This window comes from Cellulosimicrobium sp. SH8 (assembly GCF_025818875.1).
GTDB classification, from domain to species: domain Bacteria; phylum Actinomycetota; class Actinomycetes; order Actinomycetales; family Cellulomonadaceae; genus Cellulosimicrobium; species Cellulosimicrobium cellulans_D.
The window spans coordinates 143,658-200,222 of sequence record NZ_JAMXMH010000014.1; the positions used below are offsets into that span (position 1 = coordinate 143,658).

Annotated in this window: 58 protein-coding genes, 2 tRNA genes and 1 other RNA gene (1 of these 61 cut by a window edge); 21 read left to right on the top strand and 40 right to left on the bottom strand. The window is 73.7% G+C overall.

Features of this window, described 5'->3' with window-relative positions; translation table 11 throughout:
• Positions 1-70, bottom strand: a tRNA-Lys gene (locus NF338_RS19210).
• A gap of 117 nt (positions 71-187) precedes the next feature.
• Positions 188-484 (bottom strand): GroES family chaperonin, encoded by a 297-nt coding sequence (locus tag NF338_RS19215; protein ID WP_264032279.1) that lies wholly within the window; start codon positions 482-484, stop codon positions 188-190.
• A 158-nt stretch (positions 485-642) separates the two neighbouring features.
• Here NF338_RS19215 and bcp point away from each other — a divergent pair, with 158 nt between their 5' ends.
• On the top strand, positions 643-1,119 hold the full coding sequence (gene bcp, locus NF338_RS19220; RefSeq protein ID WP_087471625.1) for a thioredoxin-dependent thiol peroxidase: 477 nt from the start codon (positions 643-645) through the stop codon (positions 1,117-1,119).
• A gap of 97 nt (positions 1,120-1,216) precedes the next feature.
• Positions 1,217-1,298, top strand: a tRNA-Leu gene (locus NF338_RS19225).
• A 224-nt stretch (positions 1,299-1,522) separates the two neighbouring features.
• Here NF338_RS19225 and trxA read toward each other — a convergent pair.
• Positions 1,523-1,906: a thioredoxin gene (trxA, locus tag NF338_RS19230; protein WP_264032230.1), complete on the bottom strand. Its 384-nt coding sequence runs from the start codon at positions 1,904-1,906 to the stop codon at positions 1,523-1,525.
• 133 nt (positions 1,907-2,039) lie between these two features.
• Between trxA and NF338_RS19235 the strand changes: the two genes are divergently transcribed.
• The 5 genes from NF338_RS19235 to NF338_RS19255 all read left to right on the top strand — a co-directional run bounded on the left by NF338_RS19235 (position 2,040) and on the right by NF338_RS19255 (position 7,007).
• Positions 2,040-3,485, top strand: coding sequence for an MFS transporter (locus NF338_RS19235; protein WP_264032231.1), 1,446 nt, complete (start codon positions 2,040-2,042; stop codon positions 3,483-3,485).
• Positions 3,451-5,052 carry a pyridoxal phosphate-dependent decarboxylase family protein gene (locus NF338_RS19240; RefSeq protein ID WP_264032232.1) on the top strand — a complete coding sequence of 534 codons (1,602 nt, stop codon included), beginning with the start codon at positions 3,451-3,453 and terminating at the stop codon, positions 5,050-5,052. The genes NF338_RS19235 and NF338_RS19240 overlap by 35 nt, the downstream gene beginning before the upstream one ends.
• A 41-nt stretch (positions 5,053-5,093) precedes the next feature.
• Positions 5,094-5,663, top strand: a complete 570-nt coding sequence (locus NF338_RS19245) for an NUDIX hydrolase family protein (RefSeq protein ID WP_087471623.1) — start codon at positions 5,094-5,096, stop codon at positions 5,661-5,663.
• The gene (locus tag NF338_RS19250; RefSeq protein WP_264032233.1) at positions 5,660-6,322 is read left to right on the top strand and encodes a Pr6Pr family membrane protein; all 663 of its coding nucleotides are present in this window, start codon (positions 5,660-5,662) and stop codon (positions 6,320-6,322) included. Before NF338_RS19245 ends, NF338_RS19250 begins: the two co-directional genes overlap by 4 nt.
• 142 nt (positions 6,323-6,464) lie before the next feature.
• Entirely contained in the window at positions 6,465-7,007 is a 543-nt protein-coding gene (locus NF338_RS19255) for a flavodoxin domain-containing protein (protein WP_264032235.1), read from the top strand.
• Between the two features lie 71 nt (positions 7,008-7,078).
• On the opposite strand, the gene NF338_RS19260 is transcribed toward NF338_RS19255, so the two are convergent.
• The gene (locus tag NF338_RS19260; protein ID WP_264032237.1) at positions 7,079-8,713 is read right to left on the bottom strand and encodes an ABC-F family ATP-binding cassette domain-containing protein; all 1,635 of its coding nucleotides are present in this window, start codon (positions 8,711-8,713) and stop codon (positions 7,079-7,081) included.
• 110 nt (positions 8,714-8,823) lie between these two features.
• Between NF338_RS19260 and NF338_RS19265 the strand changes: the two genes are divergently transcribed.
• Positions 8,824-9,288 (top strand): DUF3054 domain-containing protein, encoded by a 465-nt coding sequence (locus NF338_RS19265; RefSeq protein ID WP_264032238.1) that lies wholly within the window; start codon positions 8,824-8,826, stop codon positions 9,286-9,288.
• Positions 9,289-9,353: 65 nt separating this feature from the next.
• Here NF338_RS19265 and rdgB read toward each other — a convergent pair whose 3' ends face one another.
• From rdgB to clpS, 6 genes are all read right to left on the bottom strand, one after another.
• The gene (rdgB, locus tag NF338_RS19270) at positions 9,354-10,043 is read right to left on the bottom strand and encodes an RdgB/HAM1 family non-canonical purine NTP pyrophosphatase (RefSeq protein ID WP_264032239.1); all 690 of its coding nucleotides are present in this window, start codon (positions 10,041-10,043) and stop codon (positions 9,354-9,356) included.
• Positions 10,040-10,810 (bottom strand): ribonuclease PH, encoded by a 771-nt coding sequence (rph, locus tag NF338_RS19275; protein WP_264032240.1) that lies wholly within the window; start codon positions 10,808-10,810, stop codon positions 10,040-10,042. Before rph ends, rdgB begins: the two co-directional genes overlap by 4 nt.
• Before the next feature lie 92 nt (positions 10,811-10,902).
• Positions 10,903-11,733, bottom strand: a complete 831-nt coding sequence (locus NF338_RS19280) for an MBL fold metallo-hydrolase (protein WP_264032241.1) — start codon at positions 11,731-11,733, stop codon at positions 10,903-10,905.
• Complete coding sequence (gene murI / locus NF338_RS19285; RefSeq protein WP_264032242.1) at positions 11,733-12,536, bottom strand: glutamate racemase; 804 nt, start codon at positions 12,534-12,536, stop codon at positions 11,733-11,735. The genes NF338_RS19280 and murI overlap by 1 nt, the downstream gene beginning before the upstream one ends.
• Positions 12,537-12,647: 111 nt before the next feature.
• Positions 12,648-13,316, bottom strand: coding sequence for a DUF2017 domain-containing protein (locus NF338_RS19290; RefSeq protein WP_264032243.1), 669 nt, complete (start codon positions 13,314-13,316; stop codon positions 12,648-12,650).
• Positions 13,313-13,600: an ATP-dependent Clp protease adapter ClpS gene (gene clpS, locus NF338_RS19295; RefSeq protein ID WP_087472876.1), complete on the bottom strand. Its 288-nt coding sequence runs from the start codon at positions 13,598-13,600 to the stop codon at positions 13,313-13,315. The genes NF338_RS19290 and clpS overlap by 4 nt, the downstream gene beginning before the upstream one ends.
• A 113-nt stretch (positions 13,601-13,713) precedes the next feature.
• Between clpS and NF338_RS19300 the strand changes: the two genes are divergently transcribed.
• Positions 13,714-15,141: a nicotinate phosphoribosyltransferase gene (locus NF338_RS19300; RefSeq protein WP_264032244.1), complete on the top strand. Its 1,428-nt coding sequence runs from the start codon at positions 13,714-13,716 to the stop codon at positions 15,139-15,141.
• Between the two features lie 19 nt (positions 15,142-15,160).
• On the opposite strand, the gene NF338_RS19305 is transcribed toward NF338_RS19300, so the two are convergent.
• The 9 genes from NF338_RS19305 to NF338_RS19345 form a co-directional block, all read right to left on the bottom strand.
• Positions 15,161-17,014: a DEAD/DEAH box helicase gene (locus NF338_RS19305; RefSeq protein WP_264032246.1), complete on the bottom strand. Its 1,854-nt coding sequence runs from the start codon at positions 17,012-17,014 to the stop codon at positions 15,161-15,163.
• A complete protein-coding gene (locus NF338_RS19310) occupies positions 17,011-17,346 on the bottom strand; it encodes a DUF3039 domain-containing protein (protein WP_087471613.1) in 336 nt (111 codons plus the stop codon). The genes NF338_RS19305 and NF338_RS19310 overlap by 4 nt, the downstream gene beginning before the upstream one ends.
• Positions 17,347-17,530: 184 nt before the next feature.
• Entirely contained in the window at positions 17,531-18,313 is a 783-nt protein-coding gene (nagB, locus tag NF338_RS19315) for a glucosamine-6-phosphate deaminase (protein WP_264032247.1), read from the bottom strand.
• A complete protein-coding gene (locus NF338_RS19320) occupies positions 18,313-19,341 on the bottom strand; it encodes an ROK family protein (RefSeq protein ID WP_264032248.1) in 1,029 nt (342 codons plus the stop codon). Before NF338_RS19320 ends, nagB begins: the two co-directional genes overlap by 1 nt.
• 1 nt (position 19,342) lies before the next feature.
• Positions 19,343-20,275: a carbohydrate ABC transporter permease gene (locus tag NF338_RS19325; protein ID WP_318783172.1), complete on the bottom strand. Its 933-nt coding sequence runs from the start codon at positions 20,273-20,275 to the stop codon at positions 19,343-19,345.
• Complete coding sequence (locus tag NF338_RS19330) at positions 20,272-21,228, bottom strand: carbohydrate ABC transporter permease (protein WP_087471612.1); 957 nt, start codon at positions 21,226-21,228, stop codon at positions 20,272-20,274. The genes NF338_RS19325 and NF338_RS19330 overlap by 4 nt, the downstream gene beginning before the upstream one ends.
• A 154-nt stretch (positions 21,229-21,382) precedes the next feature.
• Positions 21,383-22,693, bottom strand: a complete 1,311-nt coding sequence (locus NF338_RS19335; RefSeq protein WP_264032249.1) for an extracellular solute-binding protein — start codon at positions 22,691-22,693, stop codon at positions 21,383-21,385.
• 198 nt (positions 22,694-22,891) lie between these two features.
• Positions 22,892-24,052 carry an ROK family transcriptional regulator gene (locus NF338_RS19340; RefSeq protein WP_082141568.1) on the bottom strand — a complete coding sequence of 387 codons (1,161 nt, stop codon included), beginning with the start codon at positions 24,050-24,052 and terminating at the stop codon, positions 22,892-22,894.
• A gap of 133 nt (positions 24,053-24,185) precedes the next feature.
• On the bottom strand, positions 24,186-25,088 hold the full coding sequence (locus tag NF338_RS19345) for a PfkB family carbohydrate kinase (protein ID WP_264032250.1): 903 nt from the start codon (positions 25,086-25,088) through the stop codon (positions 24,186-24,188).
• Positions 25,089-25,217: 129 nt separating this feature from the next.
• On the opposite strand from NF338_RS19345, the gene NF338_RS19350 reads away from it, so the two are divergent.
• Together NF338_RS19350 and NF338_RS19355 are read left to right on the top strand one after the other, a co-directional pair.
• A complete protein-coding gene (locus NF338_RS19350) occupies positions 25,218-26,201 on the top strand; it encodes a DUF4349 domain-containing protein (RefSeq protein WP_264032251.1) in 984 nt (327 codons plus the stop codon).
• A complete protein-coding gene (locus tag NF338_RS19355; protein WP_264032252.1) occupies positions 26,194-26,556 on the top strand; it encodes a hypothetical protein in 363 nt (120 codons plus the stop codon). The genes NF338_RS19350 and NF338_RS19355 overlap by 8 nt, the downstream gene beginning before the upstream one ends.
• Before the next feature lie 78 nt (positions 26,557-26,634).
• Here the strand turns inward: NF338_RS19355 and ssrA are convergent.
• The 16 genes from ssrA to NF338_RS19435 form a co-directional block, all read right to left on the bottom strand.
• Positions 26,635-27,001, bottom strand: a transfer-messenger RNA (tmRNA) gene (gene ssrA / locus NF338_RS19360).
• A gap of 128 nt (positions 27,002-27,129) precedes the next feature.
• Positions 27,130-27,543 carry a hypothetical protein gene (locus NF338_RS19365; RefSeq protein ID WP_087471608.1) on the bottom strand — a complete coding sequence of 138 codons (414 nt, stop codon included), beginning with the start codon at positions 27,541-27,543 and terminating at the stop codon, positions 27,130-27,132.
• A gap of 101 nt (positions 27,544-27,644) precedes the next feature.
• On the bottom strand, positions 27,645-28,115 hold the full coding sequence (smpB, locus tag NF338_RS19370; protein WP_047234045.1) for an SsrA-binding protein SmpB: 471 nt from the start codon (positions 28,113-28,115) through the stop codon (positions 27,645-27,647).
• A gap of 148 nt (positions 28,116-28,263) precedes the next feature.
• The gene (locus NF338_RS19375; protein ID WP_264032253.1) at positions 28,264-29,649 is read right to left on the bottom strand and encodes a M23 family metallopeptidase; all 1,386 of its coding nucleotides are present in this window, start codon (positions 29,647-29,649) and stop codon (positions 28,264-28,266) included.
• A gap of 1 nt (position 29,650) precedes the next feature.
• Entirely contained in the window at positions 29,651-30,562 is a 912-nt protein-coding gene (gene ftsX / locus NF338_RS19380) for a permease-like cell division protein FtsX (RefSeq protein ID WP_087472873.1), read from the bottom strand.
• A 5-nt stretch (positions 30,563-30,567) separates the two neighbouring features.
• Entirely contained in the window at positions 30,568-31,455 is an 888-nt protein-coding gene (gene ftsE / locus NF338_RS19385) for a cell division ATP-binding protein FtsE (protein ID WP_264032254.1), read from the bottom strand.
• A 163-nt stretch (positions 31,456-31,618) separates the two neighbouring features.
• Positions 31,619-32,731: a peptide chain release factor 2 gene (gene prfB, locus NF338_RS19390; RefSeq protein WP_264032255.1), complete on the bottom strand. Its 1,113-nt coding sequence runs from the start codon at positions 32,729-32,731 to the stop codon at positions 31,619-31,621.
• A 78-nt stretch (positions 32,732-32,809) separates the two neighbouring features.
• Complete coding sequence (locus tag NF338_RS19395) at positions 32,810-33,949, bottom strand: DUF916 domain-containing protein (protein WP_264032256.1); 1,140 nt, start codon at positions 33,947-33,949, stop codon at positions 32,810-32,812.
• Positions 33,950-34,085: 136 nt separating this feature from the next.
• The gene (locus NF338_RS19400; protein ID WP_264032257.1) at positions 34,086-34,700 is read right to left on the bottom strand and encodes a hypothetical protein; all 615 of its coding nucleotides are present in this window, start codon (positions 34,698-34,700) and stop codon (positions 34,086-34,088) included.
• Between the two features lie 189 nt (positions 34,701-34,889).
• Positions 34,890-35,381, bottom strand: a complete 492-nt coding sequence (locus NF338_RS19405) for a pilus assembly protein TadG-related protein (protein ID WP_264032258.1) — start codon at positions 35,379-35,381, stop codon at positions 34,890-34,892.
• Positions 35,381-35,860: a TadE/TadG family type IV pilus assembly protein gene (locus NF338_RS19410; protein WP_264032259.1), complete on the bottom strand. Its 480-nt coding sequence runs from the start codon at positions 35,858-35,860 to the stop codon at positions 35,381-35,383. Before NF338_RS19410 ends, NF338_RS19405 begins: the two co-directional genes overlap by 1 nt.
• Positions 35,857-36,207, bottom strand: a complete 351-nt coding sequence (locus tag NF338_RS19415; RefSeq protein ID WP_264032260.1) for a TadE/TadG family type IV pilus assembly protein — start codon at positions 36,205-36,207, stop codon at positions 35,857-35,859. The genes NF338_RS19410 and NF338_RS19415 overlap by 4 nt, the downstream gene beginning before the upstream one ends.
• A gap of 58 nt (positions 36,208-36,265) precedes the next feature.
• A complete protein-coding gene (locus tag NF338_RS19420; RefSeq protein ID WP_087471603.1) occupies positions 36,266-36,481 on the bottom strand; it encodes a hypothetical protein in 216 nt (71 codons plus the stop codon).
• An 81-nt stretch (positions 36,482-36,562) separates the two neighbouring features.
• Complete coding sequence (locus tag NF338_RS19425; protein ID WP_264032261.1) at positions 36,563-37,504, bottom strand: type II secretion system F family protein; 942 nt, start codon at positions 37,502-37,504, stop codon at positions 36,563-36,565.
• On the bottom strand, positions 37,501-38,361 hold the full coding sequence (locus tag NF338_RS19430; RefSeq protein WP_264032262.1) for a type II secretion system F family protein: 861 nt from the start codon (positions 38,359-38,361) through the stop codon (positions 37,501-37,503). The genes NF338_RS19425 and NF338_RS19430 overlap by 4 nt, the downstream gene beginning before the upstream one ends.
• A 1-nt stretch (position 38,362) precedes the next feature.
• Positions 38,363-39,661: a CpaF family protein gene (locus NF338_RS19435; protein WP_264032280.1), complete on the bottom strand. Its 1,299-nt coding sequence runs from the start codon at positions 39,659-39,661 to the stop codon at positions 38,363-38,365.
• A 200-nt stretch (positions 39,662-39,861) separates the two neighbouring features.
• On the opposite strand from NF338_RS19435, the gene NF338_RS19440 reads away from it, so the two are divergent.
• Positions 39,862-41,088, top strand: coding sequence for a pyridoxal phosphate-dependent aminotransferase (locus tag NF338_RS19440; protein WP_264032263.1), 1,227 nt, complete (start codon positions 39,862-39,864; stop codon positions 41,086-41,088).
• Positions 41,089-41,143: 55 nt separating this feature from the next.
• Here the strand turns inward: NF338_RS19440 and NF338_RS19445 are convergent, their stop codons facing one another.
• Positions 41,144-42,496 carry an LCP family protein gene (locus tag NF338_RS19445; RefSeq protein ID WP_264032264.1) on the bottom strand — a complete coding sequence of 451 codons (1,353 nt, stop codon included), beginning with the start codon at positions 42,494-42,496 and terminating at the stop codon, positions 41,144-41,146.
• A gap of 174 nt (positions 42,497-42,670) precedes the next feature.
• Entirely contained in the window at positions 42,671-43,906 is a 1,236-nt protein-coding gene (locus NF338_RS19450; protein WP_087472869.1) for a multidrug effflux MFS transporter, read from the bottom strand.
• 142 nt (positions 43,907-44,048) lie between these two features.
• On the opposite strand from NF338_RS19450, the gene NF338_RS19455 reads away from it, so the two are divergent.
• The gene (locus NF338_RS19455; protein ID WP_264032265.1) at positions 44,049-44,816 is read left to right on the top strand and encodes an SOS response-associated peptidase; all 768 of its coding nucleotides are present in this window, start codon (positions 44,049-44,051) and stop codon (positions 44,814-44,816) included.
• A gap of 24 nt (positions 44,817-44,840) precedes the next feature.
• Here the strand turns inward: NF338_RS19455 and NF338_RS19460 are convergent, their stop codons facing one another.
• The gene (locus NF338_RS19460) at positions 44,841-45,929 is read right to left on the bottom strand and encodes an adenylate/guanylate cyclase domain-containing protein (RefSeq protein ID WP_374059014.1); all 1,089 of its coding nucleotides are present in this window, start codon (positions 45,927-45,929) and stop codon (positions 44,841-44,843) included.
• Between the two features lie 108 nt (positions 45,930-46,037).
• Entirely contained in the window at positions 46,038-46,952 is a 915-nt protein-coding gene (locus NF338_RS19465) for a biotin--[acetyl-CoA-carboxylase] ligase (protein WP_264032266.1), read from the bottom strand.
• Positions 46,953-47,129: 177 nt separating this feature from the next.
• Here NF338_RS19465 and NF338_RS19470 point away from each other — a divergent pair, with 177 nt between their 5' ends.
• The 8 genes from NF338_RS19470 (at position 47,130) to NF338_RS19505 (ending at position 55,854) form a co-directional block, all read left to right on the top strand.
• Entirely contained in the window at positions 47,130-48,773 is a 1,644-nt protein-coding gene (locus NF338_RS19470; RefSeq protein ID WP_412847295.1) for an acyl-CoA carboxylase subunit beta, read from the top strand.
• A 52-nt stretch (positions 48,774-48,825) separates the two neighbouring features.
• Positions 48,826-49,344 carry a hypothetical protein gene (locus NF338_RS19475; protein WP_087471592.1) on the top strand — a complete coding sequence of 173 codons (519 nt, stop codon included), beginning with the start codon at positions 48,826-48,828 and terminating at the stop codon, positions 49,342-49,344.
• Positions 49,341-49,601 carry an acyl-CoA carboxylase epsilon subunit gene (locus NF338_RS19480; protein ID WP_087471591.1) on the top strand — a complete coding sequence of 87 codons (261 nt, stop codon included), beginning with the start codon at positions 49,341-49,343 and terminating at the stop codon, positions 49,599-49,601. Before NF338_RS19475 ends, NF338_RS19480 begins: the two co-directional genes overlap by 4 nt.
• On the top strand, positions 49,598-50,380 hold the full coding sequence (locus NF338_RS19485) for a hypothetical protein (RefSeq protein ID WP_264032267.1): 783 nt from the start codon (positions 49,598-49,600) through the stop codon (positions 50,378-50,380). The genes NF338_RS19480 and NF338_RS19485 overlap by 4 nt, the downstream gene beginning before the upstream one ends.
• A gap of 10 nt (positions 50,381-50,390) precedes the next feature.
• Positions 50,391-52,136, top strand: coding sequence for a DUF885 domain-containing protein (locus tag NF338_RS19490; RefSeq protein ID WP_412847297.1), 1,746 nt, complete (start codon positions 50,391-50,393; stop codon positions 52,134-52,136).
• An 80-nt stretch (positions 52,137-52,216) separates the two neighbouring features.
• Positions 52,217-53,137, top strand: a complete 921-nt coding sequence (locus NF338_RS19495; protein WP_264032269.1) for an AEC family transporter — start codon at positions 52,217-52,219, stop codon at positions 53,135-53,137.
• A gap of 61 nt (positions 53,138-53,198) precedes the next feature.
• Positions 53,199-53,858, top strand: a complete 660-nt coding sequence (locus NF338_RS19500) for a Maf family protein (RefSeq protein WP_264032270.1) — start codon at positions 53,199-53,201, stop codon at positions 53,856-53,858.
• Positions 53,859-54,078: 220 nt separating this feature from the next.
• On the top strand, positions 54,079-55,854 hold the full coding sequence (locus tag NF338_RS19505) for an acetyl/propionyl/methylcrotonyl-CoA carboxylase subunit alpha (RefSeq protein WP_412847309.1): 1,776 nt from the start codon (positions 54,079-54,081) through the stop codon (positions 55,852-55,854).
• Between the two features lie 350 nt (positions 55,855-56,204).
• Here NF338_RS19505 and NF338_RS19510 read toward each other — a convergent pair whose 3' ends face one another.
• On the bottom strand, positions 56,205-56,565 hold the end of the coding sequence (locus tag NF338_RS19510) for an MFS transporter (RefSeq protein WP_412847300.1). The gene runs 950 nt beyond the window's last position; the window shows 361 of its 1,311 coding nt (coding positions 951-1,311); the start codon falls outside the window, past its right edge; its stop codon occupies positions 56,205-56,207.

The following is a 56,565-nucleotide window of genomic DNA, read 5'->3' on the forward strand; positions in this document are numbered from 1 at the left end:
GCCATCAGGGACTCGAACCCCGAACCCGCTGATTAAGAGTCAGCTGCTCTGCCAATTGAGCTAATGGCGCGCGAGAGAAAACACTAGCAGCCGCAGGCGCGCCGGGAAAATCCGTTCCGCCCGCTCCCGTGTGACGTCGACGACAGCGCCCGACGCCCCGACCGCGCGGCGGGGCCCACGGCCCGGTTCAGAGGTACAGGCCCGTCGGGCCGTCCTCCTCGATCTCCTGGGAGACGGCGTGCACGTCGCGCTCGCGCAGCAGCACGAGGTCCCGGCCCCCGAGCTCGACCTCCGCGCGGTCGTCCGGGTCGAAGAGGACGCGGTCGCCCACCGCCACCTGGCGCACGTGCTCACCAGCGGCGACGACGACGGCCCACGCCAGGCGCTTGGGACCGACCGCCGTCGCGGGGATGACGAGGCCCGCCGAGCTCTGCCGCTCGCTCGCGTCGACCTCCGGGTCGACGAGCAGCCGGTCGTGCAGCATCCGGATCGGGAGGTCGCGGGCCGCCGGCCGGGCGGAGGACGAACGGGGCGAGGAGGTGGAGGGCGCGGACGTCGTCTTGCTCACAGCCACAACGCTACCGGTGCCGCGACGCCTCACCTACGCTCGAACCCACACCCTGGCCGGACCGAAGGAGATCCATGTCCACGCGCCTCACCGTCGGCGACACCGCTCCCGACTTCACCCTGCCCGCCGCCGACGGCAGCACCGTCACGCTCTCCGACCTGCGCGGCAAGCACGTCGTCGTCTACTTCTACCCGGCCGCCGGCACCCCCGGCTGCACGACCGAGGCGTGCGACTTCCGCGACAGCCTCGCCTCGCTCCAGGGCGCGGGGTACTCGGTCGTCGGCGTCTCCCCCGACCCCGTGGACAAGATCGCGGCCTTCGTCGAGGCCGAGCACCTCACGTTCCCGCTCGTCTCCGACGTCGACAAGACGGTCCTCGAGGCCTACGGCGCGTGGGGCGAGAAGAAGCTCTACGGCAAGACGGTCGTCGGCGTCATCCGCTCGACGGTCGTCGTCGACCCGGACGGCAAGGTCGAGCTCGCGCAGTACAACGTCAAGGCGACCGGCCACGTGGCCAAGCTGCGCCGCGACCTGGGCATCGACCCGAAGTAGTCCTCACGCCGAGCGCTGCGTCCACGCGCGAGCGCTGCGTCCCGGGACGCAGCGCCCGACCGGGGACGCAGCGCTCGCGCCGTAGACTGACCACCGCGCGCGAGTGGCGTAACTGGCAGCCGCGCCAGGTTTAGGTCCTGGTGTCCTCGGACGTGCGGGTTCGAGTCCCGCCTCGCGCACCCTGGAGCGACGCCCCGGCTTTCACCCGGCCATCAACTGGACGCCCGTCCAGTTGGGCGGCTAGCCTGACGTCAGAGCCGGTGTCCGCACCATTGCCCCCTGCCGGTGCGGGCACCGGCTTCTTCCGTCGAGGCGCGTCCTGCGCGCGCACGACGGCCTCTGACCGAGACGCGAACGGCCCGGCACCCTCGAGGTGCCGGGCCGTTCGTGTGCGGGGAGGGGGTCAGGCGTCCTGCGCCGGGGTCCCGTCGTTCGCCGCGGCGATCTGGCGACGGACGTCCTCCATGTCGAGGCCCTTGACGGCGTCCACGACCTGCTTGAGCGCCGGAGCGGGGAGCGCGCCCGGCTGAGAGAAGACGAGGATGCCCTCGCGGAAGGCCATGAGCGTCGGGATCGACGTGATGCTCGCCGCCGCGGCCAGGCCGCGCTCGGCCTCGGTGTCGATCTTGCCGTGCACGACGTCCGGGTTCTCCTCCGACGACGCCTCGAACACCGGGGCGAACATCTTGCAGGGTCCGCACCAGTCGGCCCAGAAGTCGACGAGGACGATGTCGTTCTCCGTGATCGTCTGCTCGAAGGTGGACTCGGTGAGCGTCTGCGTGGCCATGGATGATCCTCCTGGGACGGTGGGGGTGTCTGCCTCGTAGAGCAACGATCCTCCCCCACGTATTCCCCTCGCTCCCCGGGCACGGCGCGCGCCCCGGCCCGCCCCGCGCCCGACCAGCCTCTACGCTGCCCCTGTGACGAACGCCACCGCCTCCCCTCGGCTCTCGCGCGCCACGATCGCCGGCTACGCCGCCGGCTCCGTGGGCACCGGGGGCTTCGGCACCCTGCCCGGGCTCGTGCTGCTCGTGTACCTGACCGACGCGCTCGCGGTCCCCGCCGCGGTCGCGGGGCTCATCGTCACCGGGGCGAAGGTCTGGGACGTCGTCATCGACCCGTTCATCGGGTACGGCTCCGACCGCGACCTCGCCCGCACCGGGTCGCGCCGGCGCTTCATGACGATCGGCGCCCTCACGCTGCCCGTCTTCTTCGCGCTGACGTTCGCCGTCCCGGCCGCGGCAGGACCGACCGCCGCGGCGATCTGGGTGCTCGTCGCGTTCCTCCTCGCCGCGACGTCGTTCTCCCTCTTCCAGGTCCCGTACATCGCCCTGCCGGCCGAGCTCGATGCCACCTACGACGGCCGCACGCGGCTGCTCGCGTGGCGCGTCGCGGCGCTCGCGTTCGCGATCCTGCTGTTCGGCGCGGGCGGGCCCGCGCTGCGCGGTGGCAGCGACTCGACCTCGGGCTACCTCGTCATGGGCGTCGTGTCCGGCCTCGTCATCGGCGTCGGCATGCTCGTCGCCACCCGCGTCGCCCCGCGCGCCCCGGGCTCCCGGGACGCCGGCCCGCACGCCGCGACGACGACGTCGCTCGCCCCCACCGCGTCGACGTCGGCCTCGCGTGCGTGGACCCTCGCGGTCCGCGAGGCGTTCGACGCGCTGCGCCGCTCGCGGCCCTTCCGCACTCTGCTCGCCGCGTTCTTTCTCCAGGCGGTCGCCACCGGCCTCATGCTCGCGGGCGCGGCGTACGTCGCCCGGTACGTGCTGCACGACGAGGCCGCGGTGAGCTACCTCTTCGCGGCCCTCATCGCCCCCGCCCTGCTCTGCATGCCCTTGTGGACCCGCCTCGCGCGCCGCGACGGCAAGGAACGCGGGTTCGTCGTCGCCACGGTGCTCTTCGCGGTCGCCGCGCTCGGGATGATCCCGCTGCTGTGGGCGCCCGGTGCCTGGGTGTACGCCCCGACGGCGCTCGCCGGGATCGCGTACGCGGGCATGCAGGCGCTCCCGCTCGCGATGCTCCCGGACGTCATCGCCCACGACGCGCGCACGCACGGCGAGGGCCGCGGCGGGGCGTTCAGCGGCGTCTGGACGGCGGGCGAGACCACGGGCATGGCGCTCGGCGCCGCGGTGCTCTCGCTCGTCCTCGGGGTCACGGGCTACGTGTCGACGCGCGCCGGGGAGACCGTGACGCAGCCGGACGCGGCGGTCGACGGCATCGCCCTGGCGTTCTCGGTCGTCCCCGCGGTCCTCGTGCTGGCAAGCCTCGTTCCGCTCGTACGGTACGGTCTGCGCAAGGGGGACATCGACGAAACAGCACCGGAGCTGCCGCGTGACCACGCCTCCACCGACCGAGCGCACGACTGACCCCTCCGGGGCCACGGCGGGCGACGTCCCGCTGCGCACGGACGGGATCCTCGACCGGCTCGCCGCGCTCCGGGCGGCCGACGCCCCGACGCACGGGGGCCGCGTCCTGTCCTACGTCTACGACCCGGGCCTCGCCGAGCTCGACGAGCTCGCCGCCGCGGCGGCCCGCGCGGTCCAGCCCGTCAACGGCCTCGACCCGACGACGTTCACCTCGGTCGCCGTCATGGAGTCCGAGCTCGTCGCCTTCGCCCGCGCGATGCTCCGCGGGCCGGACGCGGTCGTGGGCTCGGTGACCTCCGGCGGGACCGAGAGCTGCCTCCTCGCGGTGAAGATCGCCCGCGACGCAGCCCGCGCGGCCCGGCCCGGCGTGCGCCCGCGCGTCGTCGCCCCGGTGAGCGTGCACGCCGCCTTCCGCAAGGCCGCGCAGTACCTCGACGTCGACCTCACGCTCGTGCCGGTCGACCCCGCGACCGGGACCCTCGCGGCCGCCGACCTCGTCGCGGAGCTCGACGGCGCGCCCGACGGCGACGAGGTCGCGCTCGTCGTCGTGTCCGCGCCGTCGTACCCGCACGGCGTCGTCGACCCGGTGGCCGAGGTCGCCGCCGCGGCGGCCGCGCGCGGCGTGCCGGTGCACGTGGACGCGTGCGTCGGCGGGTGGGTCCTGCCGTTCTGGGAGGGCGCGGGCGGCGACCCGGTGCCCGCGTTCGACTTCTCCGTGCCGGGCGTGACGAGCATCTCCGCCGACGTGCACAAGTACGGCTACGCGCCCAAGGGGACGTCGGTCCTGCTCGTGCGCGGGCGCGACCGCCAGCGCCGCCAGTTCTTCGCGACCACGGGCTGGCCCGGCTACCCGGTGGTCAACCCGACGACGTCCGGCTCGCGCTCGGCGGCACCGCTCGCGGCGGCCTGGGCCGTGAGCCAGGCCCTCGGCACGGCCGGGTACACGGCCCTCACCGCGCGGTGCGTACGCGCGACCCGGGCCCTGCACGAGGCGATCGACGGGATCGACGGGCTGCGCGTCGTCGGGCGCCCCACCGGTCCCCTGATCGCCGTGGCGTGCGACGAGACGGTGCCGCCGGCGCGGCAGGTCGACCCGCACCTGTGGGCCGACGCCGTCCGGTCGCTCGGCTGGGTCCTCCAGCCCCAGCCGGGGCTCGCGCAGGACGACGGGACCCACCTGCCGCACACGACCCACCTCACGGTCACCCCCGTGACGGAGGCCGGCCTCGGTGGCCTCGGCGCGGCGCTCGTCCAGGGTGCGGACGCCGTGCGCGGCGAGCCGCGTCCCGACGTGAGCGCCGTGCTCGGCGCGCTCGCGGGCGCGTTCGCCCCGGGCGCCGACGGCGCTGCGCCGGAGCCCACCGCCGACGCCGTCTGGGAGGCGCTGCTCGCGGCCCTCGCCGCGGACGGCGGCGAGCGCGGCGGAACGGCCCGCTCCGTCCTGCCCGACCGGCTCGCGCCGCTCATGGCCGTCATGGAGGTGCTGCCCGCGGAGGCGGCGGAACGCGCGCTGGTCGAGATCGTCGCGCGGGTCGCCGAGCCACCCGCCGGTCCCGGTACGCCGTGAGCGGACTCGCCCCGGCGCACCGCACGGGGTAGAACAGTCGCGTGACCGACACCGCCGACTTCGTGCCCGACGACTTCTCCCACGAGAACCCGCAGCCCGCGGGCTGGCTCAGCCCGGAGGAGATCGCGGTCGCGCGCGCACAGCTCCCGCTCGTCTACGTCGACGCCGTCCCGGTGCGGGTCGACGACTCGGGCGACGTCGTCGCCGTCGGGCTCTTGCTGCGCGTCACGCCCGAGGGCATGATGACGCGCGCCCTCGTCTCCGGCCGCGTGATGTTCCACGAGCGCATCCGCGACGCCCTGCTGCGGCACATCGAGAAGGACCTCGGCCCGGTCGCGCTCCCGCAGGTCCCCGCGTCGCCGCAGCCGTTCACGGTGGCCGAGTACTTCCCGACACCGGGCATCACCTCGTACCACGACCCCCGCCAGCACGCGGTGTCGCTCGCGTACGTCGTGCCGGTGACGGGCGACTGCCGCCCGCAGCAGAACGCGCTCGAGCTCGCGTGGCTCACGCCCGAGCAGGCGTGCAGCGACGAGGTGCAGCTCGAGATGCGTGGCGGCCAAGGGGTGCTGCTGCGCCAGGCGATGGCCTACGTCGGCCGCCTGCCGTGACCGGCGCGCCGCGCGTCCCGGCGGCCGGACGAAGGACCGCGGTCGCGCGGGTGCTCCACGCGCTCGTGGCGCTCGCCGCGCTCACGGGCGTCGCCATGGAGCTCGTCATCGCGCTCGTCGACGGGCCCGGCACGGCCCCGAGCCAGGCGGAGCGTCTCGTGCGCCTGTTCTCCTACTTCACGATCCAGTCGAACCTGCTCGTCGGGATCGTCTCGGTCCTCCTCGCGGTGCGGCCCGAGCGCGACGGCCCGGTGCTCCGCGTCGCGCACCTCGACGCGCTGCTGTGCATCGCCGTCACCGGGATCGTCTACAACACCGTCCTGCGCGGCCTCGCCGAGCTGAGCGCCGCCGGCCAGGTCTCGAACCTGCTCCTGCACCTGCTCGCGCCCGTGCTCGCCGTCGCCGCGTGGCTCGTGGTCGGGCCACGCCCCCGGGTGGACGCCGCGACGGTGTGGTGGTCCGTCGTCTACCCCCTCGCGTGGATCGCGTACACGTTCGTCCGGGGCGCTGTCGTGGACTGGTACCCGTACCCGTTCCTCGACGTGGGCGAGCTCGGCCTGGGCCGGGCGCTGGTCAACACGGCGGTCGTCGCGGTCGTCTTCCTCGCGCTGGCGTGGCTCGTGCGCCTCGTCGACGCGCGGCTGCGCCCGGCCCCCTGACGCCTCGCCCACCGGCGGCGAGCGCGGGACCAACGGCCCCCACGCTCCGTCCGCTCGACCCTGGGCCGGGCGTGCCCGCGCCCCGAGGCTGGAGGGAGGGGACCCGTCCGGTCCGGACGGGCGTTCGACGAAGGGGCGCGCCATGGATGCCGCAGTGGTCTACGAGTCGATGTACGGGAACAGCGAACGGGTCGCGCAGGCCGTCGCCGAGGGGCTGAGCGAGACGGTCCGCGTGATGGTGGTCGACGTGACCGACCCCGCCGCGAGCCCCGACGCGCTCCGGCACATGGGCCTCGTGGTCGCCGGAGGCCCGACCCACGCGTTCGGCATGACCCGGCCCACGACGCGTGCTGAGGCCGTGCAGCGCGCGAGCAGCGACGTGTCCGACCGCGCGACGGGTCTGCGCGAGTGGGTCGAGTCCGTCCCGCGCCAGGACGAGACGCGACTGGCCGCGACGTTCGACACGCGCGTCACCAAGGTCAAGTCCCTGCCCGGCTCCGCCGCGCGCGGCGCGGCCAAGGTGCTGCGCCGAGCCGGCTTCCGCCTGGTCGCTCCGCCGGCGTCGTTCTACGTCGGGGACGTCGAGGGGCCGCTCGACGACGGCGAGCTGGACCGCGCGCGGGCGTGGGGCCGCGCGCTGGGCAAGGTGCTGGTGCCCGCTGCGAGCCCGGCCGAGGGCCGCTGAGGGACCGCCCGGCGGGCGGGGCGGACCGCGGGTCGGGGCCGTCGCGGGCGGTGCCGGTCGCGCGGCCGGGGTCAGCGCCCGAGCTCGAGCTGCGGCCAGTCCGCGAGGTCCTCGCGCATGCGCCGGTCGTGCGTCGCGACGACGACGGCCGCGGGCGTGACCCGCAGCGCCTGTGTCAGCTCGTCGACGAGGTCGATCGAGAGGTGGTTGGTCGGCTCGTCGAGGATCAGCACGTGCGGCGCGGCCAGGAGCGCGCGGGCGAGGTCGAACCGGCGCCGCTGCCCCGCGGACAGCTCGCGCAGCGGACGCTCGAGGTCCTCCTCGGTCAGCAGGCCGAGGAACGCGACCGGCACGAGGTGGTCCGGGTCCAGCCGGTTCGTGTCGAGGAGCTCGAGCGCCTCGCGTGCGTACTCGTCGAACCCGGTGCGGTCCTCCGCCTCCGGGGGCAGCGCGGGGCCCTCCTGCGCCACGACCCCGAGCCGCGCGCCGTCCACGACCGACCGCGCACCCCGGTCGAGCGCGACCAGCCCGGCGAGCGCCGCGAGGAACGTCGACTTCCCGCTCCCGTTCGGCCCGGTCACCAGGAGCCGCCCGCTGGGCGGGAGCGCCAGCCGGGTGCCAGGCAGGTCGAGGCGCGCGCCGCCGTCGGGTCCGACGCGCGGGCTGCGCAGCTCGAGCACCGGGTCGCCCGGTTCCCAGCCGGGGGACATCGCGGGGAGCTCGGGGAACACGAGCTGGAGCGGCGGCACCGGGACCTCGACGGCCTCTGCCTCGAGCTGCTGGAGGCGCCGGTCCGCGGCCTTGACGTGGATGCGGGCGCGCGTCGCGCGACGGTGCTTCTGGCTGCCCTTGGGCGGGCGCCACTCGTCGGACAGTCCCTCGTACGAGGCGTCGAGCACCGCGGCGAGCTTCTCCGCGCGCTTCTGCTCGGCACGGAACCGCTGGCGCCACCGGTGCAGCGCCTGGTTCTTGGCGAACCGGTAGGACAGGTAGCCCGGCTGCCCGTAGAGCACCGGCTTCCCGTCCATGGCGGGGTCGAGGTCGAGGATCTCGGTCGCGACGTCGTCGAGGAGCTGGCGGTCGTGCGTGACCATGACCACGCCCCCGCGCCACGCGACGAGCTCGCCGGTGAGGAAGTCGATCCCGCCCGCGTCGAGGTGGTTGGTGGGCTCGTCGAGGAGCAGCAGGTCGGCGCGCTCCGCCAGTCGGCACGCGAGCCGCACGCGGTAGCGCTCGCCGACGGACAGCGTCGCGAGCTCGCGGTCGCGGTCCCGGCACGCGCCGAGGCGGGACAGCGCGACGTCGACGCGGCGGTCCGCGTCCCACACCGCGAGGTGCTCGGCCCGCGCGAGGATCTCCGTGAGCTCGGCGAGGTCGCCGGCCTCGTGGTCGAAGTCCCGCGCCGCCGCCTCGAGCTCCGCGGCGACGGCTCGCAACCCGCTGAGCGTCGCGGCGACGAGCGTGCCGACCGTCTGGCCCGGCTCGATCGCGAGCTCCTGCTCGACGAGCGCGAGCGAGCCCGCGCGGCGGACCTCGCCGCGGCCGGGGGTCAGGTCGCCCGAGAGCACGTGCAGCAGCGTCGACTTGCCCGTGCCGTTCTCCCCCACGACGCCGAGCCGGGTCCCCGCCGCGACGCGCACCCCGACGCCGTCGAGGACGGGTCGTCCGGGGTAGGCGAAGGCGAGGTCGTCGGCGGCGAGATGCACGGGGACTACCTTAGGGGCCGCGGGATCGACCCCCGCGGCGCGAGATCGACCTCCCGAGGGCCGATCTCGACCGTACGGGCAGCTCTCGCGCGCGGGGTACGGTCGGGCGCATGAGCACCGTGCCCTCCGGACCGGCCCAGCCGAGCGTCCCCTCCGCCCCTGCCGCCGCCCCCGGGACGACGCCGGAGCCCTCCACGGGCCGGACCGCGGCCCGGGTCGTGACGCTCGCCGTCGTGCTCGACGTCGTGAGCGTCCTCGCCTTCGCCGCGGGCGGGCGCGCGAGCCACGCCGCGGACAGCCCCCTCACCGCCGTCGCGGGCATCGCGTGGCCGTTCCTCGCCGGCCTCGCGGTCGCGTGGGTCGTGCTGCGCGCGTGGCGACGCCCGCTCGTGCCCTGGCCCGTCGGCGTCGGTGCGTGGACGCTGACCTGGGCCGTCGGCATGGCGCTGCGGGCCGCGACGGGCGAGGGCCTCGCCGTGCCGTTCCTCGTCGTCTCCGCGCTGTTCCTGCTCGCGACGCTCGTCGGCTGGCGTCTCGTCGCCACGCTCGTCGCGCGCCTCCGCGCCCCGAGGTAGAGGCGTGGTCACGCGAGGTAGAGGCATGGTCGCCGACCAGGCCTCTACCTCGCGGGACCGGGCCTCTACCTCGACAAGAGCACGGCCACGATCTCGGGGGCGAGCGCGCGGAACGCCTTGCCCCGGTGGCTCACGGCGTTCTTCTCCACCGGGCTCAGCTCGGCCGCGGAGCGGGCGGGCGCGCCGGCGTCCGGCTGCTCGTCCGGCAGGAGGATCGGGTCGTACCCGAACCCGTTCTCGCCGCGCGGCGCGGTGAGCAGGGTCCCGCGCATCTCGCCGGTGCGCACCACCTCGGTGCCGTCCGGCGTCACGAGCGCCGCCGCGCACACGAAGCCCGCGGCCCGGTGCTCGGCGGGCACGTCGCCGAGCTGGGCGAGCAGGAGCTCGAGGTTCGCGACGTCGTCGCCGTGGCGCCCGGCCCAGCGCGCCGAGAAGATCCCCGGGGCGCCGCCGAGCACGTCGACGGCGAGGCCCGAGTCGTCGGCGACCGCCGGCAAGCCCGTCGCCGCCACGAGCGCGCGTGCCTTGATGAGCGCGTTCTCCGCGAACGTCACGCCGTCCTCGACCGGTTCGGGCGCGCCGACGTCACCGGCACCGACGATCGCCTCGGGCGCGAGCGCGAGGCCCGGGTGCGCGTCGAGCTCCGCGGCCAGGATGGCGCGCAGCTCGGCGATCTTGCCCGGGTTGTGCGTCGCGAGCACGAGGCGGGCGCCGTCGGGCACGACGACGCCCGTCGCCTCGGGCGCGCCGCTCACCGTGCGTCCGCCGCGAGCGCCGCGCGCTGGATCGCGGTGAGGTCGGCGGTGCCCGCGACCGCGAGGTCGAGCAGCGCGTCGAGCTCGGCGCGGTCGAACGGGGCGTGCTCGGCGGTGCCCTGCACCTCGACGAACGTGCCCGAGCCCGTGACCACGACGTTCATGTCCGTCTCGGCCCGCACGTCCTCGACGTACGGGAGGTCGAGCATGGGAGTGCCGTCGATGATCCCGACGCTCACGGCCGCGACGGAGTCCGTCAGGACCGGCTTGCCACCCTTGATGTGCCCGTGCCGCTGGCCCCACGCGACCGCGTCGGCGAGCGCCACGTAGGCCCCCGTGATCGCGGCGGTGCGCGTGCCGCCGTCGGCCTGGAGGACGTCGCAGTCGAGCACGATCGTGTTCTCGCCGAGCGCCGAGACGTCGATGATCGCGCGCAGGGACCGGCCGATGAGGCGCGAGATCTCGTGCGTGCGCCCGCCGATCTTTCCCTTGACCGACTCTCGCTGGCTCCGCTCGTTCGTCGCGCGCGGGAGCATCGCGTACTCGGCCGTGACCCAGCCTTCGCCCGACCCCTTGCGCCAGCGCGGCACGCCCTCCGTGAACGACGCCGCGCACAGCACGCGCGTGCGACCGAACTCGACGAGCACGCTCCCCTCGGCCTGGTCGAGCCAGTGGCGGGTGATGGTCACGGGGCGGAGCTGGTCGGGCGTGCGGCCGTCGGCGCGCAGGCGCGCGCCCGTGTCCGAGGACGATGCGGGGATGGTCATGCCGCCACCCTACCGACCGCCCGGCACCCGTTGAGTGCGGGGTATCCGTCGTCACGACGCCGTGCGCGCGACACATCCCCCGCGCTCAGCGGCTAGAAGTCGAAGACCGCGCCGGTCGTCGCGACGTCGACCTGGCCCGCGTACGACTCGCTGGCCTCCGCGCGCGACCGCTGGGGGTCGTTCCACGCGGGGAGGTGCGTCAGGACCAGCCGGTGCGCGCCGGCCGCCGTCGCGACCTCGCCCGCCCGGCGCCCCGTGAGGTGGATGCCGCGCTCGACGCCGTCGTCGCGGCCCTCGTGGAACGCGGCCTCCGACAGCAGCAGGTCGGCGTCCCGCGCAAGCTCGACGACGCCGTCGCACGCATCGGTGTCGCCCGTGTACGCGAGCACGGCCCGCTCGCCCGGCCGCAGCGACGACGGCCCCGTGACGCGCACGCCGTACGCCTCGACGGGGTGGAACACGCGGTGCGGCTCGAGCGTGAGCGGCCCGACCCGCACGGGCGCGCCCGGCGCCCAGACCCGCACGTCGAGCTCCTCGCTCATCCCGTCGCCCGGCTCGGCCCCGTACGCCGCCTCGATGCGCCCGGCCGTCCCCGACGGACCGAGCACCGTCAGCCGGCTCGGCACCCCGGTCCGGGTCGAGCCGCGCTCGGGGTGGTAGCGCAGGTAGACGTACAGCCCGCAGACGTCGACGAAGTGGTCGGGGTGCAGGTGCGACAGCGCGACGGCGTCGAGGTCGAGCGGGTCGACGAACCGCTGGAGCGCACCCAGCGACCCGTTGCCCAGGTCGAGCACGACGTTCCAGTCGCGCGCCGCGAACCCCGCGGCCGCGGCCTCGGCGGCCGGGACCTGGACAAGGTACGACGACGCGGGCGACTCCGGCCCGGCGAACGACCCCGAGCACCCGACCGTGACGAGGCGCATCAGGCGGCCTCCACGCTGAGCACCTCGGGGCCGAGGAAGCGGCGCGCCAGGTGCTCGAACGGTTCCGCGCTCCCCGTCGCGAGGAAGCGGTGCCGCGGCGTCCCCGCGTCGCGCGAGCGTTCGAGGTCGTGCGCGACGAGCGTGCGGTAGACGTCCTTGGCGGTCTCCTCCGCGCTCGACACGAGCGTGACCTCCTCGCCCATGACGTAGGAGATCGCGCCCGTCAGGAGCGGGTAGTGCGTGCACCCGAGCACGAGCGTGTCGACGCCCGCCGCCTTGACCGGGTCCAGGTAGCGGTGCGCGACCTCCAGCACCTCGGGCCCCGACGTCACGCCCTGCTCGACGAGGGGCACGAAGTCCGGGCACGCCTGGGTCGTGAGGTGCAGTCCCGGAGTGACGGCGAACGCGTCCTCGTAGGACCGCGACGTGATGGTGGCGCGCGTCCCGATGACCCCGATCCGCCCCGAGCGCGTCGCCGCGACCGCGCGGCGCGCCGCCGGGAGGATCACCTCGACGACCGGCAGGCCGTGGCGCTGCGTGTACCGCTCACGGGCGTCGCGCAGGACCGCCGAGGAGGCCGAGTTGCACGCGATGACGAGCATCTTCACGCCGTCGTCGACGAGCTGGTCCATGATCGCCAGCGCCATCGCCCGGACCGCCGCGAGCGGCTTGGGCCCGTAGGGACCGTTCGCGGTGTCCCCGATGTAGAGGAGGGACTCGTTCGGGAGCTGGTCCAGGATCGAGCGCGCGACGGTCAGGCCGCCCACGCCCGAGTCGAAGATCCCGATGGGAGCGTCGTTCACCCGCCCGAGCCTACTGGCGCGCCCGCGCGCGGGGCGCACCGAACCGCGGCTCCCGTCTGTGGCAGCGCCCACAGGGCGGTCGCCGCGCCGGCCCGACGCGCGGGACGACCCTCAGGACCGACCGTCGCGCCCCGCCCGCAGGTCGGCGAGCATGCCGTCCACGAGCGACTCCTGGAGCAGGCCCGTGAGCAGGAAGACGCTCACGAGGAAACGGCGCGGTGCGCCACCCACCTCGCCGTCGTCCGGGCCCTCGTCGCCCTCGCGGTCCAGCTCGTCGTAGAGGCCCTCGACCTGCTCGTCGGTCCGCAGGCCGAGGCGCTCGGCGAGCACGAGGCGGACGTCCGTCAGCGCCCCCGCGACGTCCTCGGCCTCGTCGCGGGCGACGGCGAACGGCGCCACCTCCGCGGGCTCCGAGTCCACGAGCAGGCGCGCCAGCCGCACCAGCCGCCCGACCTTGCGCGCCGCCAGGTCGTCCTGGGTGAACCGCCGGAACTCGGCGGCCACCTCGACGTCGTCCGACGCGTCCGGGAGCAGACGCCGCACGGCCGGGTCCGGCGGCGGCGTCGCGTCCGAGACGTTCCCCCCGGGGACCGGCCCCGTCCAGCCGGGAGGCGACCACGCGTCGTCGGGCCCGGACGGCCCGGGCTCCCCCGGCGCCCGCCCCGGCACGCCCTCCTGGAGCATCTGCGCGACGTCGCCCGCGAGCTGCGCGAGCACGATCCGCTCCGACGGCTCGAGCTCCGCGACGTACCCCTGCGCCTCGGCGCGGAACGGCCTCACTGCTCGCCGTCCTTCTGGAGGGTCGCCCACAGCCCGAACGAGTGCATCGCCTGCACGTCGACCTCCATGCGCTCGCGGTCGCCCGTCGACACGACGGCGCGACCCTCCTGGTGCACCTGCAGCATGAGCTCCTGGGCGCGCTCCGCGGCGTACCCGAAGTAGGACTCGAACACGTACGCGACGTAGCTCATGAGGTTGACCGGGTCGTTCCACACGAGGGTGACCCACGGGCTGTCGGGGAGGACGGTCTCGTCGACCCGCGTCGCCTCCTCGGGCACGGTCACGGACGCCCGCGCGCCGACGGCGCGGGTGAAGATCGGCTGGGGGCTCACGCCACCACTGTATTCGTGGGCCTGTCGACGCCCGTCGTACCCGTCGCTGCCCTACCGTATTCCGCATGAGCCTCGCCGATCCGGGCAGCGTCGCCCACTCCTCGACCGACAGCGCTGCCTCGCCACGACAGGCCGGCCCGGACTCGCAGCGCCCGCCGTTCCAGCCGGTCGCGTCGACCGCGCTCCTCACCGACCGCTACGAGCTGACGATGCTCCAGGCCGCGCTCGCGGACGGCACCGCCGACCGGCACTGCCTCTTCGAGGTCTTCACGCGGCGTCTGCCCCCCGGGCGGCGCTACGGGGTCCTCGCGGGGACCGGGCGCGTCCTCGAGGCGCTCTCGTCGTTCCGCTTCGGAGCCGAGGAGCTCGACTGGCTGCACGCGCAGGCCGTCGTCGACGACCGCACGCTCGAGTTCCTCGCCGGCTACCGGTTCACCGGGACCATCAGCGGGTACGCCGAGGGCGAGGTCTTCTTCCCCCAGTCGCCCGTGATGACCGTCGAGGGCACCTTCGCCGAGGCGGTCCTGCTCGAGACGCTCGTGCTGTCGATCCTCAACTACGACTCCGCCGTCGCGTCGGCCGCGTCCCGCATGACGAGCGCCGCCGTCGAGCGCCCGTGCCTCGAGATGGGCGCGCGGCGCGCGCACGAGCAGGCCGCCGTCGCCGCGGCGCGCGCCGCCGTCGTCGGCGGGTTCGCCGGGACCTCGAACCTCGAGGCGGGACGCCGGTACGGGCTCGCGACCATCGGCACGGCCGCGCACGCCTTCACGCTCCTGCACGACGACGAGGAGTCCGCCTTCGCGTCGCAGGTCGCCTCCCTCGGGGCCGGCACGACCCTGCTCGTCGACACCTACGACGTACGCAAGGGCGTCCAGAACGCGGTCCGCGCCGCCGGCGGCCGGCTCGGCGCCGTCCGCCTCGACTCCGGCGACCTCGGAGTCCTCGCCGTCGAGGTGCGCCGCCAGCTCGACTCGCTCGGCGCGCACGACACGAAGATCACCGTGACGTCCGACCTCGACGAGTACGCCATCGCGTCGCTCGCCGCCGCACCGGTCGACTCGTACGGCGTCGGCACGTCGCTCGTCACCGGCTCCGGCGCGCCGACGTGCGGCATGGTCTACAAGCTCGTCGCCCGCGCCGACTCCTCCGGCGTGCTCCAGCCCGTCGCCAAGGCGTCCACGGCCAAGACCAGCACCGGGGGGCGCAAGGTCGCGGCGCGCCGCTACGACGTCGACGGGCGCGCGATCGAGGAGGTCGTCGTCACCGGCGCCGACCTCCCCGTCCAGGAGTGGGAGCCCGACGACAGCGACCTGCGACCGCTCCAGGTCCCGCTCGTCGTCGACGGCGCGGTCGACTCGCGCTGGGTCGGTTCCTACGGGGTCCAGAACGCCGCGCACCGACACCGCGAGGCCCGCGCCGAGCTGCCCCGCGGCGCGCGCCGCCTCTCCGCCGGCGACCCCGCGATCCCGACGGTCCTGCACACGCTCCCCTGACGCACGGGCCCGGTGTCGGCTACCGCTTGCCGACGAACCAGCCGCGCACGGTAGCGACGCGGGCGTCGAGCTGCTCGACCGTCGCGAGCGGGACCTCGGGTCCGCCGCAGCGGCGGCGCAGCTCGGTGTGCACCGAGCCGTGCGGCTGCCCGCTGCGGCGCGACCAGGCGGACACGAGCTGCTGGAGCTCCTTGCGGAGCTCGGCCGCTCGACGGTGGTCCAGCTCCGACCGCTCCCGCTCCGCCGACTGCGTGGTCTTCGAGCGGGCGCTCAGCTGGTCGGCCTGGCGCTGACGCAGCAGCGTGGTGACCTGGTCGGCGTCGAGGAGTCCGGGGAGCCCGAGGAAGTCGAGCTCCTCGTCCGACCCGACGTCCGCGCCCGTCCCGAACTCGCCGCCGTCGAACAGCACGCGGTCGAACGACGCCTGCGCCTCGAGCGCCTCGAACGAGCCCTGGACGAGCTCGCCCGACGCCTTGTCCTCCCGGTTCGCCTCCGCCAGCAGCGCGTCCTCGGGGCTGAAGCCCTCGCCCTGCTCCTCCGCCGTGAGCGGGCGGTCGAGCGCGTGGTCACGCTCGATCTCGAGCCCGTTCGCCAGCTCGAGCAGGTGCGGGACGCTGGGCAGGAACACCGACGCCGTCTCGCCGCGCTTGCGCGCCCGCACGAACCGCCCGACAGCCTGCGCGAAGAAGAGCGGGGTCGCCGTCGAGGTCGCGTACACGCCCACGGCGAGGCGCGGGACGTCCACGCCCTCCGAGACCATGCGCACCGCGACCATCCAGCGGCCGTCGCCGTCCGCGAACTCCTCGATGCGGCTGCTCGCCCCGTCGTCGTCGGAGAGGACGACCGTCGGCGACCTCCCGGTGATCCGGGCGAGGTGTCCCGCGTAGGCGCGCGCGTCGGTCTGGTCGGTCGCGATGACCAGGCCACCGGCGTCCGGGATCGCGCGCCGTACCTCGGTGAGACGCTTGTCCGCCGCCGCGAGGACCGACGGGATCCACTCGCCGTTCGGGTCGAGCGCGGTGCGCCACGCCTGGCCGGTCATGTCCTTGGTGAGCGCCTCGCCGAGGCGTGCGCTCACCTCGTCCCCGGCCTTCGTGCGCCAGCGCATGTTGCCGGAGTACGACAGGAAGAGCACGGGGCGCACGACGTGGTCGCGCAGCGCGTCGCCGTAGCCGTACGTGTAGTCGGCGCGCGACCGGCGGATGCCGTCAGGGCCGCGCTCGTACTCGACGAACGGGATCGCCGCGGTGTCGGAGCGGAACGGCGTCCCCGTGAGGGCGAGGCGGCGCGTCGCGTCCTCGAACGCCTCGCGCACCGCGTCGCCCCACGACAGCGCGTCGCCGCCGTGGTGCACCTCGTCGAGGATGACGAGCGTGCGGTCGGCGGTCGTGCGGGCCGCGTGCAGAGCGGGCTTGGCGGCGATCTGCGCGTAGGTCAGCGCGACACCGTCGTAGTGGGCGCCGTGCCGCCCCTGGCTGTTGCGGAAGTTCGGGTCGATGCGGATGCCGACGCGCGCGGCGGCGTCGGCCCACTGGTGCTTGAGGTGCTCGGTCGGTGCGACGACCGTCACGCGCCGCACCACGCCCTGCTCCAGGAGCTCCGTCGCGACGCGCAGCGCGAACGTCGTCTTGCCCGCGCCGGGGGTCGCGACGGCGAGGAAGTCGCGCGGCGCGCGCGTGCGGTACAGCTCGAGGGCCTCCGCCTGCCAGGCGCGCAGCTTCGACGCCGAGCCCCACGGGGCACGGCGCGGGAACGCGGGCGAGAGGTGCGACGCCGCTGCCGACGACGGGCTCTGCGGCGCGGGCGGTGTGGTCCTGCTACGGGAGTCGGGGACGGAGTGACCGGTGGACGTCGTCTGGTGCTCCCCGCTCACTTGCCGGAGTCACCCTCGCCGTCCTGCGGGTCGCGCAGACCGTCGTAGATCTCCTTGCACGTGGGGCACACGGGGAACTTCTTCGGGTCGCGGCCGGGCACCCACACCTTGCCGCACAGCGCGATCACCGGCTTGCCGGAGAGCGCGGACTCCATGATCTTCTCCTTGCGCACGTAGTGCGCGAAGCGTTCGTGGTCGCCCGGCTCGGTCTGCTCGCGCGTCTCCTCGCGCTCGAGCACCCCGGTCGACGTGCCGGTCGTCGGCTCGGTCGCAGGGTTCCGGAACGGGTCCTCAGGACCCCCGGGGGGCGTGCTCGCACGGAGTTCGATCATGGGGGGAAGTCTACGTCGGTGCGCCGACACCCGTGCGGCGCGACGCCGTCCGCGGGTGCCGCCCCCGCCCCGACCGGACGACGGCAAGAGCCCGCCGGCGCGGCGGTCCAGGGGCGTGGACCGCGCGCCGGCGGGCGGTTGTGCCTCGCGGGCGACGGCCCGCGAGAGTTCGTCGGCAGATCGGCTACAGGCCCTGCCAGTCCGGCTTGGACGCGTACGTCTGGCGGTAGTAGTCCCCGAGCTGGAGGCGCGAGGCCGCCGCGTCGTCGACCAGCACCGTGGCGTGCGGGTGCATCTGCATGATCGTCGCGGGCCACAACGCGCTGATCGGGCCCTCCACGAGCTGGTGCACCGCCTCCGCCTTGCCCTTGCCCGTGGCCAGCAGCACCAGGTGCCGCGCGGACATGATCGTGGCCAGCCCCTGCGTCAGGCAGTGCCGCGGCACCCGGTCCACGTCGTCCCCGAAGAACCGCGCGTTGTCCTCACGCGTCTGCGCCGTCAACGTCTTGATCCGTGTCCGCGACGCCAGCGACGACCCCGGCTCGTTGAACGCGATGTGCCCGTCCGTCCCGATCCCCAGGATCTGCAGGTCCACACCCCCGGCCGCCGCGATCGACTCCTCGTAGGCCGCGCACGCCGCCACCAGGTCCTCGGCGTTGCCGTCCGGGCCCTGGACCGCGCCCGGGGCGAAGTCCACCCGCGAGGCGATCTCGGTCTCGATCACGTTCCGGTACCGCTCGGGGTGCTCCGCGGGCAGGCCCACGTACTCGTCGAGCATGAACGCCCGCACGCCCGCGAACGACAACCCGTCCTCACGGTGCCGGCGCGCCAGCTCGTCGTACACCTTCAACGGCGACGATCCCGTCGCCAGCCCCAGCACCGCCTCCGGCCGCGACCGCACCACCTTCTCGATCGCGTCCGCAGCCAGCACCGCCAACCGCTCCGCAGGAGCGATCACGACCTCCATCACTTCACCTTTCGACGGCCGACGAGGGCAGCGCCCACCGCGGCGACGGGTACGTCCGCCGGAGCGAGCGAGACCCGCTCGGCGAGACGCAACGAGGACAGGAACGGGGACGTGCTCGACTGCGCGTCGAGCGCGGCGCGCACGGCGTCGAGGAGCGGCTGCCCCAGGGCGGACACACCGCCGCCGAGGACGACGTGCCGGACGTCGACCGTCAGCTCCAGGATCCGCACCGCGGAGGCGACGGCGGACGCGAACTCGTCCTTGATCCGGATCGCCTCCGGGTCGCCCGCGGCGGCCGCCTCGAAGAGCTCCGCGGGAGCGGGCCGGCCGTGGCGCGACGGCCACCGGGCGGACACCGCGGAGCCCGAGGCGTAGACCTCGACGCACCCGCGCTGGCCGCACGCGCACTCGGGACCGTGCGGGTCGATCGGGATGTGGCCGATCTCCCCTGCCGCACCGCTCACGCCCCGACGCAGCTCGCCACCGAGCACGATCCCGGCGGCGAGGCCGGTGCCCAGCGCGAGGAACGCGAGGTCCGACCCGTCGTCTCCGCGCAGGTGCGAGGCACCGAGCGCGGCGACGTTGAGGTCGTTGTCGACCTGGACCGGGAGACCGTCGAGCTCCGCCGACAGCGCCTCGGCGAGCGCGAAGCGCCCGCCCTCGATGCCGAGGTTGACGGCGTGCATGACCGAGCCGTCCTCCGGGTCCACCAGCCCCGGCACGCCGACGCCGACACCGTCCACCTCCGCGAGCTCCGCGCCCGCGCGTCGCACCACCTCGCGGACGGCTCGGGCCGCGCTGGACACGACGCCCTGCGGCCCGCGCACCGTCGGCAGGCGCAGGGTCTCCCGCGCGACGCCGTCAGGCCCGAGGAACGCGGCGAGCACCTTGGTCCCGCCGATGTCGAGACCGACCGCGGTCCCGGCGCCCGGGGAGTCGCACCGCGGCGCGCCAGCGGGACCGGGGCGTCCGGCCAGGGCTGCGGCTGCCTCGCCGTTCAGCGAGGCAGCCGTGCTCAGGTCGCTCACGTCAGCCCTTCACCGCACCCGAGACGAGGCCACCGGTCATCCGACCCTGGACGATGAGGAAGAACACCACCGCCGGGATCGCGATGAGCACCGACCCCGCCATGAGAGCACCCCAGTTGGTCGCCTGAGTGGCCTGCTGGAACGTCCGCAGCCACACCGGCAGGGTCATCGACTCGGGGCGCTGCATGATGATGAGCGCCATCACGAACTCGTTCCAGGCCTGGATGAACGCGAAGACGCCGGTGGCGACGAGGCCCGGAGCGAGGAGCGGGAAGGTGATCTTCCAGAACGCCTTGCCGCGCGAGCAGCCGTCGATCATGGCCGCCTCCTCGAGGTCGGCGGGGACGCCGTTGACGAATCCTCGCAGCGTCCAGATCGTGAAGGGCAGGACGCCGGACACGTACACGATGCCCAGGCCGACGATCGTGTTGAGCATCTGCCAGTTGTCGATGATCCGGAAGATCGAGATCATCATGGCCTCGCCCGGGATCATCTGGACCACGAGGATCGCGAGGATGAACGTGCGACGCCCCTTGAAGCGGAACCTGGTCACCGCCAGCGAGGCGAGGAACCCGAGCACCATCGCGATGACCAGCGTGAAGAACGTCACCGTGAGCGAGTTGCCCATCGCGGGGACGAACGGCGCTCGCGAGTCGTCGGTGACCGCCGTCACGTAGTTGTTCAGCGTGAAGACGTCCGGTGTCGGGAAGAACTTGAGGTCCGTACCCCGCACGAGGCTCGACGGCAGGAACGAGGTGTTGATCATCCAGTAGACCGGGAAGACCGACGAGACGAAGACGATGATCGCCAGGATGGCGTAGCCGACGTTGGCGGCCTTCTTGCGCTGCTTCTCACGGCTCACGCGAGGCGCGGAGCCGCCCGCGGCGGAGGCGTGCCGGACAGTGGTCCGTGGTGTGGTCTGGATGGTGCTCACAGTTCTTCCTCCCGGACCGTCTGGCGCACGTAGTAGAACGAGATGCCGAGCATGATGAACACGAAGATCACCGAGATGGCGCCCGCGAGACCGTAGTGCCCCTGGGCCATGCCCATCTGGTAGATGTACACGCCGATGGTGTTCGTCTTGTCGCGATCACCACCCACGCCCTGCAGCGCGTAGATCTGCGTGAAGACGCGCAGGTCCCAGATGATCGACAGCACGATGAGCACGGTGATGATGCTGCGCACGTACGGGATCATGATGAGCCGGAAGCGCTGGACCGGACCCGCTCCGTCGAGCTGCGCGGCCTCGAGCACCTCGCCGGGGATCTGCGTCAGTCCCGCGTACATGGTGAACGCGACGAAGGGAACGGCGCCCCAGACGATGATGAGCGTGGCGATGAGGAAGAACTGGAGCGGGTTGAGGAGCCACGAGTGGCCCATCCAGTTGTCCCCCGTGATCGTCGTCAGGAGGTTGTTGATCACGCCGTACTGGGTGTCGAAGATCCAGCCCCAGACGATGGTCGCGGCGAGCGCCGGCATGGCCCACGCGAGCAGCAGCCCGACCGAGACCAGCAGACGGAAGCCCTTGCCGAGGCGCATCATGAGCAGGGCGATGAGCGTGCCGAGCACCATGGTCAGGACGACACAGGCGACCATGAAGAGGAAGCTGCGCAGCAGCACGGTCCAGAAGCCGTCCACGTCGGTGAGGACCTGGACGTAGTTGTCGAAGCCGACCCACTCGGCGGGCTGGCCCATGAGCTGCGCCCGCTCGTACTTCTGGAACGACATGATGACGAGCCGCACGAGCGGGTATCCCACGAGGACGCCGAGCACGACGAGGCTGGGGACGAGCAGCGTCCAGGGCAGGATCGGCGGACGCCGCTTCTTGGGGGGTCGCACCGGCGCGCCGGGACGCTCGGTGCGTGGTTCGAGGGTGGTTGAGCTCATTTCCTCACTCCGTCAGAGGTGCGCGGTGGTGCGCAGGCGACGTGCCGACGGCCCGTCATGGGAAGGGGTGGGGACTCCTCAGGAAGGAGACCCCACCCCTGACGGCTCGAGCCTCCGGTGATGCCCGGCCAGCGCCGGGCATCACCGGACGGGCTCAGCTGTTGAGGATCTCCTCGATCTTCGCGTCGAGCTCCTTGGCGACGGTCTCGACGTCGTCACCGTTCGCGATCTTGGTGAAGGCGCTCTGGAGCACGTTCTGCGCCTCGACGTCGGCCCACTTCGGGGACGCCGGGGTCAGGCGCGCGTTCTGCGCGGCCGCGACGCCCGCCTGGGCGATCGGGTCCTCCTGCGGCACCTCGCTCGCGAGCGACTTCTTCGCCGGGATCATGTTCGCCTGGGCGAGGATCGTCTGGTACTCGTCGCTCATCATGATCTCGAACGCCTTGTACGCGAGCTCGGGGTTGTTCGACTTCTGCGCCACGGCGATGTTCGAGCCACCGGCGAACACGGCAGCCGGCTCACCCGCGGTCTTGCCCGGCAGCGGGAACGCCGCGAGGTCCGAGCCGTAGGTCTCGAGGCAGCCCGGGGTCTGCGCGGGGTCCTCAGGAGTCTGCGAGGTCTTGATGGTCCCGGCGATCCAGGTCGGGGCCGACACGTACGCGACGGTGCCCTCGCAGAACGGCACCTGGAGGTCGGTCTCCTGACCGTCCTTCGGAGCGTGCGACGCGTTGGTCATGAGGTCCTGGACCTGCGCGAGGCCGGCGAGGCCGCCCTCGCTCGAGAAGCCCGCCTCCCACTCGCCCGCGTCGTTCTGCTCGGCGATGAAGCCACCGTTCTCCCAGACGAACGGGAGAGCGTTGTACCAGTCCTGGCCGGGCCAGTACACACCCGACACCGTGTCCGTGTACATCGCCTTCGCGTTGGCGACGTACTCGTCGAGCGTCGTCGGGACGGCCGTGGCCCCGGTGACCTGCGGCGTGTAGAACACCGCACGCGAGCCCGCGTAGTACGGCAGGGCGTAGTGCTTCTCGTCCCAGTCGCCGGCCTCGACGAAGCCGGGGAGCAGGTCGTCGCCGCCGAGCGACTCGAACTCCTCCGCCGTGATCTCACGGAAGAAGCCCGCGGACGTGAACGCCGGGGACTGCGTGTTGCCGACCTCGACGACGTCCGGGCTGTCCGAGCCGGAGAGCGACGTCGTGAGCTTGTCGACGAGGCCGGTCCAGGACTGCTCCTCGATCGTGAGGGTGCTGCCCGGGTTCTCCTCCTCGAACGTCGTCTTGAGGTAGTCGCGCGCGGCGTCGGGCGTGTCCGAGCCGTTGAGCCAGACGCGGATGTCGCCGGTCGTGGCCTCGGTCTCGCCGGAGCCGTTGTCGTCGCTCCCGCCGCCGGAGCTGCAGGCGGTCAGCGCGAGCGCCAGGGTGATCGTCGACGCCACGGAGGCGACGACGAGACGGTTCCTCTTCACTGGGTGCTTCCTCTCGGTGTTTCTTGGTGGCGGCGTCGGTGACGCCACCGGAGGTGTGGCAGGAGTCCTGCGTAATCGAGCACGTGCAGGGGTACTGCGTTCCTGGGGATGCTGCACTGGGGTTCCCAGGAGGTCTGAGGGGCAGGGTCAGGACCCGGCCCCGGTCGGGCGGTGGAGGTCAGTCCGAGCGTCGTCGGCTCAGGAGACCCCCAGCTGTCCGGACAGGACGAGGACGGCCGCCCCAGCAAGGACGACGTCTTCGTCGAGCGTGGCCATCCGCACCTGGAGCCCGCTGCCGATGACCGGCATCGTGCGGGAGCGGATGGTCTCGAACGCCGCCTCGCGCAGGGGCCCGTCGAGCAGGTCCGCAGGACCGCTGACGAGCACCTCCGCGAGGTTGAGCGCACTGACGACAGGTGCCAGAGCGATGCCCAGCGTCCTGCCCACCGACGCCAGGACGGCGTCGGAAGCCTCGGTGTCGAGCCCGTCCACCGCGCGGCGCAACGCCGGCACGGACAGGACGGTCTCCAGGCAGCCGCGGCGCCCGCAGGCGCACGGCTCGCCGTCGTCGACGACGGTCACGTGACCCAGCTCGCCGGCCGCGTCCGCGTGCCCGCGCACCCGTGCGCCGTCGACCATGATCCCGGCGCCCACGCCCTCGCCCACGGTGAGGACAAGGAGCCCGTCGCCGGCCGCGCCGCCGAACGTGAACTCGCCGAGCGCGGCGATGTTCGCGTCGTTGGCCACGTGGACCGCGAGGCCGAGCCGCTCGGTGAGCTGCGCGGCGAGCGGGACGTCGTACCAGCGCCGGTTGGGCGCCTCGATGACGCGGCCCTCGGCGTCGACGACGCCGGGCGACCCGATCCCCACGCCGATGACCGGCTGGGTGGCGGACGCGATGAGGCCGCGGCAGAAGCGCGTGAGGAGGTCGACCAGCTCGGTCCCGGTGCGTCCGTCGACCGCCAGGCTCTGCCGGACGACGAAGTCGCCGGTGAGCGTGAGGACGGCGCCGCGCAGGACCTCGTCGTCGGTGAGGTCCACGGAGACGATCTGGTAGGCGCTCGTGCGCATCCCGACGAGGATCGCGGGCTTGCCGACGCGCTGGCCCGGGCGGACGCCGAGCTCCTCGACCAGGCCCTCCGCGATGAGCACGGAGACGAGGTCGGAGATGGTCACGCGGGTGAGGGAGGTGGCGCGCGCCAGGTCGGCGCGCGAGGTGGGTCCCTCGTGGAACAGGTGCTGCAGCACGAGGGACCGGTTGTGGGCCCGAGCGTGCTCGGGCAGCACCTTCGAGGTCGGCCTGAGCCCTGTGCTCAGACGCCTCCTCGGTGCTCCGGTCCCGGTGACTGCCGTTGTCATGTTTGTTAGTAGACTGCCTTTACTAAGTGGCTGTCAACTTCCTCGCGGCTTCGTGACCGAAATGTTGCCGATCGGCCCTCGCCGCGGGACCTGGGTCCTGGCCGCGGACGGCCCGTGGGCCCGCCAGCGCCCCTCAGACCGCCGCCTCGCCCGCCCAGCCCCGCGCACCGGGGTGCTCCACCGATCGTGAGGCGACGACGACCGCCTGCTCGAGCGCGGACCGCCACGACGCCCCGCGCGCCGCCCCCGCCGCGAACGCCCCGTGGACCACGTCCCCCGCCCCGAGGGTGTCGACGACGCGCTCCGGCTCGGGAACCGCGACGTCGTACCGCTCCCCCGCGTCGAGCACCTCGACGGGACACGGACCGCGCGTGCGAGCGACGAACCGCGGTCCGAGCGCGGCGACCGCGGCGAGCACGTCACCCTCCCCGAGTCCCGGCGGCCGGAAGTCCGCCGACACGACGACCGCGTCGCACAGCCCGATCATCTCGACGGCGTCGGGCTTCCAGGACCCGCCGTCGAGCACGACGCGCGCGCCCCGCTCGCGCGCCCCGCGCGCGAGCGTGAGCGCGAGGCCCGGGAGGTGCCCGTCCAGCAGCAGGACGTCGCCCGGCCCGACGCCGTCGAGGAGCCCGGGGCCGCCCGCCGCCGCGCGGGCCGCGAGGTCGCCGAACCCGGACGCGTTGGTGCTCACGACGGCTCGTTCACCGGTGGCCCGCGTGACGAGCACGGTCGAGACGGCGAGGCGCCCGCCGCTCGTCCCGGCCGCGGTGTCGACGAGACCGACCCCGCAGTCCGCGAGCTCGCGACGCACGACCTCCGCGAGCGGCCCGTCCCCGACCGCGGTGACGAGCCGCGTGGGCACACCCAGCACGGCGGCGGTCGCCGCGGCGTTGGCGGCCGGCCCCCCGAAGGTGGCCGAGACGGACCGTGCGACGACCTTCTCGTCGGGACGAGGCAGCGCGTCGACGACCTGGACGACGTCGAGGGTCACGAGACCGCAGCACACGAGCACCCGACCATCCTGCCGTGCCACGCCCCGGGACCGCGCCGCCGTCCACGGTCCGAGGTGTCGCGCTGCGGTTGGATCACGACCAGTTCACAAGACGGTCACGATGTCGCGCACGGTGTCCGGTTCGCACGCTTGGCCCCCTACCCTCGCAGCATGCGGACCACTCGCCCCTTCGCCGTCGTCGCGGCGCTCCTGCTCGGCGGCGCTCTCCTCGCGGGCTGCTCCGCCTCCTCGGGCGACATGGCGGCCCTCTCCGTGGACGACGGCGGCGCGGGCTCGGAGGTCGCGGGCGGCGGCGCGGCGGACGCCCCCGAGGACGTGGCCTCGGGGATCGCCCCGGGAGACGAGGACGCCGTCGCCGCGGCGGAGCGGGAGATCGTCACCACCGGGTCGGTCACGGTCGTGGCCGACGACCCGTCGGCCGCGGCCGACGCGGTCGCCGACCTCGCGGAGAGCGCGGGCGGGCGGGTCGAGAGCCGGCGGCAGTCGGAGCCCGAGGGCGACACGCTGGCGTCCGCCGAGCTGACGATCCGGGTGCCGGCGGCACAGACGACCGCCACCGTCGACGCCCTCGACCAGGTGGGCGAGGTGCGCGACCTGTCGATCGAGGCCGTCGACGTCACGGGGACCGCGCGCGACCTCGACGCCCGCGTCGACGCCCTGACGACCTCGGTCGAACGACTGCGCACGCTCATGGGCGACGCCGCCACGACCGCCGACCTGCTCGCCGCGGAGCAGGAGCTGACGAGCCGCCAGGCCGAGCTGGAGTCGCTGCAGGCGCAGCGCGCCGCGCTCACCGACCAGGTCTCGATGTCGACCCTGCACGTCACGGTCGTGCAGGTCGTGCCGACCGAGCAGCTCGCTCCCGGCGGCTTCCTCGGGGGTCTGCAGAACGGCTGGAACGCCCTGCTCGCCACGCTCAACGGGCTCGTCGTCGTCCTGGGTGCCCTGCTGCCGTGGCTCGTGGTCGCCGGGGTCGTGCTGCTCGTCGTGCGCTGGCTCCTGCGCCGGTTCCGGCACCGAGCCGAGGACGGCGGCACGCCTCCGGGGGACGCCGACCGCCCGGGTCCCGACGACGACCCCGACGCCCCGGCCGCGAGCCGCGGGCCGCTCGTCGGTGCGTCCACCCATGACTGAGCCGACGAGCACGCAGACGCCGCCGACGGGGCGGGTCGCGCGCCTCTGGCTCGACACGGGCGACGGAGGGCCGCGACCGGTCGGGCACCTCGTGACGCGCGTGTGCACGCACTGGGACACGGTCGGCCCGCAGGCCTTCCCGCGGCACGTGAACCCCGAGCCGCGCGTGCAGTGGCGCGCCCACCTCGACGACGCCGACCCGGCCCTGGCCGAGGACCTGTACAGCGACGACCCCGAGGCACCGCCGCTCCCCCGCGAGGACGGCGACGACCTCGTCGTGCGGGGGCGGCGGCTGCGGGTCGAGTGGCTCGACGGCGCGGAGGCGGCCGACGCCTGGGCGCGGCACGAGTGGTGACGGGCCCCACGACCGATCGCACCACCTGCCGGGACGACGACGGCCCGCACCCTCGAAGGGTGCGGGCCGTTGCCGCAGGGGTGGAGGTGCGGGGAATCGAACCCCGGTCCGGTGACGCCGATCGAGGACTTCTCCGGGCGCAGTCTGCTGTCGTTTTTCTCGGCCCCCGCACTCACGCAGACAAGATGCGGACGGGCTCAGTCACCTGAAAGTCCCCGCAGCCCCGATGACGAGGACTACGAGCAGTGGCTCTCTAGATGACGCCAGGATCCGAGTCGAGAGCTAGCTCGGGCTGACGGACTTCGGGGCTCGCTCAGGCGGCGAGGGCGAAGTCGGTGCGCTTGTTATCGGCACCTGTGGTTTGCAGACATCGTTAACGAGATAAGCCTGCATCCTCGGCCCGCTTCTCCTCGAAGCACGACCACCGTCGAAACCGATCACCCCCTGTGGAGTTGTCAATCACTGCGCGGCTCCCGGGCGGACCCGGTCCTCGCTCAGCAGGACAAGCCTACGGGATGAACGCCGGCCGCCGCACCGATATTTCCGCGCGGCCGGACGCCGCCGGACGCGCGCCTACTTCTTGCGGCTCAGCGCGTCCACCAGCAGACCGCCCGCGATCCCGAGGAGGAACACGTCCTTCGCGAGCCCCGTGCCCTGCTCGGTCGGCCGCACGCCGTCCTCGCGCGTCATGCCCGGGGTCTTCAGGTACATGCCCACGAGCCCGGCCGAGAAGACGCCCAGGCCCACGGCCACGAGCCCGGTCGGGACGAATGGCACGACCAGGGCCGCGCCGAGCGCGATCTCCGTGGTCGAGAGCGCCTTCGTGAACTGCTTCGGCTCGACGTCCCCGAGGAACGAGTACGTCCCCGCCGCCATGCCGTGGATCCCCTGCGCGGTCGCCTCGTCCGCGCCGCGCTTGTTCAGTCCGGAGTTGAGGATGTACGCGCCCGCCGCGAGCCGCGGGATGTACTGGCGGAGCTTGACCATGGGGCCTCCTGGTTCGTGGTCGACGTCTCGCCCTCGACCGTACGTCGAGGGCGACGCCGCCACCAGCGGGTGGGACCGCCGTCGGCCCGGACCTGCCAGGGTCAGCGCAGCTCGCGCTGCCGCATCGCGCGCTGCGCCTCGCGGTTGTCCTGCTTCTCGCGCAGGGCCTGCCGCTTGTCGTACTCCTTCTTGCCGCGCGCCAGGGCGATCTCGACCTTGGCCCGACCGTCGAGGAAGTACAGGGCGAGGGGCACGATCGTGTGGCCCTTCTCGCGCGTCTTGGACTCGAGGCGCAGGATCTCCTCCTTGTGCAGGAGCAGCTTGCGCTTGCGCCGCGGGGCGTGGTTGTTCCACGTCCCCTCGGTGTACTCGGGGATGTGGACGTTCTCGAGCCACGCCTCGCCGCGGTCCACGGCGACGTAGCCGTCGACGAGCGAGGCCCGCCCCATCCGCAGCGCCTTGACCTCGGTGCCCGACAGGACGATCCCCGCCTCGTACACGTCCTCGATCACGTAGTCGTGGCGTGCCTTGCGGTTGCTGGCGACGACCTTGCGGCCGGTGTCCTTCGCCATCCGTGTCCTACCGTCCTTCGCTGTCGTGTCGTCGCCGGCGCACCAGCGTACGGGTGCCCGACGACGCCCGGTACCGATTATCCCCCGCGGCGGGACGGCGCGGGCCAGGCCGCGGTGCGCGACAGGCGCGCGCTCGGGGGGACGTCGGTCAGCCCAGGACCGACATCGGGTCGATGGTGGAACCGTTGACGTACACCTCGAAGTGGAGGTGGCACGCCCCCGACAGCCCGGTGTTGCCCGAGTAGCCGATGACGTCCCCCTTGTTGACCGACTGGCCGGAGGACACCGCGAAGCGCGTGAGGTGGTTGTAGCTCGTCATGAGGTTCGACCCGCCGACGGTCCCGTGGTTGATCAGGACCTGGTTGCCGAACCCGTTGCGCCACTGCGCGTGGACGACCGTCCCCGGCCCCGCGGCCATGATCGGGGTCCCGCAGTAGGCGCGCAGGTCGGTCCCGGCGTGCAGGCGGTAGTACCCGAGGATCGGGTGCAGCCGCATCCCGTAGCTCGACGTCACGTGCGGCACGGCGGTCGGGAACGACAGGAAGCTCGAGATGCTGCCGCGGTCGCCCCCTGACGAGGACCCGCCACCGCCACCGCCACCGCCACCGCCCGACGATCCGCCACCGCCGCCTCCGCCGGAGGACTGTTGCTGCTGCTGGCGGCGGGCCTCCTCCTCCGCTGCCTTCCGGTCACGTTCCGCCTGTTCGGCGATGATCCCCTTGATCTCCTGCTGCAGCGACTGCTGGGCGGCCTCGTTCTCCGCGACCTTCGCCTCGGCCGCGGCCTTGCGCTCCTCGATCGTCGCCTTCTTCGCCTGCTGGTCGACGATGAGCTGCTCGACCTCGGCCTTGCGGTCCGCCGCCGCCTTGCGCGCGGCCTCGGCGGCGACGACGTTCTCGTCCGCCTGCTTCTTCAGGTCGGCGACCGTCTCCCGCACCGCCTGCAGGCGCGCCTCGCGGTTGCGGGCCACGGACTCGGCCTCGAGGAGGTCCTGGAGGGACCGGGACTGGCTGCGCGCCGCCGTCGACGAGACCGCGTACTCCTCGATGAACTCCTCGGTGCTCTGCGCACCCGTGACGATCCCCAGGCTCGAGACGTCGCCCTGGCCGCGGTACGCCTGGCGCGCCATCTCCGCGATGCTGGACTTCGCGTCGGCGACGTCGGTCGCGCCGCGCTCGATCTCGGCGCTGATCGCGGCCTCCTGCCCGAGCGCGTCCTCGAGCCGTTGCGCGAGCAGCTCCGCCTCACGCTGGGTCCTCTCCACCTCGGCCTCAGCGGCGTCCAGCTCGGCCTGCGCGACCGGCAGGCGCGCCTCGATCGCCTGGAGGTCGACAACCGCCTGCGCGAGCTCGGCGTCGGTGTCCTCGAGCTCGGACTGGAGCTGCTCGCGGCCGCCGAGGATCTCGGACTGACGGCGTTCCGCGGCGGCACGCCGGTCGTCGATGTCGTCGGCGGACGCCGACGCGACGCTCCCCACGAGGAGCATCGTCGTGGCGATCAGGGCCGCGGTCGCGCGGCGGAGGTCCCGGGTCATCTCACACCCTCGTGTGCCGGTTGAGCGTGACGACCGAGGAGACGGCCGCCAGCAGGAACGCGATGCCGACGAGGACCGGCGCGATGCGCAGCACGTCCGACTCGTCGACGTAGGCCACCCACGTCACGGACTGCGACAACCAGTCGGTGACGAGGTACTTCACCCCCACCCAGAGCCCGCCGACCGCGAGGAGCGCGCCGAGCACGGCCGCGATCGCCCCCTCGAGGAGGAACGGGAGCTGGATGAACAGGTTGGACGCACCGACGAGGCGCATGATGCCGGTCTCCCGGCGCCGGCTCAGCGCGGACAGCCGGATCGTCGTCGTGATGAGCAGCACCGCGGCGAGGAGCATGACCGCTGCGAGGCCGGCGGCGAGGAGCGACGCGCGGTTGAGCGCGAGGAACAGCGAGTCGAAGATGCGGCGCTGGTCCTCCACGACCTCGACGCCCGGGCGTCCGGTGACGACGTCGTTGACGACCTCGTAGTTCTCCGGGTTCGTGAGCTTGAGGCGGAAGGACGCCTGCATGTCGTCCACGGTGAGCTGCGTGCCGAGGTAGCCGTCCGGGTACCGCTCCTGGAACGCCGCGAACGCGTCGTCCTTGGACTCGAAGTAGACCGTCTGGATCTCGTCGGCGAGCTCGTTCTCGAAGACGTCCTCGAGAGCCGCGATCTGGTCCGGGGTCGCCTCGCCCGCGGCGCACGTCGGCGACGGCGAGCCGGTGGGGCACAGGAAGACGGAGACCTCGACCTTGTCGTACCAGTCGTCCTTGAGCTTGCCGATCTGCGCCTGCAGCAGCATGGACGCCCCGACGAACGTCAGCGAGACGAACGTGACGAGGATGACCGAGACCGTCATCGAGACGTTGCGGCGCAAGCCCTGGCCGAGCTCCGCGAGGATGAACTGGAGTCGCACGCCGATCACTCCCCCGCCGCTGCCTCGACGTGGCGACGCACCGAGCGTCGCGACGGCGGCTCGGCAGGCTCCTCGTCGACGGCCTGCGCCCCGGGGGCCGGGTCGTGGTGCGCGCGCGGGACGATCGTCGTCGGCGCGGACTCCGGCGTCCCGTCCGGCGCCGGCTGGGCGCCGGGGGCGTGCCGGTCAGGGTCCGGGATGACCTGCCCCCGCGCCCCGTAGGCGCCGTGCGCCTGGTCGCGCACGAGCGTGCCGGTCTCGAGCTCGATGACCCGGCGCCGCATCTGGTTGACGATCTCCTCGTCGTGCGTCGCCATGACGACCGTGGTCCCGGTCCGGTTGATGCGGTCGAGCAGGCGCATGATCCCGAGCGACGTGGTGGGGTCGAGGTTCCCGGTCGGCTCGTCGGCGAGCAGGATGGGCGGCCGGTTCACCATGGCGCGCGCGATGGCGACGCGCTGCTGCTCACCGCCCGAGAGCTCGTGCGGGCGACGCTTCTCCTTGCCCGCGAGGCCCACCATCTCGAGCGTCTCGGGGACGGTGATCGCGATCGTGTGCCGCGGCTTGCCGATGACCTGGAGGGCGAACGCCACGTTCTCGAACACGGTCTTGTTCGGCAGCAGGCGGAAGTCCTGGAAGACGACCCCGATCTGGCGCCGCAGCTTGGGCACGTTCCAGCTCGACAACGACCCGAGGTCCCGCCCGGCGACGAAGACCTTCCCCCGGGTCGGGCGCTCCTCGCGCAGGACGAGGTGCAGGCACGTCGACTTGCCGGAGCCCGACGCGCCGACGAGGAAGACGAACTCGCCGCGGCGGACCTCCATCGACACGTCGTCGACGGCCGGCCTCGCGCCGCGCGCGTAGACCTTGGTGACGTTCTCGAAGCGGATCACAGCGGCACGTTCCTCGGGTCGGGGGTCGATCCGTGGACGAACGAGGTTCGTCGCACGATCCCGAGGGTAGGCACGCGCGCCCGGCCGGGCGGGGCGGACACGCCGCGCCCGGGCGCATCGACCTGTTGCTCGGATCAACCGCCCGGGGCGGGCCCGCGCCGGGTCAGGACTCCTGCTGCGCCCCGCGGCGCCAGCGGATCCCGGCCTCGATGAAGTCGTCGATGTCGCCGTCGAACACTGCCGAGGGGTTGCCGACCTCGTGCTCCGTGCGCAGGTCCTTGACCATCTGGTAGGGCTGGAGCACGTAGGAGCGCATCTGGTCCCCCCAGCTCGCCTTGATGTCGCCCGCGAGCTCCTTCTTCTTCGCGTTCTCCTCCTCCTGGCGCACGAGCAGCAGGCGGGACTGGAGGACGCGCAGCGCGGCCGCACGGTTCTGGATCTGCGACTTCTCGTTCTGCATCGACACGACGATGCCGGTCGGGATGTGCGTCATGCGCACCGCGGAGTCCGTCGTGTTGACGGACTGCCCGCCCGGGCCGGACGAGCGGAACACGTCCACCTTGATCTCCGACTCGGGGATCTCGACGGAGTCCGTCTGCTCGATGAGCGGGATGACCTCGACGGCCGCGAACGACGTCTGCCGACGCCCCTGGTTGTCGAACGGCGAGATGCGCACGAGGCGGTGCGTGCCTGCCTCGACCGACAGGTGGCCGAACGCGTACGGCGCCTTCACCTCGAACGTGGCTGACTTGAGCCCCGCCTCCTCGGCGTAGGACGTGTCGAGCACGGTGGTCGAGTAGCCGTGACGCTCCGCCCAGCGCAGATACATGCGCAGGAGCATCTCCGCGAAGTCGGCCGCGTCCACGCCGCCCGCGCCCGCGCGGATCGTCACGACGGCCTCACGGGCGTCGTACTCGCCGGCGAGGAGCGTGCGGACCTCGAGCTGGTCGAGGTCCTTGCGGATCGCGCCGACCTCGGCCTCCGCCTCGACGAGGGTGTCCTCGTCCTCCATCTCCTGGCCCATCTCCACCAGGGTCTCGACGTCGTCGATGCGCTGCCCGAGCGTCTTCACCCGGTCCAGCTCGGACTGCACCGCGGAGAGCGCGGACGTCACCTTCTGCGCGGCGTCCGGGTCGTCCCACAGGTCGGGGGCCGACGCCTTCTCCGAGAGGTCCGCGATCTTCGCGCGCAGCACCTCCGGGTCGCTCACGCTCTCGATGGACTCGAGCGTGCTGCGCAGCGCCTTGATCTCGGTCGGAAAGTCGATGGTGGCCACGAGGTTCAAGGTTACGCGACGTCCTGCACGCTCCGCGCCGTCGGGCGGGTCTCCCCTGCCCGACGGCGCGGCGGTGGCTCAGGCCTTCGGCTCGCCCTTCGCGGCGGGCGAGGTCGTGCCCGACGGCGCGGGCTCGCCCCCGGCCGCCTGCTGGCGGCCCTCGTCGCGCGCCCGGGCGAGCATCGACTCGAGGCGCTGGCGCCGCCGACGGCGGTCGTCGCGCACGCCCACGATCAGGACCACGACGATCGCGATCAGGAGGAGCTGCGGCCACGGGACGGCCCAGGTCGTCACGGTGACCGTGACGGGCTCGAGCGGCGCGTCGACCTGGTCGTCGTCCACCGTTGTCGGCGTCACGGTGATCGTCGAGCGGACCGGGCCGAGCGGCCACACGTTCGACGTCTCGACGCGAGAGCGCTGCGAGCCCCCGGGCAGGACCTCGGGGATGGCCGCGGCCGAGCGGTCGGTGGAGAACGCACCGAAGAAGCCGGTCGTCGCGACGTCACCCTCGGCGCCGAGACGCACGTTGCCGTCGTTCGCGACGTCGTAGGAGACCGTCAGGTCGCCCGCCGCGAACGGGTTCCACGACGGCGTGTAGGACGCCTTGAGGTTCTCGACGGCGAGCTGCGGCTGCACCTCTCCTGTGACCCGCGTCGAGACCCGGAAGCCGACGCGGCTCTCCACGCCGACGCTCGTCCCGCCCTCGCCCTCGCCGGTGCTCTTCACCGTCGCAGCGATGCCGGCGACGTGGTCTCCGGGGGTGGCGTTGTCCGGCACAGCGACGGTGAACGGCACGACGACCGTCGCGTCGGGCGCCACCTCGACCGAGTCCTGGACCTCGATCCAGGTCCCGGCTCCCGTCGACTCTCGGTCGGACGGCAGCATGTTGAACCGGCCCTTGGGATTGATGTACCCGTCGGCAGCCTGGATCGAGAAGGTCACGGGAACGTCGCTGAAGTTCGACACGGCGAGGTGCTCGGACGCCGATGCCCCGGGGTCGAGGACCAGCTCGACGCGGGTGCGCCCGTCGGGTCCGTCGGCGTCGGCGGGCTTGACCCCCCAGGTGATGACGTCCTCGGTGTCGAGCGGCAGGGTGCCGCTGGTCGCGGCGCCTGCCGGCAGCGCGGGCGCGAGGGCCGCGACGAGGACTGCGCCGGCCGCGACGAACCAACGGGTGAACCGGCGCGGTCGGTGGCTCAGGTGTGGTGCAGGGTTCACGCAGGTGCTCTCTCCGTACGACGGCGGGCCGCCCACTCGATCCGACCTGGAGCCGGACGAGTGGAGCGGCCCGCCGTGGACTGCTCGGTCGACGGTCGACCGTGGCCGACCGTCAGGTCACGAGGACCGGGTGTGCTCAGTCCTCGAAGAGGGAGAGCGTGATCGTCGAGGAGTAGGCGCCGGCGGCGACGTCCTCGGCGGTGCGGAGCGTGAGGCCCGCGTTCGCGGTCCAGGAGCCCTCCGGGTTGACCTCGGCCGAGTCGAAGGCCGACACGAGGAGGTCCTGCTCGGCAAGACCCTCGCCACCCTCGAGCGCGGGGTCGACACCCTCGCCCGCCTCGACGAGGCCGCTCTCGCTCTCGCTGACGAGCGACGGCGCCCAGCCGAGGTTCGACGCCGCGATCGTGCCGGCGTCGCCGGTGAAGTCCGAGGCGCTGCCCACGACGTACCAGTACGCGCCCTCGGCAACCTCGGTGCGCGTGTCGGTGACGGTGACGTCCGGAAGGGTGCCCGTGAACTCACGGGTGCCGGCGACGGTCGAGTCCTGCTCGGTGAGCGAGGTCGCGTTCGAGGCGACCGAGAGGGCGAGGTTGCCCGGCTCGACGTTCGACTCGATCTCGACCGAGACGTCGACGCCCTGGTCGTCGCCCACCTGGTCTGCGGAGGCAGCGGACGCGAGGGCGACCGTGCCGATGAGCATCGCGCCGAGGGCACCCCCGGCGACGAGCTTCTTCGTTGCTCGTGCGTTCATGTTGTAGCTCTCCATCGTTGGAGTTGTTGTCGGACCGGATCACCATAGCGGCGAACCTGGGGTTTTGACAGAGTCGAACCAGAAGTGGCCATCCAAAGTTAAGAAAGTGAACAAAGGCGCGGGAGCATGCTCACGCGTCCTTGCGAACTGCCCTTTCCTGGATGCTCGTCGTCGAACAGCAACAGGTGCTCACCACGCTCTGGCACGTGACTCTGCACGCACGATGATGCCATCACTCCACGCCTGGGTCACCCAGCCGATCATCGCGGGTCGTGCCCGCGCGGTGAGACCGACCGTCGCGGTGCGCCCGTCGGCGGTCGACGCCTCGCTCACGACGACGTCGTGCAGACCGTCGAGCGCCCCCGGATTCCGGGTCAGGTAGTCCTGGACGTCCGACCGGATCGAGGAATCCGTGAGCGTCAGGACGGCGCTCTCGACCGGTGCGGTGGCAGCACCCGTGTAGAACGACTCCGGCGCCATCGAGTCCGCCGCCGTGAGGGCGAGCGCGTCCGCGAGCTCGTACAGCCGCTTGCGCTCGAGATGCACCTGCGTCGCGCTCACCACCACGGTGACCAGCAGCAGCGCGAAGGCCACGAACGCCGTCGTGAGAAGCATGATGCGGCCGTCCTCGGGCCCGTCGACGGGCTCGCTGCGTCGCCGCGGACCGAGCCTCGCACGCATCACGGCCGCCTCGCGGCGTACTCGTCGACCGACGCGACGTGCTGTGCCTCGACCGGGACCGCGAGGGGCACCGCCGCCCGGACGAACGACGGGACGAGCGGCAGGGGCACCTCGAACTTCACCCGCGCGACCACCTCGCCCCCGGGCTCGAGGCAGGGTGTGGCGGAGCAGGAGATCGTCAGCACGTCGTCGCCGGGCCGAAAGCCCTGGTCGTCGAGCGCGAGCCTGACCGCGGCCGCGGCGAACCGCCCGCCGTCGTCCACGGACGGCGCGGTCACGAACGCCCGCGCCGCCTCGCGCGAGGCACCCTCGACCGCGAACGTGGCCGCCTGCAGCCTCCCGACCGTCAGCACGAGGTACAGCACCGGCAGCAGCAGCACGAGCGCGACGCCCAGGAACTCCACGACGGCGCTCCCCCGCTCCCCCTGCTGCCCACCCCCGGCGAGGCGAGCGAGCAGCGTCCGCACCCGGCGGGTCACGGCGCCTCCTCGAGCGCGTGCCCGTCGACGGTCACCACGCCCGCAGGACCGAGCAGGCCCACCACGGGGAGCGGCGCCGAGACCGTCACCTCGACGACGGGGAGGCCGTCGACGACCGTCTGCCGTGCCACGACGTCCTGGGCATAGCGGGACGAGAGCGCGGCCGTGATCAGGTCGCGCGTCCGGGCAGCCCCGTCCTGCGGGCCGCGGTCGGCGCGCCCGGCGACCCGAGCGCCCTCCGCGGCGCAGTCCACCAGCGTCGCCCGCACGTGGACCGCGAGCGCCACCTGGACGACACCGAGGAACAGCACGAGCACCAGGACGGACACGAGGGTGAAGTCGACCACCGCGGACCCGCGCTCACGATCTTCCGACGCCGGGCCGAGACCGTCTCCGTGCGCCACCTCAGGGCGCGCCCACGCTCGAGATCGCGTTGCTGAAGGCCTGGGTCAGCGCCGGCCCGGCGACGGCCCACAGCGCGATGACCAGACCCGCCGTCATCAGGGTGATGAGGACCCAACCCGGGACGTCGCCCCGTTCCGCGTCTCCTCGCACCAGGCGCCCCAGCGCCTCGCGCGCCGCTCGCCGTGCACCCTGCGTCCTGCGACCCCACCCCTGCATGGTTCCCCCTCGTTCGTCCGTCGTCTGTCGTGTCGTCTGTGAGCCGTGCGGGTCCCGGGCACGCCCGGGGGGAGCCGCCGTTCAGAACCCGAGCCGCAGCGTGGCCAGGGACGGATAGACGGCGAAGACCACCGTCACCGGGAGGATGAGGAAGACGACCGGGATCATCATCGCCACCTCCTTCTTGCCGCCCGCCTCCATGAGCGCGCGGCGCCCGGACTCGCGCACGTCCTGCGCCTGGGCGCGCAGGACGTCGGCAAGCGGGGTCCCGCGCTCCACCGCGACGGCGACCCCCTCCGCGAAGCGGGTCAGGCTCGGCAGACCCGTCCGGTCGGCGAGCTGCTCGAGCGCCCGGGCGAGCGGCGTGCCCGACCGCACGGACGCGAGGGTCGTGCGCAGCTCGTCCGAGAGCTCTCCGCGGGCGGTCGACGCGACCCGTTCGAGCGCCGCCACCGGGCCCTCGCCGGCGTTCACCGCGAGGGCGAGCAGCTCCGCGACGGTCGGGAACTCCGCGAGCATGCGTTCCTCGCGGCGTCGCACGGCGCGCGTCAGGGCGTGGTCGCAGGCGAGGACGCCTCCCACCCCGCACAGCAGCGCGAGCAGCACGAGCAGCACGACGGACGAGCCACGCGTCGCGGCGAGGACCACAGCGACGAACGTGCCCAGCGCGAGCCCGACGACGCCCCACACGAGCTGGCGGGCACGGAACTGCTCCACGCTCTGGCGTCGGCCGGCGCGATCGAGCCGGCGGCGGACGTCGGCGGACGTCGAGCCGAGCCGCTCGAGCGCGCGGCCGGCGTCGGCGAGCACCGGGGCGACCAGGCGCTCGACCGTCGGGAACGGCGTCCGGGTCGGCTGGTCGCGGAGCAGCACCGACGTCCGGTCGTGCGTTCGCAGGTAGGGCGCGAGGCGCTCGTCGAGCCGGATCGCGCGGCCGCGGACGCCCGCGACGACGAGCAGCAGCCCCACTGCACCGAGTCCGCCGATCGCGGCTCCCGTCAGCGACACGTCGAGCGCGTTCATCGGAGCACCCTCTCCTCCTCGGGCAGTCGCCCGATCCGCAGCATGAGCTGGTACGCCGCGGCGGAGCAGGCCGCGCCGACGCCGAGGACGAGCGCCCCCGCGAGCGAGTTGTACGCCGCCGCGGTCTCGGGCCGGGTCGCCAGGAAGCCGAGGACCACCCAGGGGCCCGCGACGGCGAGCCGCGCGCCGTTGACCGTCCAGGACTGACGCGCCTCGAGCTCGCCGCGGGTCCGCGCGTCCTCGCGCAGGAACGTCGAGAGGGTGCGCAGGAGCCGCCCCAGGTCCGTGCCGCCGACGTCGCGCGTCAGTCGGAGCGCCTCCACGATGCGGTCGGCCACCGGGTCCGCGAGTCGTTCCTTGAGACGGTCCAGACAGTCCCCGAAGCGCCCTGACGCGCGGTAGTCCACCGCGAACCGGGTGAACGGCTCCCGCAGCTCCGCCGGGCCACGCTCGCCCAGCTGACCGACGGCCTCGGGGAGCGACAGGCCCGCGCGGACGCCGGAGGCGAGGTGGTCCAGCACCTCCGGCCACACGTCGCGCAACCGGGCCCTGCGGCGTCGGGCACGGGAGCGCACGAGGAGCACCGGCAGCGACGCGGCGATCGCACCGAAGCAGGTGGCGATCGTGACCGACCCTGCGAGGACCGTCGCGACGAGGAGGACCACGAGCCCCACGCCCACGCTCGTCGCCACCAGCGCGCCCGGCGTGACGGACGGCGCACCCGCTTGCACGAGGAGGTCCTGGGTACGTGCCGTCCAGCCGTCCGCCCGTCGCTCCCGACGCGGGCCCGGCGCCCAGAACGACCACCACACGCAGAACAGGCCCGCGCCGAGCAGGAACCCCACGACGACGCCCACGTCAGCTCGCCCCCGACCAGGTCGGGCTCGCCGAGGCACCCGCCGGGGCGGCCGGGACGTGTGAGCGCTCTGGGTGCAGCACGGTCGCCAGGTCGATCCCCGCGCGCGCGAACCGGTCCGCGCCGGGCGGGAACCCGTCGGCCCGCACCAGCCGGTCCCCGGTCCGGACGAAGATCTCCGCCGCCTCCACCACGCCCTGCTCGACCCGTCCCGTAACCCCCAGGACCTCGCGCACGACGCGCCGCCCGTCGACGTCGACGCCGAGGTGGACGACCAGGTCGATCGAGGACGCGACGGTGGGGACCACGAAGCGGTCCGAGACGTTCTCGCCGGCGAGCAGCGGCAACGTGCACATCTTGGTGATCGCCTCGCGAGCCGAGTTGGCGTGCAGGGTGCACATCCCGGGCACTCCGGCGTTCAACGCGACAAGGAGGTCGAAGCTCTCCGCCTCGCGGACCTCCCCGATGACGATCCGGTCGGGGCGCATGCGCAGCGCCTCCTTGACCAGGCGGCGCAACGGGATCTCGCCCGTCCCCTCGAGGCTCGGCTGCCGACACTGCATGGAGACGACGTCCCGTACGGCGAACCGGAGCTCGAAGACCTCCTCGCACGTGACGACGCGCTGCGTGGGCGGGACCGAGCCCGCGAGGGCGTTGAGCATCGTCGTCTTGCCCGCCTGCGTGGCGCCCGCGACGAGGATGTTCAGCCCGGCACGGACCGAGGCGTCGAGGAACGCCGCCGCCTGCGGGGTGAGCGAGCCGAGCCGGACGAGGTCGTCGAGGTGCGACGCGCGGACGACGTGCTTGCGGATGTTGACCGCCCAGCTGCTTCGCGTGACGTCGGGGATGACCACGTGGAGCCGCTCGCCGCCGGGCAGCGACGCGTCGACGAACGGGCTCGAGAGGTCGAGCCGACGGCCGGACGAGCGCAGCATCTGCTCGACGAGGTCGCGCACCTGCTCCGCGGTGAGGATCGTCGTCGTGAGCTCCGACCGGCCGCCCCGCGCGACGAACACCTGGGACGGCGCGTTGATCCAGATCTCCTCGATCTCCGGGTCGTCGAGGTAGGGCTGGAGCGGTCCGAGGCCCGCCACGGAGTCGACCACCGCGCGACCGGCGGCCGTCGGGTCGGCGAGCGGCGTGACGGCCCCGAGCGCGCTCCGCGTCTCGTAGTCGGCGACCGCCTCGCGGACGAGCTCGTCGACCGCCGCCCGGTCGCGCACGGGGTCCACCCCGCGCCGCCGGACGAGCTCGCGCACCTCGCCCTCGAGCACGCCGACGGCGTGCGTGTCCGTAGACATGTCGAGCATTCCCCCTGCTCCGCTGGCCGGCTGCCCCGCCGGACCGAAAAGACCTGACCGAGAGAGTAGGGCATCGACGGGCCCCGCGGGAGTGCCCTGTGGACAGCGGACCCGGGAGCCTCGGGATGACGGCGCGCGCCCGCCAGGAACCCGGCCGCGGCGTCCCACATCGTGGGCGCGGACACGGCTAGGGTCGGGCCATGACCGACCTCCCGCCCGGCCGCTGGCAGGCCGCCGCCCGTGCGACCGGCCTCCTCGGCGCGGACGGCGCGGTCGCGGCGACGATCTTCGCCGAGATGACGGCGCTCGCGCACCGCACGGGCGCGATCAACCTGGGGCAGGGATTCCCGGACGTCGACGGCCCGGCGGCGGTCAAGCACTCCGCGATCCGGGCGATCGAGGAGGGCCACAACCAGTACCCGCCGGGTCCGGGCATCCTCGAGCTGCGCAACGCCGTCGCGAGCCACCAGTACCGGCACTACGGGCTGGACCCCGACCCGGAGACCGAGGTCCTCGTGACGACGGGAGCGACGGAGGCCCTCGCCGCGACGATCCTCGCGCTGGCCGGCCCGGGCGACGACGTCGTGACGCTCGAGCCGTTCTACGACGCGCACGCGGCGTGCATCGCGCTCGCGGGCGCGAACCACGTCACCGTCCCGCTCGTGGCGGGCCCGGACCGCTTCCGGCTCGACCTCGACGCCCTGCGCGCCGCGGTCACGGACCGCACGCGGCTGATCCTCGTGAACTCGCCCCACAACCCCACGGGCACGGTCCTCGACCTCGACGAGCTCGACGCGATCGCCGCCGTCGCGCGCCGTCACGACGCGGTCGTCGTCACGGACGAGGTCTACGAGCACCTCACGTTCGACGACGCCCGGCACGTGCCGATCGCGACACTGCCCGGGATGCGGCAGCGCACGATCACGATCTCCTCGGCCGGCAAGACGTTCTCGTTCACCGGCTGGAAGATCGGCTGGCTGCACGGGCCGGAGCCGCTCGTCACCGCGGTGCGCACGGTCAAGCAGTTCCTCACCTACACGTCGGGCGCGCCGTTCCAGCCCGCGATCGCCGACGCCCTGTCCGACGACGAGACGCCGCGCGCGCTCGCCGACTCGCTCGCGGCGCGTCGGGACCTGCTGTGCGAGGGCCTCGTCCGGGCCGGGTTCGACGTCGTCGTGCCGCAGGGCACGTACTTCGTCGTCGCCGACGGCGCCCCGCTCGGCTTCGAGGACGGCACCGCCCTGTGCCGCGACCTGCCCGCCCTCGCGGGCGTCGTCGCCGTCCCCGTGAGCGCGTTCTGCACGCCGGGGTCGACGACGGCCCGCGCGCTGGCCTCGCGCGTGCGGTTCACGTTCGTCAAGCGCGAGGACGTGCTGCACGAGGCGGTGGGGCGTCTCGCCCGCCTCGGCACGACGCCTCGCTCCTGAGCGGGCCTCGACCCGGTCGCCTGATCTGGATCGACCCGAACAGCGCGGAGCCGGTTCAGCCGCAGACGCCGGGCTGCAGCTCCTCGACCGGGGTCTCGGGCGTCGTGCCTGGGTCGGTCGTGCCAGGATCGGTCGTGCCCGCCCCGGGGTCGGTGGCACCGGTGTCGGTCCCGGTCGCCGGGTCGGTCGTGCCGTCCGCGGGCGCCGTCGCGTCGTCGCGCGGGTCGGTGACGGGCTCGTGGCCCGGAGGGGGCGCGTCGTCGATGAGGCGCTGCCAGATCACGTCTGCCTCCGAGGTCCACTCGACGCGGTTGCGGTCGCTCGCCGCCTCCACGACGGGGACCTGGGTGAAGACGACCTCCGACGGCTTGATCGCGCGAAGGCTGAACGCGAGGCCCGCGAGCGCCGTCGGGTCCGCGATCGTGGGGTCCGCGCTGATCGAGCTGAGCACGGCCTCGATGACCCCGTAGAGCTGGGGCGAGTTGGTGATGATGTTCTGGGAGAGCAGCTCACGCACGGCCGAGTCGATGAACGCCTGCTGGCGCGTGATGCGCGTGAGGTCGGACCCCATCTCGAGGCCCATGCCGGTGCCGTGGCGTGCCCGGAGGAAGCTGATCGCCTCGTGCCCGTTGAGCGTGTACTCCCCCGCGGGCAGGTCGAGGGTGCCGTACCGCGGGCTCTCCTTGACGGGCTCAGGGAAGCACATGGTGACGCCGTTGATCGCGTCGACCACGCCGATGACCCCAGTCATCTTGACGACGACGTGGTTGGTGATCGGGACGCCCGTGAGCTCCTGCACCGCGGTGATCGTGCATGCGGCGGCGTACGTCATGTCGTCGACGCCGCCCGAGCCGATCTGGAACGCCTCGTTGAACATCGTGTTGCGCCGCGGGCCCGACATCGACCCGTCGGGGAGGTTGCAGGCAGGCAGGTCGACGAGCGAGTCGCGCGGGATGGAGACGACCTCCATGCGCGTGCGGTCCCCGGACACGTGCACGATGAACGTCGTGTCCGACCGCATGCCGTCCTCCTCGCCGGCGATCGCGGCGTTCTCGGCGTCGCGGTAGTCCGTGCCCATCACGAGGATGTTGAGCGACTTGCCCGCGAACGGGTCCGACGGGTCCTTCGGGGGCTCTGCCGTCGGCCCCCCGACGACGAGGCCCGACACGTCGCTCACGGTGATCTTCGACTTGAGGTCAAGATAGACGGCTCCGGCACCCACCGCGACGAACACGAGGGCCCCCGTGAGGACGAGCCCGACGGCCCGCGCCACGCGGTGCGAGCGCAGCGCGCGCGCGTGGTGCGGGCCGCCGGAGGGCTTGTCCTCGCCGCCCTTCCGGGAGGGCGTCGTCGGTGTCGCGCGGGGCCGCGAGCGCGGGGACGACGAGGCGGGGGCGGTCGTTGGCACGGTCTGAGGGTAGAGGGTGCGGCGTGGATGCGTGCGCCGAACCAGCAGGAGGACGTGTGAAAGGGCGGCGAAGACCCGCCTCGGAGACTCGCAGCGCCCGCCCGGCGACGGGCGGGGGCGTCCGGCGGGCGACGAGTCGTCGACGAGCGCGTGCCGCGCCGTCGGCGTGGCCCGTCAGACCGGCGTGTGCCAGCCGCCGCGACGGAACGCGGGCGTGGCGAGGGCGAGCACGAGCAGCGATGCGACGACCGCACCGAGCATGACGGTGGCCATCGCGACGGCGTCGCCCCCGAGCACGCCGACGAGCGGGCTCACGAGCCCGGCGACGCCGGACTGGAACGCCCCGATGACGGCTGCGGCGGTGCCCGCGATCTCGCCGTGCCGGGTGAGGGCGAGCGCGGAGGCGTTCGCCGGGATCATGCCCTGCATCGACAGGACGAGGAACAGGGCGGCGACGATGCCGACGATCCCGCCCGCGCCGGTCACGGCGACGACCAGCAGCCCGACGGCGAACACGCCCTGCACGACGAGCGCGGTCCGGAGCAGGCGCACGGGCGCGACGCGGCGCACGAGCGCGGCGTTGGCCTGCGCGGACAGGACGAGGCCGATGCCGTTGACGGCGAAGAGGAGCGCGAACTGCCCGTGGCTGAGGCCGTAACCCTCCTGGAGGACGAACGGCGACCCGACGACGTAGCTCATGAGGACGGCCTGCCCGAGGCCGGGCAGGACGGCGAGGGCGACGAAGTGGCGGTCGCGCAGGAGGCTCGCGTAGCCGCGCAGGACGGTGCGCGCACCGGCGGGGCGCCGGCGCTCGACGGGCAGGGACTCCGGCATCCAGAACAGCACGATCGCGCCGAGCGCGATGCCGCCGAGCGCCAGGACCCAGAACACCGCGCGCCACGAGGCGTGGGCCCCGATGAACGACCCGATCGACGGCGCCAGGAGCGGGGCGAGCCCGATGACGAGCATGAGGCGCGACAGGATGCGGGCGGCGTCCGACCCGGTGAAGCGGTCGCGGATCGCGGCGATCGCGACGACGGAGGCGGACGCGTTGAAGAACCCCTGCAGCACCCGCAGCCCGATGAGGATGCCGATGTTGGGCGCGAGCGCGCAGAGGAGCGACGTGACGACGTGCAGCGAGAGCCCGACGAGGACGGGCAGGCGCCGGCCGTAGCGGTCCGACAGCGGGCCGATGACGAGCTGGCCGACCGCGCCGCCGAGCAGCATCCCGGAGAGCGTGAGCTGCGCGAGCGAGTCGGGAGCGCCGAGCTCGGCGCCCACCTCGGGCAGCAGCGGGAGGTACATGTCGACCGTGAGCGCGGGGAGCGTGGCGAGCGCGCCGAGGAGCAGCACCCAGCGGGCGTTCGATCTCGGTCGGGGCACGGCGGGGTCGACCGAGGAAGAGGGCATGGCGTCCATCGTATCGATTCGATCGGGTCGCACCCGCCCGCGCGGGAGTGAGTCTCCTCTCCTGCCGCAGCCCGCCCACGGCACCGCAGACCCTCACGGCACCCGCTCCCCGCGTGTGGGTGGCGTGCGGCAGGCTGGGGGCATGTGCGGACGCTATGCCTCCTTCCGGGACGCGCAAGACCTCGCGGACGAGTTCGCGATCGCGGACATCGCCGACGACGCGCGGCTGCTGCCGCCGTCGTGGAACCTCGCGCCCACCGACCCGGTGCGGATCGTCGTCGAGCGCGCGGCGAAGGACACCGGGGAGGTCCGCCGGTCGCTGCGCCTGGCACGCTGGGGACTCGTGCCGTCGTGGTCCAAGGACCCGAAGGGCGGCGCGCGCATGATCAACGCGCGCGCGGAGTCGATCCTCGACAAGCCGGCGTTCGCCAAGCCGTTCGGCGTCCGCCGCTGCCTCGTCCCCGCGGACGGGTACTACGAGTGGCGCGTCCTGCCCGACGCCGCGTCGCCGGCAGGGTCCGCGGGTGCGCCCGCGCGCAGGGGCAAGGCCCCCAAGCAGCCGTACTGGATCGCGCCGGGCGACGGCGAGAGCGCCGCGTTCGCCGGGCTCTACGAGTTCTGGCGCGACCGGTCCAAGGCCGACGACGACCCCGACCGCTGGCTCGTCTCGACGACGATCATCACGACGGACGCGGCGCCGTACCTCGCCGAGATCCACGACCGCATGCCGCTGGCCCTGCCCTCCGGCGCGTGGGACGCGTGGCTCGACCCGGCGGTCGACGCCCGCGGCGCGGCCGACCTGCTGGGGCTCGGCGGCCCGCACGACGACGTCCCGATGGTCGCGCGCGAGATCTCGACCCTGGTCAACTCCGTGACGAACGACGGTCCCGGCCTGCTCGAGGCCGTCTGACCCGGTCGCACGGCCGGCCGGCCGTCAGCCCCGATAGGCCCACTGGAGTCGCACGGGCTCGATCGTGCCGAGCCCCTGCACCTCGGTCTCGGGCTGCGCCGTGAGCGCGAAGCGCTGGTCGCCCGCGAGCAGTCCCGCGGTCTCCCGGTCGACGAGGACCGTCGTCGGCTCGGCGATGTCCACGAGGCGGGCGGCGAGGTTGACGCTCGGCCCGAACACGTCGCCGAACCGCGAGAGCACCCGGCCCCACACGAGGCTCACGCGCACGGGCGGGACGTCGACGTCCTCCTCCCGCCCGCCGGCCTCTGCGAGGCCGAGCGCGACGCGGGCACCGGTGGCGACGTCGTCGGCGACGTAGAGCACCGCGTCGCCGATCGTCTTGACGACCCGCCCGCCCGCGGCGGTGATGACGTCGCGCGCGCTCGTCTCGAAGAGCTGGACGAACTCGGCGAGCTCGCTCGACCCGAGCCCGCGCGTGCGCTGCGTGAAGGAGACGATGTCCGCGAACCCGACGGCCCGCGGCAGCGGGAGCTCGTGCTCGTCGACCGCCGTGGCCCGCGCGTCGGAGAACTCGACCGCGAACCGTCCGGCGACCGCGGCGAGCTGGCGGCGCCACGCGTGCAGGAGCTGCTCCTCGAGGACCGGCGCGAGCTCCGGCAGCCGGTCGAGGACGAGGAGGCGCGCGCTCGTGTCGTCGAGGTCGAACCGGCGCGTCATGTGCTCGACGAGCGCCTCCACCTGCCAGAGCACGAGCCGCTCGGTGGTGTGCCCGGTGGACCGGATGAGGGTCGTCAGCGCGCGCTCGTCGAGCCGCTCCGTCGCGGCGAACGCGAACACGTCCGCGAGCGCCTGCGCGTCCTTCTCGGTGAACGCGTGCTCCTCGCCCTCGGTGAGGGGCAGGCCCAGCGCCTGCCAGTAGGCGCGCACCCGGTCCTCGCCGACGCCGGCGCGCTCCGCGAGCCGCTCGACGGTGAGGGTGCGAGGGCCGCCCAGCAGCGCCTCGTCGAGCACCGCCTCGGTCGCCTCGGTGTCCGGGGCCGGCTCGCCGCCCTCCCCGCCGTTCGGGGTCAGGGTGGTGGGGACGGGCTCGTTCTGCTCAGGGTCCACGGGCACCCGGCGATCCTATTCCTCGCCCAGGTCGGCGAGGTCGGCGGTCGCGCGCGAGATCGGCGGTCGTGACCGCCGACGGCGTCCCGGCCTGCCGATCTGGGACGCAGGACGTCAGCCGTGCGGGCGCAGGTGGTGGACGTCGCCGCTGTGGTGGACGCTCGTCGTCCCGTCGTCCTCGCGCACCACGAGGCCGCCGTCGGGCGCGAGCCCGGTCGCGAGCCCGACGACGTCGTCGCCCGCGACGCGCTCGACGCGCACGCGCGTGCCGAGCGTGGCGCTGACCTGCGCGCAGTCGGCGTCGAGCCCGGCGGCGTGCGCGTCTCCCTCGGCGTCCTGCCAGCGCACGAGGACCTCGCCGAACGCCTCGTGGAGGGCGACGAGCACGACCTCGCGGTCGGTCGTCGCGGCGCCCGCGAGGGCGAGCGACGTGGCCGTGGGGACGGGCAGCTCGTCGCGCTCCTGCGAGACGTTGAGCCCGACGCCGACGACGACGCCGCCGTCGGGCAGCACCTCCGCGAGGATGCCGGCGACCTTGCGCAGCGGCGCCTGGTCGCCGGCCCCCGGCGACGCGACGTCCAGCGACCCCGGCGCGGCGCCCTGGTCTGGCACGAGGACGTCGTTCGGCCACTTGACGACGGCGTCGACCCCGGCGGTCGCGCGCAGCGCTCGGGCAGTCGCGAGCCCGGCGAGGAGCGGGAGCCAGCTCAGCGCCTCGCGCGGTACCTCGGGGCGCAGGAGGAGCGAGCCGAGGAGCGCGGCGCGGGGTGGCGTCGTCCACGAGCGGCCCAGCCGGCCGCGCCCGCCGGGCTGGTGCTCGGCGACGAGGAGCGCGGGCGCGGGCCACGCCCCCGGGTCGTCAGCGACGGCGCGCGCGAGCTCGGCGTTCGTCGAGGCGGACTCGGCCACGACCTCGAGCCGGGCGAGCGGCCCCGCGGGCGCCACGAGCAGCTCCCGCAAGAACTCCGCCCGCAGCGGGGGCCGCTCGTCGCCGTCGGGCCGGGTCTCGTCGTCGCGCGCGCTCGCCATGCCCGCCATCCTCCCGCACGGGGACGACCCGGCACGAGGGTGGGCGGGCGAGCGGGCGGCCGTGGGCGCGCCCCCGGGTGCCCGCGGCAGGTTTGTCGACACCCACCAAGACCCGCCCCCGGCGTGCTGGCGTCGCCCGCATCGAGTTGGCGCCACCCGCCAACTAGGCTCGGGTCCGTGACGGACTCTGCGACCACCTCGCCCGCGACGCCCGAGGCACCCCCGACATCGCCCGACGCGCCCCACCTCGTGGGCACCGCGGCCAAGCTCGCCGACCTCGACCGTCGCCGCGCCGAGGCGACCGAGCTGCCCGAGGAGGCGGCGCGGACCAAGCAGCACGCGCGCGGCAAGAAGACGGCGCGCGAGCGCGTCGAGGCGCTGCTCGACGAGGGCAGCTTCGTCGAGCTCGACGCGTTCGCGAAGCACCGCTCGCACAACTTCGGGCTCGAGAAGAAGCGCCTGGCGGGCGACGGCGTCGTCGTCGGGCACGGCACGATCGACGGCCGCCAGGTGTGCGTGTACTCCCAGGACTTCACGGTGTTCGGCGGGAGCCTCGGCGAGGTCCACGGCCAGAAGATCACCAAGGTGCAGGACCTCGCGCTGCGCACGGGCGTGCCGCTCATCGGCATCTCCGACGGCGGCGGCGCCCGCATCCAGGAGGGCGTCGCGGCGCTCACGCAGTTCGCGGAGATCTTCCGCCGCAACGTCGCGTCGTCGGGCGTGATCCCGCAGATCTCTCTCATCCTCGGCCCGAGCGCCGGTGGCGCGGTGTACTCCCCCGCCCTGACCGACTTCATCGTCATGGCCGACAAGACGTCGAACATGTTCATCACCGGACCGGACGTGATCCGCGCGGTGACGGGTGAGGACGTGGGCTTCGAGGAGCTCGGCGGCGGCCTGACGCACAACGAGAAGTCCGGCGTCGCGCACTACCTCGGCGCGGACGAGGACGACGCGATCGACTACGTGCGCCACCTCGTGTCCTACCTGCCGCAGAACAACCTCTCGGACGCGCCGTCGTTCCCGCCCGACGACGTCGAGCTCGACGTCACGGAGGAGGACCTCGAGCTCGACGCGCTCGTGCCCGACTCGGACTCGCAGCCGTACGACATGCGCACCGTGATCGAGCACGTGCTCGACGAGGGCGCGTTCCTCGAGGTGCAGCCGCTGTTCGCGAAGAACGTGCTCGTCGGGTTCGGGCACGTCGAGGGTCAGTCGGTCGGCGTCGTCGCGAACCAGCCGCTGGCGATGGCGGGCACGCTCGACATCGACGCCGCGGAGAAGGCCGCCCGGTTCGTGCGCACGTGCGACGCCTTCAACATCCCCGTGCTCACGCTCGTGGACGTCCCCGGCTTCCTCCCGGGCGTCGACCAGGAGCACCAGGGCATCATCCGGCGCGGCGCGAAGCTCATCTACGCCTACGCCGAGGCCACGGTCCCGCTCGTCACCGTCATCACGCGCAAGGCGTACGGCGGGGCGTACATCGTCATGGGGTCCAAGCAGCTCGGCGCCGACGTCAACCTCGCGTGGCCGACGGCGCAGGTCGCCGTCATGGGCGCAGGCGGCGCGGTGAACATCCTCCAGCGGGCGGCGCTCAAGCGCGCGGCCGACGCGGGCGACGACGTCGAGGCGGAGCGCGCCCGGCTCGTCGCCGAGTACGAGGACGCGATCGTCAACCCGTGGGACGCCGCCGAGCGCGGGTACGTGGACGCGGTCATCCGTCCGTCCGAGACACGCCTGCAGGTCGTGCGCGCGCTGCGCGCGCTGCGCACCAAGCGCGCGACCCTGCCGCCCAAGAAGCACGGCAACATCCCGCTGTGATGACCACGAGCGAGCACGAGCACCCGACGAACCTCGCGAGGGAGAACCAGGAATGAGCCACGACGACGCCACGCACGGACCCGTCCCGCTCGGGTCGGTGGACCCGGCGCCGCTGCACGCCGCGGTCGACGCGCTCACGGCGGCGCTGCACGAGTACGTCGAGACGGCCGTCGGGGTACGGGCCGAGTTCGGGGCGTCCGAGGCGGACGAGGACCCGCGCGTCCTCGCGCTCGAGGGCCGCATCGGCGCGCTCAACGCCCGGCTGTTCGACGAGCTGCACGGCACGCTCGGCATCCACGCCGACCTCACGACGTCGGTGTGGGACCCGGGCGCCGACGAGGAGGTCGACGAGGACGCCTCCCCGGCGGACGTGCAGGACGACACCTTCACCCTCGACTACGTCGTCATGACGCACCCCGGCGGGCCGGACCTCGACGACGTCGTCGGGCTCCTGGACCGGTGGGGCCACGAGGCCCGCGAGCGGCTCGTCGAGGCGGGCTACGCCGTCCCCGAGTGGGGCGTGGGGCGCGGGGCGGACGACGACCACGACCACGACGAGGACGACGAGTGAGCTCGCCGCGCCCCGACGCCCCGAGCGTCCGCGTCGTGCGCGGGGCGCCGGACGAGCTGGAGGTCGCCGCGCTCGTCGCCGGTCTCGCCGCGGCCGCCGCCGCGGGCGGGCTGCCGGACGACGTCGCGCCCGTCGACGAGTGGACCAACCGGGCGCGCGGGCTGCGCGGGACCGGGGACGGCGCGACCGCGAAGAGCTTCGGCGGCCGCGCCGGCCGGCACAACGCCGACTCGTGGCGCTGGAGCCTGCGGTCGTGACCGCGCCGAGCGCGGCGCCGCGCGTGCGCCGCCTGCCCGAGCAGGCCGTGCTCGTCGAGCTGTCCGCCTCCGCGGACGAGGTCGAGGCGGGCCCCACGGCGCTCCCGCCGGTGGAGCCGGTCCCGGGCTGGCGGCGGTGGGGCTGGGCCGTGGCGTTCGTGCCGACCGTCGCGCTGCTCGTGTACCAGCGCCTCGCCACCGGGCGCGGCTGGGCCGTGCCGGACGCCGTCGTGGTCGTGGGGACCGTCGGGCTGCTCGTCACCGCGCTGCTCGCGCTCGTGCGCTACCTGGACGATCGCGTCGTGGCGGGCCTCGCGCGCGGGCGGGACGCGCTGCTCGCGGCGCCGGTCCGGGCGACCGGGACGCTCCTGCTCCCGGGCGTCGGCGCCGAGGACTCGGCGACGGGCACGGCGGAGGGCACCGCGGACGTCACGGCGGCGAGCGCCCGGGCGACCCGGCGCGCGGTCCTGCGGGCGACGCTGGTCGTGACCACCGCCTCCGGTGCGAGGACCGCACGCCCGGCGCGCGTCGTCGTGCCCGACGGTACGGTCGGACCCCGCCCGGGTGACCCGGTCGCCGTCTGGCACGCCGCGGACGACACGGACGCCACGGGGGTGGTCCTGGTGCGCTACCACCGCGCCTGGGCGGACGACCTCGGGGCCGCGCTGCGGGCTCGGTCCGACGAGGCTCGCCCCGAGGACCCGGACACGGACCCGGCCGGGGACGACCGGGGCGAGACGCCCGGGAATCCGGCAGACCCGCGACCGGGCGCCGAGTAGTCTCGACCGGGTGAGCGACACCACCACCACCACACCCGCCGGCGCATCCGCCGGGACCCCCGACCGCACACCCACGCCGATCGACGCCGTCGCCGAGGCCTACGTCACGCGGATCGCCGAGCTCGACCCGATCGCCGCGACCGCGATGGGCCTGTCCGGCTACGACCACCTCGTCTCCGACCTCTCGCCCGCCGGGCACGACGCGCGGGCCGACGCCGACCGCGCGGTGCTGCGCGAGCTCGAGGGCCTGGAGCCGGTCGACGACGTCGACCGCGTCACCCTGGCCGCGATGCGCGAGCGCGTCGGCCTCCAGCTCGAGCTGCACGAGGCGGGCGAGCCGCTCGCGAGCCTCAACAACATCGCGTCGCCGGTGCAGGAGCTGCGCGACGTCTTCGACATCATGCCGACCGGCACGGTCGAGGCGTGGGAGAACATCGCCTCGCGCCTCAACTCCCTGCCCACCGCGATCGACGGGTACATGGCGTCGCTCACGGAGGCGGCCTCGCGCGGCAACGTCGCCGCGATCCGCCAGGTGCGGATCGGTGTGCAGCAGTCGCGCGAGCTCGCGGACGCGAAGGGCTCGTTCTTCACGACGTTCGTCGCCGGCCCCGAGGCGAACGCCGTGCTCGACGACTCCTCGGCGTGCTCGCTCGTGCGCAAGGAGCTCGAGCACGGTGCCGCCGCGGCGCGCGAGGCCTACGGCCGCCTCGCGGACTTCCTCGAGACGACGCTCGCCCCGCAGGCCCGCGAGCAGGACGCCGTGGGCCGCGAGCGCTACGGGCTCTTCTCGCGCACGTTCCTCGGGGCGCAGGTCGACCTCGACGAGACGTACGCGTGGGGGCTCGAGGAGCTCGCGCGCGTCGTCGCCGAGCAGGAGGAGATCGCGCGCCGCATCGCCGGTCCGGGCGCGAGCGTCGAGGACGCCGTCGCCGCGCTCGACGCCGACCCGGCCCGCACGCTGCACGGGACCGACGCCCTGAAGTCGTGGATGCAGGAGACGTCGGACGCCGCGATCACCGCGCTGAACGGCGTCCACTTCGACGTCCCGACGCCGGTGCTCGACCTCGAGTGCATGATCGCGCCGACCCAGACGGGCGGGATCTACTACACGCCGCCGAGCGACGACTTCTCCCGTCCTGGCCGCATGTGGTGGTCGGTGCCGTCGGACGTCACGGAGTTCAACACGTGGCGCGAGAAGACGACGGTCTACCACGAGGGCGTCCCGGGCCACCACCTGCAGTGCGGCCAGGCCGTGTACGCGCGCGCGACGCTCAACACGTGGCGCCGGCTCGCGTGCTGGGTCTCGGGCCACGGCGAGGGCTGGGCGCTGTACGCGGAGCGCCTCATGGCGGACCTCGGGTTCCTCGACGACGACGGCGACCGCCTGGGCATGCTCGACGCGCAGCGCATGCGCGCGGCGCGCGTCGTGCTCGACATCGGCGTGCACCTCGGCCTGCCCGCGCCCGAGCAGTGGGGCGGCGGGACCTGGGACGCCGACAAGGCGCTCACGTTCCTGCGCGCCAACGTCAACATGCCCGACTCGTTCGTGCGCTTCGAGCTCGACCGCTACCTCGGGTGGCCGGGCCAGGCGCCGTCGTACAAGGTCGGGCAGCGCCTGTGGGAGGCCACGCGCGACGACGCGCGCGCCGCGGCCACGGCCCGCGGCGAGTCGTTCGACGCCAAGGCGTTCCACGCGCGCGCGCTGAACCTCGGCTCGGTCGGCCTGGACGTGCTGCGCGACGCGCTCTCGTCGTGACCCGGTCGTCGGCACGGCCCGGGTCGGCCTCGCGCCGGCCCGGGCCGACCGGCGTCGGTCCCACCCCGGGGACCTGATCCGTGGGCGCCGTCCTCACCGGCTTCGCCATCATCGCCGTGGTCGTCGCCGCCGGCTACGTCACCGCGCGCCTCGGCATCGGCGGCCCCGACGCCAGGACGGCGCTCAACCGCGTCGGGTTCTTCGTCGCGAGCCCCGCGCTGCTGTTCACCGTGCTCGCGCGGGCCGACGTCGGCGCGCTCGTCCAGGCGCCGCTCGCGGTCGCGGCGGCGGCGGCCGTCGTGACGGCGGGCGTGTTCGTGCTCGTCGACCGGCTGTGGCTCCGGCTCCCCGCGCCCGAGGCGACCATCGGGGCCGTCGGCTCCGGGTACGTGAACGCGAACAACATCGGCCTGCCGGTCGCCGTGTACGTGCTGGGCGACGCGACCGCCGTCGTGCCGGTGATCCTGCTCCAGCTCCTCGTCCTCGCACCGGTCGCGCTGCTCGTCCTCGACGCGACGACGAGCGGGCGACTGTCCTGGCGGTTCGTGCTCGCGCAGCCCGTGCGCAACCCGATCATCCTCGGGTCCTTCGCGGGCGCCGTCGTCTCGTTGACCGGCTGGACCCCGCCCGTCGCGGTCATGGCGCCGCTCGAGATCCTCGGTGGGGCCGCCATCCCCATGATCCTGCTCGCGTTCGGCATGTCGCTGCACGGCACGCGGCCGCTGCGCCGCGGCGAGCCGCGCGCGGCCGTGGGAGTGGCGAGCGTGGCGAAGCTCCTCGTCATGCCCCTCGTGGCGTTCGTCGTCGCCCGGCTCGTCTTCGGGCTCGACGACGCCGCGGTCGCCTCCGCCGTCACGCTCGCCGCGCTGCCCACGGCCCAGAACGTCTACAACTACGCGGCGCGGTTCGGGCGGGGCGAGATCCTCGCGCGCGACACGATCCTCGTCACGACGCTCGGCTCGCCCGTCGTGCTGCTCGTCGCGGCGCTCCTGGTCGCCTAGCGGCATCGTCGAGCGGCCGGCACGGCCGGTCGCGCCGGTGACCGGCGGGTAGTCTGCGCGGGTGCTCCGACTCGTGCTCGCCTCCCGCTCCCCCGCCCGCCTCGCGACGCTCCGCGCGGCCGGCGTCGAACCCCTCGTGCGCGTCTCGGGGGTCGACGAGGACGCGGTCCTGCAGGCGGCCGCCGCGGAGCGCGGCGGTCTCGCCCCCGCGGACGCGGTGCTCGTCCTCGCCCGCGCCAAGGCCGAGGAGATCGTGCGCACGCTCGCCGACGACGGGACCGGCGCGGCGATCGACGACCCCGCGCTCCTCGTCGGGTGCGACTCGATGCTCGAGCTCGACGGCGAGGTGCTCGGCAAGCCCGCCGACGCCGACGACGCCCGCGCGCGCTGGCGGGCGATGCGCGGCCGGGCCGGCGTCCTGCACACCGGGCACTGGCTCGTCGACCTCCGCCCCGCCGACGCCGGCGGGACCGGGACGACGGCGGGCGCGACGAGCTCGACGACCGTGCACTTCGCCGACCTCACCGACGCCGAGATCGACGCGTACGTCGCGACCGGCGAGCCGCTGCACGTCGCGGGCGCGTTCACCGTCGACGGCCTCGGCGGGCCCTACGTCGAGCGCATCGAGGGCGACCACCACGGCGTCGTCGGGATCAGTCTCCCGCTGCTGCGCTCGCTGCTGCGCGACGCCGGGGTCGCGTGGCACGAGCTGCGGTCCTGACCCGGCACGGCCGCCGCCCGCCGTCGCCGCTCCTTGTGGGTGCCGGACAACCCCACGCGCCGGGCGACGCCCAGGGGTGCGCCGCTATGGAGGTTTCCTCCAACCGCCCTCCGCTCGCCTTGGTTTGTTCTCCAATCTTGTCCGGCACCCGGCCCGGGAGCGTGAACGGCGCCCCGCGCACGCGTTACCGTGAGCCGTGCCCGCGAACCCCACCCGCCCCCTGAGCAAGGTCCTCGTCGCCAACCGTGGCGAGATCGCCGTCCGGATCGTCCGTGCCTGCGCCGACGCCGGCATCGCGTCCGTCGCGGTCTACGCCGACCCCGACCGGCAGGCCCTGCACGTGCACCTCGCCGACGAGGCGTTCGCGCTCGGTGGCGCGCGGGCGGCCGAGACCTACCTCGACATCGCGAAGCTGCTCGACGTCGCGCGCCGCTCCGGTGCCGACGCCGTGCACCCCGGGTACGGCTTCCTCGCGGAGAACGCCGAGTTCGCCCAGGCCGTGCTCGACGCCGGCCTCGTCTGGATCGGCCCCCCGCCGGCGGCGATCGACGCGCTCGGCGACAAGGTGAGCGCACGCCACATCGCGCACCGCGCGGGTGCCCCCCTCGTGCCCGGCACCCCCGACCCCGTCGCCGACGCGAGCGAGGTGCACGCCTTCGCCGCCGAGCACGGCCTGCCGATCGCGATCAAGGCGGCCTTCGGCGGCGGCGGTCGCGGCCTCAAGGTCGCGCGCACCGCTGACGAGATCGACGAGCTCTACGAGTCCGCGGTCCGCGAGGCCACCGCCGCGTTCGGTCGCGGCGAGTGCTTCGTCGAGCGCTACCTCGACACGCCCCGCCACGTCGAGACCCAGTGCCTCGCGGACGAGCACGGCACTGTCGTCGTCGTGTCCACGCGCGACTGCTCCCTGCAGCGCCGCCACCAGAAGCTCGTCGAGGAGGCGCCGGCGCCGTACCTCAGCGCCGCCCAGGAGGCCGAGCTGTACAAGGCGTCCGAGGCGATCCTGCGCGAGGCCGGGTACGTCGGCGCGGGCACGTGCGAGTTCCTCGTCGGCGCCGACGGGACCATCTCCTTCCTCGAGGTCAACACGCGCCTCCAGGTCGAGCACCCCGTGTCCGAGGAGGTCACCGGCATCGACCTCGTCCGCGAGCAGCTCCGCATCGCCGCGGGCGAGCCGCTCGGCTACACGTCGACGCAGGTGCGTGGCCACTCGATCGAGTTCCGCATCAACGGCGAGGACCCCGCCGCGAACTTCCTCCCCGCCCCCGGCCGCATCACGCGCCTGCGCTTCCCGTCCGGGCCCGGCGTGCGCGTCGACTCCGGCGTCGTCGAGGGCGACACGATCTCCGGCGCGTTCGACTCGATGATCGCCAAGGTCATCGTCACGGGCGCCACGCGCGAGCAGGCCGTCCAGCGGGCCCGCCGCGCGCTGCGCGAGCTCGAGGTCGAGGGCATCCCGACCGTCGTGCCGTTCCACCGCGCCGTGCTCGACGCCGAGGCGTTCGTCCCCACGGACGACGAGCCGTTCCGCGTGCACACCCGCTGGATCGAGACCGAGTTCGCCGACCAGCTCGCCGCGCTCGCGCCCGCCCCGGCCGCCCCCGCCGACGAGGACGACGAGCCCCTCGCGACCGAGCGCGTCGTCGTCGAGGTGGGCGGCAAGCGCCTGGAGGTCGTCCTCCCCGCCGGCCTCGGCATGGCCGCGGGCCGCGCCCGCACCGCCAACGCCGCCCGTCGGCCCGCGCGGCGCAGCGCCGCGAAGGCCAACGGCGGCGCCTCCGGCACGACGCTCGCCTCCCCCATGCAGGGCACGATCGTCAAGGTCGCCGTCGCCGACGGCACCCAGGTCGCCGAGGGCGACCTCGTCGTCGTGCTCGAGGCCATGAAGATGGAGCAGCCGCTCCTCGCCCACCGCGCCGGCACGGTCCGCTCGCTCTCCGCCACCGCGGGCGCGAGCGTCAGCTCCGGCACCGCCATCTGCGAGATCGTCGACTGACCCACCGCGTCACCGTCGAACTCGGTGCACGACCCGCGTGGTCGAGGCGCCGGGCTGGGCCGGGTTCACGACCCGCGTGGTCGGGTTGGGTGGCCGGGGTGGATGGCGCGTTCGGGCTGCCGCGCCGTCACCTTGGCCTGTCGGGTGGCACTTCTAGGAGCGCGGCTCTGACGCCCTTCACACTCCACCCACCCCGGCCCGGCTTCGGCCCACGTCGTGCAGCCCCACTCCCAGAACTCCCGCCAGACAGACCAGGGTGACGGTGCGCCAGTCCGAGCACACGGTCCGACCCCGCCGCGGACCCGACCCTGCGGGCCGTAGACCCGACCCCGACCGCGACGAGGCGAGTGCTAGCCGTGCTGGGCCGCGGCGCGGATCGCGCGGCGGCCCGACGGGAGGGCGACGGCGACGGTGATGACGAGGAACATGAGGATCCCGGAGACGACGAGGAGCGACTCCACGGAGAAGCGGTCGGCGAGCGGGCCGAACACGACCATGCCGAGCGGCATCGAGACGGCCATGACGATGCCGACGAACCCGAAGACGCGGCCCTGGCGCTCGGGCTCGACGGTCTCCTGGAGGACGGTCATGGACGTCGTCGAGAACGGCGGGACGGACAGGCCGAGCAGGAACATGAAGACGAAGAAGACCCACATGTTCGTGGAGAGACCCATGGCGACGGACAGCACGCCGAAGACGAACGTCGAGCCG

Excerpts from the sequence above, each read along its gene's own strand:
- NF338_RS19215 (WP_264032279.1), bottom strand. The coding sequence starts at position 484 with ATGCTGCACGACCGGCTGCTCGTCGACCCGGAGGTCGACGCGAGCGAG.
- bcp (WP_087471625.1), top strand. The coding sequence starts at position 643 with ATGTCCACGCGCCTCACCGTCGGCGACACCGCTCCCGACTTCACCCTG.
- trxA (WP_264032230.1), bottom strand. The coding sequence starts at position 1,906 with ATGGCCACGCAGACGCTCACCGAGTCCACCTTCGAGCAGACGATCACG.
- NF338_RS19255 (WP_264032235.1), top strand. The coding sequence starts at position 6,465 with ATGGATGCCGCAGTGGTCTACGAGTCGATGTACGGGAACAGCGAACGG.
- NF338_RS19265 (WP_264032238.1), top strand. The coding sequence starts at position 8,824 with ATGAGCACCGTGCCCTCCGGACCGGCCCAGCCGAGCGTCCCCTCCGCC.
- rph (WP_264032240.1), bottom strand. The coding sequence starts at position 10,810 with ATGACCATCCCCGCATCGTCCTCGGACACGGGCGCGCGCCTGCGCGCC.
- NF338_RS19280 (WP_264032241.1), bottom strand. The coding sequence starts at position 11,733 with ATGCGCCTCGTCACGGTCGGGTGCTCGGGGTCGTTCGCCGGGCCGGAG.
- NF338_RS19300 (WP_264032244.1), top strand. The coding sequence starts at position 13,714 with ATGAGCCTCGCCGATCCGGGCAGCGTCGCCCACTCCTCGACCGACAGC.
- NF338_RS19310 (WP_087471613.1), bottom strand. The coding sequence starts at position 17,346 with ATGATCGAACTCCGTGCGAGCACGCCCCCCGGGGGTCCTGAGGACCCG.
- nagB (WP_264032247.1), bottom strand. The coding sequence starts at position 18,313 with ATGGAGGTCGTGATCGCTCCTGCGGAGCGGTTGGCGGTGCTGGCTGCG.
- NF338_RS19330 (WP_087471612.1), bottom strand. The coding sequence starts at position 21,228 with ATGAGCTCAACCACCCTCGAACCACGCACCGAGCGTCCCGGCGCGCCG.
- NF338_RS19340 (WP_082141568.1), bottom strand. The coding sequence starts at position 24,052 with ATGACAACGGCAGTCACCGGGACCGGAGCACCGAGGAGGCGTCTGAGC.
- NF338_RS19350 (WP_264032251.1), top strand. The coding sequence starts at position 25,218 with ATGCGGACCACTCGCCCCTTCGCCGTCGTCGCGGCGCTCCTGCTCGGC.
- NF338_RS19355 (WP_264032252.1), top strand. The coding sequence starts at position 26,194 with ATGACTGAGCCGACGAGCACGCAGACGCCGCCGACGGGGCGGGTCGCG.
- NF338_RS19365 (WP_087471608.1), bottom strand. The coding sequence starts at position 27,543 with ATGGTCAAGCTCCGCCAGTACATCCCGCGGCTCGCGGCGGGCGCGTAC.
- smpB (WP_047234045.1), bottom strand. The coding sequence starts at position 28,115 with ATGGCGAAGGACACCGGCCGCAAGGTCGTCGCCAGCAACCGCAAGGCA.
- NF338_RS19375 (WP_264032253.1), bottom strand. The coding sequence starts at position 29,649 with ATGACCCGGGACCTCCGCCGCGCGACCGCGGCCCTGATCGCCACGACG.
- NF338_RS19400 (WP_264032257.1), bottom strand. The coding sequence starts at position 34,700 with ATGAACGCACGAGCAACGAAGAAGCTCGTCGCCGGGGGTGCCCTCGGC.
- NF338_RS19405 (WP_264032258.1), bottom strand. The coding sequence starts at position 35,381 with ATGCGTGCGAGGCTCGGTCCGCGGCGACGCAGCGAGCCCGTCGACGGG.
- NF338_RS19420 (WP_087471603.1), bottom strand. The coding sequence starts at position 36,481 with ATGCAGGGGTGGGGTCGCAGGACGCAGGGTGCACGGCGAGCGGCGCGC.
- NF338_RS19425 (WP_264032261.1), bottom strand. The coding sequence starts at position 37,504 with ATGAACGCGCTCGACGTGTCGCTGACGGGAGCCGCGATCGGCGGACTC.
- NF338_RS19435 (WP_264032280.1), bottom strand. The coding sequence starts at position 39,661 with ATGTCTACGGACACGCACGCCGTCGGCGTGCTCGAGGGCGAGGTGCGC.
- NF338_RS19440 (WP_264032263.1), top strand. The coding sequence starts at position 39,862 with ATGACCGACCTCCCGCCCGGCCGCTGGCAGGCCGCCGCCCGTGCGACC.
- NF338_RS19450 (WP_087472869.1), bottom strand. The coding sequence starts at position 43,906 with ATGCCCTCTTCCTCGGTCGACCCCGCCGTGCCCCGACCGAGATCGAAC.
- NF338_RS19455 (WP_264032265.1), top strand. The coding sequence starts at position 44,049 with ATGTGCGGACGCTATGCCTCCTTCCGGGACGCGCAAGACCTCGCGGAC.
- NF338_RS19465 (WP_264032266.1), bottom strand. The coding sequence starts at position 46,952 with ATGGCGAGCGCGCGCGACGACGAGACCCGGCCCGACGGCGACGAGCGG.
- NF338_RS19475 (WP_087471592.1), top strand. The coding sequence starts at position 48,826 with ATGAGCCACGACGACGCCACGCACGGACCCGTCCCGCTCGGGTCGGTG.